General features: G+C 66.9%; 52 protein-coding genes, 1 other RNA gene, 1 pseudogene and 1 riboswitch (1 of these 55 running past the window's edge). Of the genes and pseudogenes, 25 read left to right on the plus strand and 29 right to left on the minus strand.

The window, feature by feature from the left end; genetic code table 11:
• Positions 1-154: 154 nt before the first annotated feature.
• Both ABE472_RS08980 and ABE472_RS08985 read right to left on the minus strand, forming a co-directional pair.
• On the minus strand, positions 155-1,480 hold the full coding sequence (locus ABE472_RS08980) for an aminopeptidase P N-terminal domain-containing protein (RefSeq protein WP_346464637.1): 1,326 nt from the start codon (positions 1,478-1,480) through the stop codon (positions 155-157).
• A gap of 7 nt (positions 1,481-1,487) precedes the next feature.
• A complete protein-coding gene (locus ABE472_RS08985) occupies positions 1,488-2,036 on the minus strand; it encodes a UPF0149 family protein (protein ID WP_121039475.1) in 549 nt (182 codons plus the stop codon).
• A gap of 165 nt (positions 2,037-2,201) precedes the next feature.
• Here ABE472_RS08985 and ABE472_RS08990 point away from each other — a divergent pair, with 165 nt between their 5' ends.
• The 8 genes from ABE472_RS08990 (at position 2,202) to ABE472_RS09025 (ending at position 6,285) form a co-directional block, all read left to right on the plus strand.
• Positions 2,202-2,423 (plus strand): TIGR02449 family protein, encoded by a 222-nt coding sequence (locus tag ABE472_RS08990; RefSeq protein WP_019183857.1) that lies wholly within the window; start codon positions 2,202-2,204, stop codon positions 2,421-2,423.
• Positions 2,420-2,719, plus strand: a complete 300-nt coding sequence (locus ABE472_RS08995; protein ID WP_313213077.1) for a cell division protein ZapA — start codon at positions 2,420-2,422, stop codon at positions 2,717-2,719. The genes ABE472_RS08990 and ABE472_RS08995 overlap by 4 nt, the downstream gene beginning before the upstream one ends.
• A 132-nt stretch (positions 2,720-2,851) precedes the next feature.
• Positions 2,852-3,036, plus strand: a non-coding RNA gene (ssrS, locus tag ABE472_RS09000) — 6S RNA.
• Between the two features lie 79 nt (positions 3,037-3,115).
• Positions 3,116-3,715 carry a 5-formyltetrahydrofolate cyclo-ligase gene (locus ABE472_RS09005; RefSeq protein WP_346464636.1) on the plus strand — a complete coding sequence of 200 codons (600 nt, stop codon included), beginning with the start codon at positions 3,116-3,118 and terminating at the stop codon, positions 3,713-3,715.
• Between the two features lie 13 nt (positions 3,716-3,728).
• A complete protein-coding gene (locus ABE472_RS09010; protein ID WP_313213073.1) occupies positions 3,729-4,205 on the plus strand; it encodes an EVE domain-containing protein in 477 nt (158 codons plus the stop codon).
• A gap of 26 nt (positions 4,206-4,231) precedes the next feature.
• Positions 4,232-4,879 (plus strand): ribose-5-phosphate isomerase RpiA, encoded by a 648-nt coding sequence (gene rpiA / locus ABE472_RS09015; RefSeq protein ID WP_346464634.1) that lies wholly within the window; start codon positions 4,232-4,234, stop codon positions 4,877-4,879.
• A gap of 45 nt (positions 4,880-4,924) precedes the next feature.
• The gene (locus ABE472_RS09020) at positions 4,925-5,377 is read left to right on the plus strand and encodes a DUF192 domain-containing protein (protein ID WP_123730294.1); all 453 of its coding nucleotides are present in this window, start codon (positions 4,925-4,927) and stop codon (positions 5,375-5,377) included.
• A 62-nt stretch (positions 5,378-5,439) separates the two neighbouring features.
• The gene (locus tag ABE472_RS09025; RefSeq protein ID WP_123730293.1) at positions 5,440-6,285 is read left to right on the plus strand and encodes a tetratricopeptide repeat protein; all 846 of its coding nucleotides are present in this window, start codon (positions 5,440-5,442) and stop codon (positions 6,283-6,285) included.
• Between the two features lie 31 nt (positions 6,286-6,316).
• On the opposite strand, the gene ABE472_RS09030 is transcribed toward ABE472_RS09025, so the two are convergent.
• Positions 6,317-6,508 carry a rubredoxin gene (locus tag ABE472_RS09030; RefSeq protein ID WP_313209192.1) on the minus strand — a complete coding sequence of 64 codons (192 nt, stop codon included), beginning with the start codon at positions 6,506-6,508 and terminating at the stop codon, positions 6,317-6,319.
• A gap of 72 nt (positions 6,509-6,580) precedes the next feature.
• On the opposite strand from ABE472_RS09030, the gene thiE reads away from it, so the two are divergent.
• Both thiE and hemL read left to right on the plus strand, forming a co-directional pair.
• A complete protein-coding gene (gene thiE, locus ABE472_RS09035) occupies positions 6,581-7,213 on the plus strand; it encodes a thiamine phosphate synthase (protein ID WP_346464633.1) in 633 nt (210 codons plus the stop codon).
• A 15-nt stretch (positions 7,214-7,228) separates the two neighbouring features.
• On the plus strand, positions 7,229-8,518 hold the full coding sequence (gene hemL, locus ABE472_RS09040) for a glutamate-1-semialdehyde 2,1-aminomutase (RefSeq protein WP_313209190.1): 1,290 nt from the start codon (positions 7,229-7,231) through the stop codon (positions 8,516-8,518).
• Between the two features lie 128 nt (positions 8,519-8,646).
• On the opposite strand, the gene azu is transcribed toward hemL, so the two are convergent.
• Positions 8,647-9,105: an azurin gene (gene azu, locus ABE472_RS09045; RefSeq protein ID WP_313209189.1), complete on the minus strand. Its 459-nt coding sequence runs from the start codon at positions 9,103-9,105 to the stop codon at positions 8,647-8,649.
• A gap of 113 nt (positions 9,106-9,218) precedes the next feature.
• Between azu and ABE472_RS09050 the strand changes: the two genes are divergently transcribed.
• Positions 9,219-9,830, plus strand: coding sequence for an HAD-IA family hydrolase (locus ABE472_RS09050; RefSeq protein ID WP_346466036.1), 612 nt, complete (start codon positions 9,219-9,221; stop codon positions 9,828-9,830).
• Positions 9,831-9,930: 100 nt separating this feature from the next.
• Here ABE472_RS09050 and ABE472_RS09055 read toward each other — a convergent pair whose 3' ends face one another.
• The gene (locus tag ABE472_RS09055) at positions 9,931-11,160 is read right to left on the minus strand and encodes an acetylornithine transaminase (RefSeq protein WP_313209187.1); all 1,230 of its coding nucleotides are present in this window, start codon (positions 11,158-11,160) and stop codon (positions 9,931-9,933) included.
• Between the two features lie 65 nt (positions 11,161-11,225).
• Between ABE472_RS09055 and ABE472_RS09060 the strand changes: the two genes are divergently transcribed.
• Entirely contained in the window at positions 11,226-12,098 is an 873-nt protein-coding gene (locus tag ABE472_RS09060) for an ion transporter (protein ID WP_313209186.1), read from the plus strand.
• Positions 12,099-12,140: 42 nt separating this feature from the next.
• On the opposite strand, the gene ABE472_RS09065 is transcribed toward ABE472_RS09060, so the two are convergent.
• Positions 12,141-13,106: a YiiG family protein gene (locus tag ABE472_RS09065; protein WP_313209185.1), complete on the minus strand. Its 966-nt coding sequence runs from the start codon at positions 13,104-13,106 to the stop codon at positions 12,141-12,143.
• 82 nt (positions 13,107-13,188) lie between these two features.
• The gene (locus ABE472_RS09070) at positions 13,189-14,007 is read right to left on the minus strand and encodes an NAD(P)-dependent oxidoreductase (protein ID WP_313209184.1); all 819 of its coding nucleotides are present in this window, start codon (positions 14,005-14,007) and stop codon (positions 13,189-13,191) included.
• A gap of 117 nt (positions 14,008-14,124) precedes the next feature.
• On the opposite strand from ABE472_RS09070, the gene ABE472_RS09075 reads away from it, so the two are divergent.
• Positions 14,125-14,796 carry a hypothetical protein gene (locus tag ABE472_RS09075; protein ID WP_313209183.1) on the plus strand — a complete coding sequence of 224 codons (672 nt, stop codon included), beginning with the start codon at positions 14,125-14,127 and terminating at the stop codon, positions 14,794-14,796.
• A gap of 21 nt (positions 14,797-14,817) precedes the next feature.
• Here ABE472_RS09075 and ABE472_RS09080 read toward each other — a convergent pair whose 3' ends face one another.
• Positions 14,818-15,480: a serine/threonine protein kinase gene (locus tag ABE472_RS09080; RefSeq protein ID WP_346466037.1), complete on the minus strand. Its 663-nt coding sequence runs from the start codon at positions 15,478-15,480 to the stop codon at positions 14,818-14,820.
• A gap of 102 nt (positions 15,481-15,582) precedes the next feature.
• Between ABE472_RS09080 and ABE472_RS09085 the strand changes: the two genes are divergently transcribed.
• Positions 15,583-17,586, plus strand: coding sequence for a VTT domain-containing protein (locus ABE472_RS09085; RefSeq protein WP_346466038.1), 2,004 nt, complete (start codon positions 15,583-15,585; stop codon positions 17,584-17,586).
• A 53-nt stretch (positions 17,587-17,639) separates the two neighbouring features.
• Here the strand turns inward: ABE472_RS09085 and ABE472_RS09090 are convergent, their stop codons facing one another.
• From ABE472_RS09090 to ABE472_RS09100, 3 genes are all read right to left on the minus strand, one after another.
• Entirely contained in the window at positions 17,640-18,218 is a 579-nt protein-coding gene (locus tag ABE472_RS09090) for an LON peptidase substrate-binding domain-containing protein (RefSeq protein WP_313209180.1), read from the minus strand.
• Between the two features lie 12 nt (positions 18,219-18,230).
• Entirely contained in the window at positions 18,231-19,595 is a 1,365-nt protein-coding gene (mpl, locus tag ABE472_RS09095; protein ID WP_313209179.1) for a UDP-N-acetylmuramate:L-alanyl-gamma-D-glutamyl-meso-diaminopimelate ligase, read from the minus strand.
• Positions 19,596-19,929: 334 nt separating this feature from the next.
• Positions 19,930-20,493 carry an adenylate kinase gene (locus ABE472_RS09100; protein WP_019183836.1) on the minus strand — a complete coding sequence of 188 codons (564 nt, stop codon included), beginning with the start codon at positions 20,491-20,493 and terminating at the stop codon, positions 19,930-19,932.
• A 141-nt stretch (positions 20,494-20,634) separates the two neighbouring features.
• Here ABE472_RS09100 and ABE472_RS09105 point away from each other — a divergent pair, with 141 nt between their 5' ends.
• A complete protein-coding gene (locus tag ABE472_RS09105) occupies positions 20,635-21,891 on the plus strand; it encodes a 6-phosphofructokinase (protein ID WP_346466039.1) in 1,257 nt (418 codons plus the stop codon).
• A 187-nt stretch (positions 21,892-22,078) separates the two neighbouring features.
• On the opposite strand, the gene ABE472_RS09110 is transcribed toward ABE472_RS09105, so the two are convergent.
• Positions 22,079-22,582, minus strand: a complete 504-nt coding sequence (locus ABE472_RS09110; RefSeq protein WP_313209177.1) for a hypothetical protein — start codon at positions 22,580-22,582, stop codon at positions 22,079-22,081.
• Positions 22,583-22,921: 339 nt separating this feature from the next.
• Here ABE472_RS09110 and ABE472_RS09115 point away from each other — a divergent pair, with 339 nt between their 5' ends.
• Positions 22,922-24,949 carry a sodium-translocating pyrophosphatase gene (locus tag ABE472_RS09115; RefSeq protein ID WP_346466040.1) on the plus strand — a complete coding sequence of 676 codons (2,028 nt, stop codon included), beginning with the start codon at positions 22,922-22,924 and terminating at the stop codon, positions 24,947-24,949.
• Positions 24,950-25,009: 60 nt separating this feature from the next.
• On the opposite strand, the gene ABE472_RS09120 is transcribed toward ABE472_RS09115, so the two are convergent.
• From ABE472_RS09120 to ABE472_RS09140, 5 genes are all read right to left on the minus strand, one after another.
• On the minus strand, positions 25,010-25,738 hold the full coding sequence (locus ABE472_RS09120; protein ID WP_346466041.1) for an energy transducer TonB: 729 nt from the start codon (positions 25,736-25,738) through the stop codon (positions 25,010-25,012).
• Complete coding sequence (exbD, locus tag ABE472_RS09125) at positions 25,735-26,160, minus strand: TonB system transport protein ExbD (RefSeq protein WP_313209174.1); 426 nt, start codon at positions 26,158-26,160, stop codon at positions 25,735-25,737. The genes ABE472_RS09120 and exbD overlap by 4 nt, the downstream gene beginning before the upstream one ends.
• Before the next feature lie 9 nt (positions 26,161-26,169).
• Positions 26,170-26,901, minus strand: a complete 732-nt coding sequence (gene exbB / locus ABE472_RS09130) for a tonB-system energizer ExbB (protein WP_346466042.1) — start codon at positions 26,899-26,901, stop codon at positions 26,170-26,172.
• 111 nt (positions 26,902-27,012) lie between these two features.
• Positions 27,013-27,405 carry a YbaN family protein gene (locus ABE472_RS09135; RefSeq protein WP_313209200.1) on the minus strand — a complete coding sequence of 131 codons (393 nt, stop codon included), beginning with the start codon at positions 27,403-27,405 and terminating at the stop codon, positions 27,013-27,015.
• 49 nt (positions 27,406-27,454) lie between these two features.
• Complete coding sequence (locus ABE472_RS09140; protein ID WP_346464117.1) at positions 27,455-28,042, minus strand: biliverdin-producing heme oxygenase; 588 nt, start codon at positions 28,040-28,042, stop codon at positions 27,455-27,457.
• A gap of 165 nt (positions 28,043-28,207) precedes the next feature.
• Between ABE472_RS09140 and ABE472_RS09145 the strand changes: the two genes are divergently transcribed.
• Positions 28,208-28,465 (plus strand): DUF2789 domain-containing protein, encoded by a 258-nt coding sequence (locus tag ABE472_RS09145; RefSeq protein ID WP_019183827.1) that lies wholly within the window; start codon positions 28,208-28,210, stop codon positions 28,463-28,465.
• Between the two features lie 93 nt (positions 28,466-28,558).
• Here the strand turns inward: ABE472_RS09145 and ABE472_RS09150 are convergent.
• From ABE472_RS09150 to ABE472_RS09170, 5 genes and pseudogenes are all read right to left on the minus strand, one after another.
• Positions 28,559-31,472, minus strand: a pseudogene (locus ABE472_RS09150) (TonB-dependent receptor).
• 192 nt (positions 31,473-31,664) lie between these two features.
• Complete coding sequence (locus ABE472_RS09155; RefSeq protein WP_346466043.1) at positions 31,665-32,609, minus strand: FecR domain-containing protein; 945 nt, start codon at positions 32,607-32,609, stop codon at positions 31,665-31,667.
• A gap of 134 nt (positions 32,610-32,743) precedes the next feature.
• Positions 32,744-33,244: a sigma-70 family RNA polymerase sigma factor gene (locus tag ABE472_RS09160; RefSeq protein WP_070473580.1), complete on the minus strand. Its 501-nt coding sequence runs from the start codon at positions 33,242-33,244 to the stop codon at positions 32,744-32,746.
• A 104-nt stretch (positions 33,245-33,348) separates the two neighbouring features.
• Entirely contained in the window at positions 33,349-33,825 is a 477-nt protein-coding gene (locus ABE472_RS09165; protein ID WP_346466044.1) for a hypothetical protein, read from the minus strand.
• A complete protein-coding gene (locus tag ABE472_RS09170) occupies positions 33,822-34,355 on the minus strand; it encodes a hypothetical protein (RefSeq protein ID WP_237740305.1) in 534 nt (177 codons plus the stop codon). Before ABE472_RS09170 ends, ABE472_RS09165 begins: the two co-directional genes overlap by 4 nt.
• Before the next feature lie 226 nt (positions 34,356-34,581).
• Between ABE472_RS09170 and ppa the strand changes: the two genes are divergently transcribed.
• Together ppa and ABE472_RS09180 are read left to right on the plus strand one after the other, a co-directional pair.
• Entirely contained in the window at positions 34,582-35,118 is a 537-nt protein-coding gene (gene ppa / locus ABE472_RS09175) for an inorganic diphosphatase (RefSeq protein ID WP_019183821.1), read from the plus strand.
• A 153-nt stretch (positions 35,119-35,271) separates the two neighbouring features.
• Positions 35,272-36,390, plus strand: coding sequence for an HDOD domain-containing protein (locus ABE472_RS09180; RefSeq protein ID WP_019183820.1), 1,119 nt, complete (start codon positions 35,272-35,274; stop codon positions 36,388-36,390).
• Positions 36,391-36,446: 56 nt separating this feature from the next.
• On the opposite strand, the gene ABE472_RS09185 is transcribed toward ABE472_RS09180, so the two are convergent.
• From ABE472_RS09185 to thiC, 6 genes are all read right to left on the minus strand, one after another.
• Positions 36,447-36,653 (minus strand): hypothetical protein, encoded by a 207-nt coding sequence (locus ABE472_RS09185; protein WP_019183819.1) that lies wholly within the window; start codon positions 36,651-36,653, stop codon positions 36,447-36,449.
• A gap of 172 nt (positions 36,654-36,825) precedes the next feature.
• On the minus strand, positions 36,826-39,684 hold the full coding sequence (locus tag ABE472_RS09190; protein WP_026069877.1) for a TonB-dependent receptor: 2,859 nt from the start codon (positions 39,682-39,684) through the stop codon (positions 36,826-36,828).
• Positions 39,685-39,753: 69 nt separating this feature from the next.
• Positions 39,754-40,635, minus strand: coding sequence for a helix-turn-helix transcriptional regulator (locus ABE472_RS09195; protein WP_019183817.1), 882 nt, complete (start codon positions 40,633-40,635; stop codon positions 39,754-39,756).
• A gap of 113 nt (positions 40,636-40,748) precedes the next feature.
• A complete protein-coding gene (locus ABE472_RS09200) occupies positions 40,749-43,088 on the minus strand; it encodes a winged helix-turn-helix domain-containing protein (RefSeq protein ID WP_346466079.1) in 2,340 nt (779 codons plus the stop codon).
• A gap of 251 nt (positions 43,089-43,339) precedes the next feature.
• Entirely contained in the window at positions 43,340-44,017 is a 678-nt protein-coding gene (locus ABE472_RS09205) for an ion channel (protein WP_019183815.1), read from the minus strand.
• A 97-nt stretch (positions 44,018-44,114) separates the two neighbouring features.
• On the minus strand, positions 44,115-45,992 hold the full coding sequence (gene thiC, locus ABE472_RS09210) for a phosphomethylpyrimidine synthase ThiC (RefSeq protein ID WP_346466045.1): 1,878 nt from the start codon (positions 45,990-45,992) through the stop codon (positions 44,115-44,117).
• A 113-nt stretch (positions 45,993-46,105) separates the two neighbouring features.
• Positions 46,106-46,207: riboswitch (TPP riboswitch) on the minus strand.
• A gap of 287 nt (positions 46,208-46,494) precedes the next feature.
• Here thiC and ABE472_RS09215 point away from each other — a divergent pair.
• Entirely contained in the window at positions 46,495-48,063 is a 1,569-nt protein-coding gene (locus ABE472_RS09215) for a BCCT family transporter (protein WP_346466046.1), read from the plus strand.
• Between the two features lie 529 nt (positions 48,064-48,592).
• Here ABE472_RS09215 and ggt read toward each other — a convergent pair.
• Positions 48,593-50,311: a gamma-glutamyltransferase gene (ggt, locus tag ABE472_RS09220; RefSeq protein WP_313209160.1), complete on the minus strand. Its 1,719-nt coding sequence runs from the start codon at positions 50,309-50,311 to the stop codon at positions 48,593-48,595.
• Between the two features lie 655 nt (positions 50,312-50,966).
• Here ggt and ilvC point away from each other — a divergent pair.
• The 5 genes from ilvC to ABE472_RS09245 all read left to right on the plus strand — a co-directional run.
• Positions 50,967-51,941: a ketol-acid reductoisomerase gene (gene ilvC, locus ABE472_RS09225; RefSeq protein ID WP_313219646.1), complete on the plus strand. Its 975-nt coding sequence runs from the start codon at positions 50,967-50,969 to the stop codon at positions 51,939-51,941.
• 39 nt (positions 51,942-51,980) lie between these two features.
• Positions 51,981-53,714 (plus strand): acetolactate synthase 2 catalytic subunit, encoded by a 1,734-nt coding sequence (gene ilvG, locus ABE472_RS09230; protein ID WP_346466047.1) that lies wholly within the window; start codon positions 51,981-51,983, stop codon positions 53,712-53,714.
• On the plus strand, positions 53,698-53,952 hold the full coding sequence (locus ABE472_RS09235; RefSeq protein ID WP_019183810.1) for an ACT domain-containing protein: 255 nt from the start codon (positions 53,698-53,700) through the stop codon (positions 53,950-53,952). The genes ilvG and ABE472_RS09235 overlap by 17 nt, the downstream gene beginning before the upstream one ends.
• Positions 53,953-54,066: 114 nt before the next feature.
• On the plus strand, positions 54,067-55,164 hold the full coding sequence (locus ABE472_RS09240; protein WP_346466080.1) for a threonine dehydratase: 1,098 nt from the start codon (positions 54,067-54,069) through the stop codon (positions 55,162-55,164).
• 2 nt (positions 55,165-55,166) lie between these two features.
• Positions 55,167-56,294: the 5' portion of a 2-isopropylmalate synthase gene (locus tag ABE472_RS09245; RefSeq protein WP_313219644.1), read on the plus strand. Its footprint extends 420 nt past the window's final position; only the first 1,128 of its 1,548 coding nucleotides appear in the window; the start codon lies at positions 55,167-55,169; the stop codon falls past the right edge of the window.

A 56,294-nucleotide genomic window follows, 5' to 3' on the forward strand; every position in this document is an offset into this window, starting at 1 on the left:
TTGGCCCGCGGGGGTGGGTGCGCCGCTCCGGTTGGGGCGCGTGCGGGGGCGCCCCCCCCCCCCCCCCACTACCGGTGTGATGCGCCGCACGGCCACCGGTGCCTTCGTCACGCACCCCGCCGCCACCCATGGGGTGGCTCTACCCTGAAGCGGATCAGCGCTTCGCCATTTCTTCTTCGATCTCATCGGCACTGCGTGCCAACGCAGCCGTCAGCACCTGATGGCCGTCCTCGGTGATCAGCACGTCATCTTCGGTACGGATGCCGATACCGCGCCAGCGCGCTTCCACGCTGCGGTCGTCCGGTGAGACATACAGGCCCGGCTCGATGGTGAACACCATGCCCGGCTCCAACATCCGCGAATCCCCGGCCAGCCGGTAATCGCCGACGTCGTGCACGTCCAGACCGAGCCAGTGCCCGGTCTTGTGCCGGTAGAACCGCTGGTAATGCGCTTCGGCGATGTTCTCTTCCAGCGTGCCCTTGAGCAGGCCCAGCCGCAGCAGGCCGTCGGTCAGGGTTTCCACGGCGGCCAGATGGCCGGCTTCGTACGCATTGCCCGGGCGGGCCTGGGCCAGCGCCGCCGCCTGCGCCGCACCGACCAGGTCATGCAGCGCGCGCTGCTCGGCACTGAAGCGGCCGTTGACCGGGAAGGTACGGGTGATGTCACTGGCGTAGCCGCGGTACTCGGCACCGGCATCGATCAGGACCAGATCGCCATCGTGCGAGCGCGCGTTGTTGTCGCGGTAATGCAGGATGCAGCCGTTGGCACCGGCGCCGACGATGCTGCTGTAGGCCGCACACGCATCATTGGCACGGAACACACGCTCCAGATCGGCCTGCAGTTCGTACTCGTGGATGCCCGGCCGCGCCACGTGCATCGCGGCACGGTGGGCCTGCACGCTGATGTCGGCGGCGCGCTGCATCACCGCGATTTCTGCGGTCGATTTGAACAGCCGCTGCTCGTGCAGCAGGTGGCCCAGTTCCAGGAATTCATGCGGTGGCTGCGCGCCATGCCGCACCTGCGAGCGTACCCGGTTGACCCAGCCGATCAGCTTGAGATCGAACTCGGCATCGCGACCGAAGTGGTAGTACACCCGCGAGCGCCCTTCCAGCAGGCCGGGCAGGATGTCGTCCAGATCGTCGATCGGGTAGGCGTCATCCATGCCGTACTGCGACACCGCACCTTCCTGGCCAGCGCGCGCGCCATCCCAGGCTTCGCGGTCCGCATCGCGCTCGCGGCAGAACAGGATCACCTCGCCATGGCGGCGGCCCGGGATCAGCACCAGCACGGCCTCCGGTTCCGGGAAGCCGCTCAGGTACCAGAAATCCGAGTCCTGGCGGAACGGATAATGCGTATCCAGGCTGCGCACGCGCTCGGATGCAGCCGGCAGCACCAGGATGGCGTCATCGCCGGCCATCTCCATCAACTGCTGGCGGCGGCGGGTGTATTCGGCGGCGGAGATGCCGGTCAGCTGCCGGATATCCATCTCAGTTCAGGCGCTGCCGGTGGCGCGCGGCCATGACACAGTCACCGTGCAGCAGCAGCACCGCCACGCGGATGAACTCCTCGATCTCGGCCAGCGCGTCTTCGTCGTCGTCGTTGCCGCTTTCGAAGTCTTCGCTGGAGGCCTGGGCCAGCTTGGCCAGATCGGTCAGGGCTTCATCGCCCTCTTCGGACAAGGCCGGCCGGTTCTGGCCCGAGCCCAGCCCGAAGCCGCCCAGGAACGCGCGCGCCCAGGTGAACAGCGCATCGGCCTGCGCGGCGGTATCACTGGCATCGCTCAGCAGCAGTTCGAAAGCGAAATCGCGGTCTTCCATCTGCGCCACGCTGGCATCGAGCAGGCGCGCCAGGGCGTCTCCTTCGGCCGGGGTCGGCAGGTTGTCATCGGCCAGGACGCGGGCCGGCCATTCACGCACCGGCGCACCACCGGCGGACAGCCAGCCGCACAGGCCGCCGTGCAGTTCAGCGGCGCTGGCGCCCAGGCCCAGGGCCTGGCTGGCCTGGTTTACGTCGTCGACACTCGGGAGTTCGGTCATCTTGGGGCTACGGTTTGTGAGCGCCACAGTGTAGCAATCCACCTGTGTCCACCGGGTTGCCATGGCCCGCCCGAGGCCCTGCCCCGGCACCGGTGGGCCGACGGCCGGCAGGCCCCGTCATTATTCGCTTGACCGCCCCGTCCGCCCTTGCCTATGGTGCCGGACATGGAACCCGCCGACGCCATCGCCCAATTGCAGGCCTTCGCCGCCCGCGTGGAGGCGTTGCTTGAGCGCAACCAGCGTCTGGCCGACGAGAACCGCAGCCTGCGCCATCAGCAGGAACAGCTGGTGGCCGAGCGCTCCCAGCTGCTGGCCAAGAACGAGCAGGCCCGCTCCCGGGTCGAAGCGATGATCACCCGCCTCAAGTCCCTGGAGCAGCACACATGAGCCAGACCGAACCGGTCAGTGTCCGCATCCTGGATCGTGAATACACGGTGGGGGTGGGGGCCGAGGAACGCGAGAGCCTGACCGCCGCCGCCCGGCTGCTGGATGCCAAGATGCGCGAGATCCGCGGCAGCAACCGGATGGCCGCGGTCGACCGGGTCGCGGTGCTGGCCGCGCTGAACCTGGCCCACGAGCTGCAGCAGCTGCGCGATGAGCACGCCCGGCAGGCCATTGCCCTGCAGCAGACGCTGAGCGATCTCAATCGCCGCCTGGATCGGGCGTTCGACAACGCGGGTTGATCCACGCGACCGGTTCCACGCGGTGGTCGATTGCACAAGTGCATCGCATGGTCTTCATCGATCTGAATTGAAGTGCAATTCGACCGACGAACGGACTGGCCGAATCGCACAAGAGGGCTATAATCCTCGTTGCGTTCTCTGCTGTGAACGACGGCGTGTGCAAACATTCGCCTTGTCCCTTAATTACGACCACGGGTGCGCGACGGCGCCGGGAGTGCAAGTCCGCCTTGTAGCGGGAAGCCCGATGGAACCCCAGCGTACCCACTTGAACCCCGGGTTCAAGGTCGTTTCGCATGCATCGTCACGGCGGAGAATGCAATATTCCAGCAAGAGCGGCGTTCCCTTGGGACGTCGCTCTTGTTTTATCCGCTTCCCCCGCACGCTCCGGACCCAGGCATGACCGACCCGCGCTCCGCACTGCGCCAGCAGCTGCGCCAACGCCGCCGTGATCTCCCCGCCGCCGTGCGCCTGGCCGCCGCCGAACACCTGGCCGATGGCCTGCTCGCCCTTCCTTTCGCGCCCACGCAGGGCCATGTCGCCGGCTACTGGGCGATGGATGGGGAAATCGCGCTGCACCGCTGGCAGATGCAGTTGCCCGCCGGCCTGACCTACTGCCTGCCGGTCCTGCACGAGAAGACGCTGCGCTTCGCGCCCTGGCGCCCGGGGCAGGCACTGACCACCAACCGCTTCGGCATCCCCGAACCCGATCTCGCGCTGGACGACACGCTCGCACCGGAGCAGATGGCGCTGGTCGTGGCGCCGCTGGTTGGTTTCGACGCACAGGGCCGGCGGCTGGGCATGGGAGGCGGCTGGTATGATCGCAGCTTCGCATTCCGCCACCAGCGCCCGGCGCCGCCGTGGCTGGTCGGGGTCGGCTTCTCGGTCCAGCAGGTCGATGACCTGCCGGTGTACCCCTGGGACGTCGCGGTGGATGCGATCTGCACCGACGTCTCCACCCTTGTCTGCGTACCGACCAACGGTCGGCACCGACAGTAATCAAAGACTCCGCATGACCGCACGCAAGCGCTACTGGCTGATGAAGTCCGAACCGGACGCTTTTTCCATCGATGATCTGCAGCGCGTGGGCCGGGAGCCCTGGAACGGCGTGCGCAACTACCAGGCGCGCAACTTCATGCGCGATGGCATGAAGGTGGGCGACGGGGTGATGTTCTACCACTCCAACACCAAGGTGCCGGGGATCGTCGGGCTGGCCACGGTGGCCAGCGAGGCCTATCCGGACGACACCCAGTTCGATCCCGGATCGGACTATTACGACGCCAAGGCGACCCGCGAAGAACCGCGCTGGATGCTGGTGGACGTGGCCTTCGAACGCAAACTGCGCGACACCATTTCGCTGGATGAGATCAAGCTGCACGCCGATGCGCTGGGCGAAGGATTCCCGCTGACCGCGCGCGGCAACCGTCTCTCGATCCTCCCGGTGACCGCTGCGCAGTGGAAGCTGCTGCTGTCGCTGGAAAAGCACTGACCCCTTTCCTCCAAGAGTTGCCCGCCATGTCCGAAGCCAAGCGCCTGGCCGCTGAAAAAGCCATTGAATACGTCGAAGACGGCATGATCGTGGGGGTCGGCACCGGTTCCACCGTGGCCTACTTCATCGATGCCCTGGCCAAGATCCAGCACCGCATCAAGGGCGCCGTGTCCAGCTCGGACCAGAGCACCGCGCGCCTGAAGCAGCACGGCATCGAGGTGCTCGAGCTCAACCACACCGGCAACCTGTCGCTGTATGTGGACGGGGCCGACGAGTGCGACGGCAACAAGAACCTGATCAAGGGCGGCGGCGCCGCGCTGACCCGCGAGAAGATCATCGCCGAGGCCAGCGAGCGCTTCGTGTGCATCATCGACCCGAGCAAGCAGGTCAAGGTGCTGGGCAGGTTCCCGCTGCCGGTGGAAGTGATCCCGATGGCGCGCAGCCTGGTCGCCCGCCGCATCATGGACATGACCGGCGGCCAGCCGGCCTGGCGCGAGGGCGTGGTCACCGACAACGGCAACGTGATCCTGGACATCCATCACCTGGAGATCACCGATCCGGTCAAGCTGGAGCGCGAGCTCAACCAGCTGCCGGGCGTGGTCAGCGTCGGCCTGTTCGCGCGCCGCCCGGCCGATGTGGTGATCATCGGCGGTGAGCCGCCGATCGTGATCTGACCCCGTGGCCGGCCTGTGCGCCGGCCACCCCAACGAGGTACGCCCATGTCCCTGTTGCGCCTGCTGCCCCTGCTCCTGCTGTTCACCCTGACCGGCTGCGCCAGCACCAACGCCCGCCACTGGGTGGAGCTGGACGGCAACCGTTACCACGTTGAACTGGCCACCAATGACGACACCCGCGCCCGCGGGCTGATGTTCCGCGACCAGATGCCCGAGGACCACGGCATGCTGTTCATCCACGAACGCGAAGAACTGCAGGCGTACTGGATGAAGAACACCAAGATCGCGCTGGACATCCTGTACTTCGATGCGCAGCGCCGCCTGGTCAGCCAGCAGCGCGATGTGCCGCCGTGTTCGGCCGGCGATCGTTGCCCGCCCTACCCCAGCAGCGAACCGGCCCGCTACGTGCTGGAACTCAACGCCGGGCAGGCCGAAAAGATGGCGCTCAAGGACGGCACCGAACTCACGTTCGGCCCCGGCATCGCCGACGGCAAGTAAAAGGGCACCGATAAACGCGCCGCGCCCTTGAATCGCGGCGCGTTTGTCGCCAGTCTTGTCCCATGCAGGGGCAGATCACATTGCCGACGTGGGACTCACTGGCCGAGCTGGATGACGAGGCGCTGCCGCTGTTGCCGACGGCGTTGCTGATCGCCCGGGACGAATACCCGGATCTGGACCCCGCCGTCTACGACGCGGTCCTGCAGAGTCACGCCGACCACCTGCGCACCGAGATCGCCACGATCGACATGTGGCCGCTGAAGATCGCCGCGGTCAACCGCCACCTGTTCGACGAGCTGGGCTACAGCGGCGACCACGGCGAGTACTACGACCCACGCAACAGCTATCTGAACCAGGTCTTCGAACGCCGCCTGGGCAATCCGATTTCGCTGGCGCTGGTGCAGATGGAAGTCTCGCGCCGGCTCGGCATCCCGCTGGACGGGGTGTCCTTCCCGGGGCACTTCCTGGTGCGCCTGCCGCTCAACGACGGCGTGCTGGTGATGGACCCGTTCAACGGCGGCCGACCACTGGGCGTGGAGGAACTGCGCGAACGCGCACGCTCACACCTGGGCGGTGAAGTGCCCGACGACGACGTGCTCGCGCAGATCCTGGACCCGGCCCCGGCACGCGCGATCCTGATGCGGATGCTGCGCAACCTGCACGGCGTGTACGTGGAACGCGGCGAATGGGACCGCGCCGCGCGCAGTGCCGACCGCCTGCTGAAGCTGGCGCCCGAGCAGGACGACGCCCTGCGTGACCGCGGCATGGCCTACCTGCAGCTGGATTACGAGGCCGGCGCGCGCAGCGACCTGGGGCTGTATCTCAAGCGCAATGCCAAGGCCAGCGATGCCCAGTTCGTTCGTGAGAAGCTTGTCGGCCTCGGTGGCGTGGTGCCGCGTCTGCACTGACGGCGCCGCGACATGGCGGCTGGCTGGTGTCTCAGTCGACTTCGACCATCTCGAAATCATCCTTGGTCACGCCGCAGTCCGGGCACGTCCAGGTATCGGGAATGTCGTCCCAGCGCGTGCCCGGGGCGATGCCCTCTTCCGGCAGCCCGTCCTCTTCCCGGTACAGGAAGCCGCAGACAACGCACATCCAGGTGCGGAAGGTGGTGGCGGTTGCGTCGGTCATCGGATAATCACGGCAGGACAAGAGCTGACAGCGTTCATTGTCCCACTCCCGTTGCGCTACCGGTAGCCATTGATGAATCACGCTTCAGCCCCCACGCCGCCCCGCGGCGTCTACCTCATCACCCCCGACGAGCCCGATACCGCACGACTGCTGGCGCGCACCGCGCCGCTGCTGGCGGCTGGGGCCACCTGGCTGCAGTACCGCAACAAGACCGCCGATGCCGCCCTGCGCCTGCGGCAGGCGACCGCGCTGCAGGCGCTGTGCGGGCAGCACGGCGTGCCATTGATCATCAATGACGACCCGGCGCTGGCCCATGCCGTGGGCGCCGCTGGCGTGCACCTGGGCGGCACCGACGGCGACATCGGCGCGGCGCGTGCCCTGTTGGGGCCCGACGCCATCATCGGCGCGTCCTGCTACGACCAGCTGGCCAATGCCGCGCGTGCCGTGGCCGAAGGCGCCACTTATGTGGCCTTCGGCGCGTTCTTCCCCACCACCACCAAGGTCACCGCCAGCCGTGCCACGCCGGACCTGCTGCGGCAAAGCGCCGCACTGGGCGTGCCGCGGGTGGCGATCGGCGGGCTCAGCCCGGACAATGTGGGTCCCATCATCGCGGCCGGTGCCGACCTGGTGGCCGTGGTCAGCGGCATTTTCGCCGCCCCCGACCCGGTTGCCGCCCAGCGCGCCTTCCTCGCCCAGTTTCCGTAAGACCCAGGACACTCCATGAACCACGACCAGTCCCACGCCCTGTTCACCCGCGCCCAGAAGCTTCTGCCGGGTGGCGTCAACTCGCCGGTGCGCGCGTTCAAGTCGGTTGGCGGCGAGCCGTTCTTCGTCAAGCGCGCCGATGGCCCCTATCTGTATGACGTGGACGACAACCGCTACATCGATTACGTCGGCTCCTGGGGCCCGATGATCGTCGGCCACAACCACACCGCCGTGCGCCAGGCGGTCAAGCAGGCGATCGGCAACGGCCTGTCCTTCGGCGCGCCGTGCGAAGCCGAAGTGACCATGGCCGAAACGCTGACCCGGCTGGTGCCGTCCTGCGAGATGGTGCGCATGGTGAACTCGGGCACCGAGGCCACCCTGTCGGCGATCCGGCTGGCACGCGGTGCCACCGGCCGCAGCCGCATCGTCAAGTTCGAAGGCTGCTACCACGGCCATGGCGACTCGTTCCTGGTCAAGGCCGGCAGCGGCATGCTGACCTTGGGCGTGCCGACCTCGCCAGGCGTCCCGGCCGGGCTGAGCGAACTCACCCTGACCCTACCCTACAATGACTTCGAGGCCGCCACGGCGCTGTTCGCCGAACAGGGCGAGCACATCGCCGGGCTGATCATCGAGCCGGTGGTCGGCAACGCCAACTGCATCCCGCCGCGAGAGGGCTACCTGCAGCACCTGCGCGCACTGTGCACGCAGTACGGCACGGTGCTGATCTTCGATGAAGTGATGACCGGCTTCCGCGTGGCCCTCGGTGGCGCGCAGGCGCATTACGGCGTCACCCCGGACCTGACCACCTTCGGCAAGATCATCGGCGGCGGCATGCCGGTGGGTGCGTACGGTGGCCGCCGCGAGCTGATGTCGCAGATTTCCCCGGCTGGCCCGATCTACCAGGCGGGCACGCTGAGCGGCAATCCGGTGGCCATGGCAGCCGGCCTGGCGATGCTGGAACTGGTGCAGGAACCGGGCTTCCATGATCGCCTGAGTGCTTCGGCCGCGCGCCTGTGCGCAGGGCTGGAAGCAGCGGCGGCCGATGCAGGCGTGGCAGTGACCACCACCCAGGTCGGCGCGATGTTCGGCCTGTTCTTCACTGACCAGAAGGTGGAGACCTACGCGCAGGCGACCGCGTGCGACATCACCGCCTTCAACACCTTCTTCCACGCGATGCTGGAGCGCGGCGTGTTCCTGGCCCCGTCCGCATACGAAGCCGGCTTCCTGTCCAGCGCCCATGACGACAGCATCATCGATGCGACGCTCGAAGCCGCGCGCGAAGCCTTCAAGGTCGTCAAGGGCTGATAGAACGCGGTAGGTGACGACCGTTGGTCGTCACGGCGTGCGTACCGATCACCCCGCGTAGGTGACGACCGTTGGTCGTCACGGCGTCTACCGACCAATGGTCGGTAGCTACCGGCCGTTTTCGGCGCTCAGCCGAACAGAAAACGGCCTTTCATCATCGCGAAATGGCCGGGGAACGAGCAGAAGAAGGTGTAGTCGCCGCCCTTGGTCAGCTTGGCGGTGGAGAAGGTGACGCTGGTACTTTGTCCCCCGCCGATCACCGGCGTGTGCGCCAGCACGCGTGCATCGCCCTTGGGCAGGTAGCTGTCGGCCAACGTGGTGCGCATGCCGGCCATCGCCACCGGCTGGTAATCCGCGGCGCGGGTCAGTACCCAGTTGTGGCCCATCGCGGTCGCGGCGAGCTTGCCGGTGTGGCGCAGGGTCAGCTTCACCTGGGAGCAGTCCGCGGCAACCTTGAGTTCCTTCTGGCTGAAGCTCATCTGGTCGGTACTGTCGATGGCGATCGCGCAGACACGCGCATGGGCGGCTGGGGCCAGCATCAGGCCGGCAAGCAACACGGGGGCAAGCAGTTTCAAGGCGATCTCCATCAGGCAGTCCCCGCGATTCTAGTGACCGCCCGTGCAGGCGACGTGCGACGCGATGTCGCAGCACAGGCACTGGGTGGGTTACGGTCAGCACTGGATCTGGACGAGACGGCCCCATGCCGCATGTGATCGAGTGCGTGCTGCTGGATTTCGATGGCGTGCTGGTGCGCTATGCGCGGCACCTGCGTGTGCGCCATCTGGCCGCGAGCGTCGGCTGCAGTGCGGCGCAGGTGCAGGCGGCGCTGTTCGACACTGGGCTGGAGCGCGCCTACGACAGCGGCATGGCCACGGACGCCTACCTGCAGCGACTGGGTGATGCACTGCAGACCACGATCAGCATCGCGCAGTGGCAGGCCGCGCGCATCGCCGCGTGCGCACCGCAAACAGGGGTGATCGAACGCGTGGCGCGGATCGCGCAGGCACTGCCGATCGGCATCCTGACCAACAACGGCGCGCTGATGGCGCAGACGATTCCACAGCTTGTTCCCACCCTGGCCGATGCCCTGCACGGCCGCATCCTGTGCAGCGGTGCGCTGGGCGGGCGCAAGCCGGATCCGGCGATATTCGCCAAGGCGGTGACGCTGCTGGGGGCGCGCGCCGAGCGCACGCTGTTCATCGATGACCTGTTCGTCAACGTGCGCGGGGCTCGGCTGGCCGGTCTGCCGGCCGAGACCGCGACGGACAGCCGCGCGTTCGGCAAGGTCATCAAGCAGTACGCCCTGGGGTAGAGCCGACCAACGGTCGGCTGCGCCCGCGCCACAACAACAGCAGCCGACCAACGGTCGGCTCTACCGCGCCACAGCAACAGCAGCCGACCAACGGTCGGCTCTACCGCGACGCGATGAACGACTGCACGGCCGCGCGCAGACGCTTCAGGCCTTCGGCGATTTCCTCATCGGTGATGTTCAGCGACGGCACGAAGCGCAGCACGTCCGGCCCGGCCTGCAGGGTCAGCAGGCCGTGTTCGGCGGCGTGGTCGAGGATGGGACCGGCCTGGCCGGCAAAATCCTTGTCCAGCACCGCGCCCAGCATCAGCCCGCGACCGCGGACCTGGCTGAACACCTTGAACTCGTCGTTGATCTTGCCCAGGCCATCGCGCAGCGCCTGCGACTGACGGCTCACGTTGTGCGCGATCTCCGGCGAGGACAGCTTGCGCAGCGCCACCCGGGCGACGGCGGCGGCCAGCGGATTGCCACCGAAGGTGGTGCCGTGCGCGCCAAACTGCATCACCTCGGCCACCTTCGGGCCGGCCAGCATCGCGCCGATCGGGAAGCCGCCGCCCAGCGCCTTGGCCAGGGTGACGATGTCCGGTTTGATGTTGTCCTGCCAATGCGCGAACAAGGTGCCGGTGCGGCCCATGCCGGCCTGGATCTCATCCAGCACCACCAGCGCGTTGTGCTGGTCGCACAGCTCGCGCACGCGCTGCAGGAAGCCCGGCTTGGCCGGCATCACGCCGCCCTCGCCCTGGATCGGCTCCAGCATCACCGCCGCGACATCGCCGGCGGCCATCGCGGTTTCCAGCTGGACCTCGTCATTGAAGTCGACATAGCGGAAGCCACCGGGCAGCGGCTCGTAGCCTTCCTGGTACTTCGGCTGGGCAGTGGCGGTCACCGCGGCCAGGGTGCGGCCATGGAAGCTGCCGCGGAAGGTCACGATCACGCGCTGATGCGCCGGCCGGCCCAGCGAGGAGGCCCACTTGCGGACCAGCTTGATCGCCACTTCATTGGCTTCGGCGCCGGAGTTGCACAGGAACACGCGCTCGGCGAAGCGCGAGGCGGTGACCAGTTCTTCGGCCAGGCGCAGCGGCGGCTCGCTGTAGAACACGTTGCTGGTATGCCACAACTTGCCGGCCTGCTCGATCAGCGCGGCCTTCAGGTCCGGATCGTTGTGGCCCAGGCCACACACCGCGATGCCGGCGGCCAGATCGATGAATTCACGGCCCTGGTTGTCCCAGACGCGCGCGCCCTGGCCACGTTCGAGCACCACCTGGCGCGGTTTGTAGACCGGCAGGTAGTAATGCGACAGGGACAACAGCGGATCGGTGGCAGCGGCAGTCATGGCAGTCAACGGCTCAGGAAAGATCCCATTCTCGCGCTTTGGGCCGGTGGGGCACAATGCGCCCCATGCGACCGTTCACTGCCCCCCAGCTCAACCCCGCCACCGAATCCGGCTGGCGCCGCCAGTGGTTCGACATCATCTACCGCCACGACACCCGGCCCTCGCGCAATTTCGACCTGCTGCTGGTCTACGCGATCGTCGCCAGCGTGGTGGTGGTCATGTTCGACAGCGTGCAGCGCTTCCATGCGGCCTATGCCGACGGGCTCTACGTGCTCGAATGGGGCTTCACGATCCTGTTCACCGCCGAGTACCTGTTGCGGCTGGTGGTGGTCAAACGCCCGCTGCGCTACGCATTCAGCATCTGGGGCATCATCGATCTGGCCTCGATCCTGCCGACCTACCTGTCGCTGTTCATTCCTGGCGCGCAGAGCCTGCTGGTGGTGCGCGCGCTGCGCATCCTGCGGGTGTTCCGGATCCTCAAGCTGACCCGCTACATCGAAGAAAGCGGCGTGCTGATGGAGTCACTGTGGCGCAGCCGGCGCAAGGTGCTGCTGTTCCTGTTCACGGTCATCACCATCACCATCATCGCCGGCACCATGATGTACGTGATCGAAGGCCCCAACCACGGCTTCACCAGCATCCCCAGCAGCATGTACTGGGCGGTGGTGACCATGGCCACGGTGGGCTTCGGTGACATCGTGCCGCAGACCGTGCTGGGCCGCTTCGTCACCTCGGTGCTGATCCTGATCGGCTACAGCATCATCGCCGTACCCACCGGCATCTACACCGCCGAACTGGCCAATACCATGCGCGATGCCGAGCATGCCGCGCGCCGGGATGCGCGCGGCTGCCCGCACTGCGGGCTGGAAGGCCACGAACCGGATGCCGTGCATTGCCGACACTGCGGCGAGAAACTGCCCCCGGTCTTCAACGTCTGATCAACGCGGGGCGGGCCGCCTGGCAGCCGGCCCCGCGTTCGCTCAGCGTGCGCCGCTGGTCTGGGCCAGGCGGTTGCTCATGTCGACCAGGTCGTTGTAGCTGACCAGCAACGCTTCGGCCGAGCCCTGCGGGTTGTTGATCCGGCCGCCGCTCTCGATCAGCATCTGCTCGCTGCGGGTGTAGGGCGTCCTGGATTCCACGCGCTCGATGCGACGGCCGGCATCGCGGGCCAGCGCATCGGCCGCACGCTCCACGTGCCCCCACATCGCATCGCCCTTGCCGACCTTGTCCTCCTGCGCCTGCTGCAGCAGCGCCTGGAACGCGGTGAGCTGGGTGCGGGCCACGGCCAGATCGGGCGTCTCGCTGTTGAGCAGCTGGGTCAGCTGCTTGCCGTCGCCGAGGATCTTGATCTGGTAGTACGCCATCGAGCGGCCTTCGGAGGCTTCAATCTCCTTGAGCTGTTCGGCACGGCGTTCGTCTTCGCGCTTTTCCAGTGCGGCATCCAGTGCGGTACCTGCATCGAAGAACGCCATATAGGCCTTCATCAACGGCGCATGCTGGGCGCGCATGCCGGCATGGTCATCGCGCAGGTAGTCCTCGCGGCTGTAGTAACGGTCGGCCTGCTCGATCAGGGCGTACAGGTCGACGAACGTCTTCTGGTAAGCGCTTGCCGCCGGATCCAGCTCGGGCTCCGCCGGCGTCATCGCCAGCGCCGCCACCATCGGGGCATTGCATGCCTCCACGCGATGCGACAGCACCGTACCTGGCCCACGCACCTTTTTCTCGTTGCCGGTCGGGCCGGCCTCGGGGTCCTGCATCCAGCCGATGTACTGCTGGAAACCTTCGTGGATCGGCTGTTCAACGGCGTTGAAGCAGGCGATGTAGGCGTTCACCTTCTCCACGCCCTGGGTATCGGCGACGCTGCCCGGCCCCTTGCTGCAGGCGCCGAGCAGGCTGATCAATGCGATGGCGGCGGCGAGCGGCGCGGTCCGTGTGCGAGATGACATGCGAGTGTCCATACCAATTGGGGGGACGCACCATAGCAGCCCAGTGTGTGCAGCTGTTGTCATCGCGCGCAGCGAACGCGCGTCACTCCAGGAACAGGTCCGGCATCAACGGGCGCGATGGATCGACGGCGTAGCCGCTCAGATCGGTGATGCCCGCCTGCGCCAACACCTCGTCATCGAGCAGGAACTGTCCGCTGAAACCGGCCGCCTCACGGCACAGCACCGCGTGCGCGGCGTCGGCCAGAATCGCCGGCGTGCGGCAGCCACGGATGTCCACGCCGGGAATCATGTTGATCGCATCGGTAGCGATCACCGTGCGCGGCCACAACGCGTTGACGGCCACGCCCTGCGGGCCGAACTCGGCCGCCAGGCCGAGGGTGACGAAGCTCATCCCCATCTTGGCCAGCGTGTAACCGGTATGCGGGCCCCACCACTTCGGGTCCAGCGTCGGCGGCGGCGCCAGCGTGAGGATGTGCGGGTTGGGCGCCTGCAGCAGATGCGGCAGGCAGGCCTGCGCGCACAGGAAGCTGCCGCGCGAATTGACCTGCTGCATCAGGTCAAAGCGTTTCATCGGCGTGTCCAGCGTGCCGCGCAGCCAGATCGCGCTGGCGTTGTTGATCAGGATGTCGATGCCACCGAAGGTATCCACGGTGGCAGCGACGGCCGCGCGCACCTGGTCTTCTTCGCGGATGTCGCACTTCAGTGCCAGCCCCTGCCCGCCTGCAGCGGTCACCGCTTCGGCGGCACTGTGAATGGTGCCGGGCAGCTTCGGATTGGGCACCGAGGACTTGGCCGCGATCGCGATGTTGGCGCCGTCGCGTGCCGCACGCAGCGCAATGGCCAGGCCGATGCCGCGCGAGGCGCCGGTGATGAACAGGGTCTTGCCTTGCAGACTGGCCATGCGCGGAATTCCTTGGATGCGGGTGCAGTGAATCCGCATTATGCCGCCCCGGCGCACACGCCGGATTCATGCGCCGCGCCGATACTGGGCGTTCACGTTCTGCATGGAATGAGCGACATGACGGCGATCCGCCTTCCCCTGACCGCGTTGGCCCTGGTGCTGGCCCTTGGCGCCTGCCAACCCGCTGGCGATCCTGCCGCCTCCGCGACGCAGAACGCAGCTACCGTCCCGGGCACCGCCGGGGGCACCTCCCCGTTCGGCGAAGCGGCGATCTGGGACGGCGAGGTCGATGCCTGCCGTGGCCAGGCACCGGTCGCCGATGATTGCCTGTCCAAGGCGATGCAGGCCGCCAAGGCCAGCCCGCAGGCGATCGCCGCCGCCCATCAACTGGGGGCGCAGGGCAATCCCGGCTACGTGAGCGCATGGCGGGACCAGGACGGCGTGGGCATCGCCACCATCGAATACCCGTTCCGTGCCAACACCAATGAAGGCACGCTGCTGGTCGACAGCGCCGGGCACACGGTGGATGTGGATGCGGACGTGCTGCCGGAAATGTCGCGCGCCGATGCCACCGTCAAACCGTTCCTGGATGCACACCCGGATGCCTCACCGTTTGCCCCGGCCGAAGCCAGCGGCAGCGAAGCACTGCCCAACGGTGGCGTGCGCCTGATCTACAGCACGCCGCTGCGCACCTGCCATGCGTGTGCAGAGGATGGGGTGCTGCGGGTCGCCTACGATTTCGATGCGCAACGCCGCTTCGCCGGCAAGCAGATCCTCGATCTGCGCTGATCAGCTGCGCGCTGCCTGCGCTCACGGCTTGGGACCCTGCCCTTCGTTGTCTTCCCAGTGCAGGATCTTTCGCGTGACAAAGCGATAGACCGGCTTGCCGGTGCGGAACCAGAGATCACGCACCCACGAGGTGCGCTTGAGCAGCCGCTTTTCCACCGGGGTGAGCGACTGCCGGCAGTACATGCGCTTGTGCTTGAGCAGATGGCGCAGGTCCTCGCGGGCCAGCAGGCGCATCCAGCGTGAGCGCGGGTTGCCGATCACCGCCAGCTGGAAATCGATCAGGGCCGGCGAGCCGTCTTCGCGCACCAGCCAGTTGGCCTCCTTGGCCAGGTCGTTGTGTGCGATGCCGTGGCGATGCACCTGCTGCAGCAGGCGTCGGGCCGCGCGGAAGTAGGCCAGGTCGCCATGCGGCGGACGCTGGTACATGGCATCTCCGGCCATGAAGCTGCGGTCCAGCCAGCGCCCGTTCCAGCGCAGCAGCCGCGGCGTGGCCGGCATGCCATCCAGATGCGCCAGCGCGCGTGCCTCGCGCCGGGCCAGCCACCACGCCGGTACCCGCAACCACCACGGCGTTGCCTCCAGGTCACGGCGCACGAAGCGCTGGCCATCCTCTTCCATCAGCAGGATGCGGCCAAAGCTGTCGGCTTTGAGGGCGGTCGGGGCGGGATCGGCAGGGCGTGTCATGCCGCCATTCTAGGCGGGTGATCGCGTTCATTCACTGCAGATGCCGCACATTCCCGGCCTCTGGCGGGCAGTCAGTCACTTTGCCCCCCCTATAATCCCCCGATGGACTCGTCATGGATCGATGCCACGCTTGCGTGGATCTCAGCTCACCCCGTGCTTGCCGGTGCGGTCATTTTCCTCATTGCCTTCTGCGATGCGGTCATCGTGCTGGGCGCGATCGTGCCCGCGTTGCCGCTGTTGTTCGCGGTCGGGGTGTTCATCGGCCTGGGCCAGATCTCCGGGCCATATGCCGTGGCCTGCGCGGCGTTGGGCGCATTCGCCGGTGACGGCATCAGCTACTGGGTAGGCCGGCGCTGGGGCGATCGGCTGCGGGGCTTCTGGCCCTTCAGCAAATACCCGCAGCTGCTCGATCGCGGCGAGACGATGTTCCGCCGCAATGCCTTCAAGAGCATCCTGGTGGCGCGTTATGTCGGCGCGATCCGCCCGTTCGTGCCGGCCATCGCCGGCATGATGAAGATGCCGTTGTCGCGCTATATCCAGGCCAGCGGCATCGCCAGCCTGTCCTGGGCCGTCCTGTTCCTGGCGCCCGGCTGGGTGCTGGGCGAGGCCTACGACGCGGTCGCCGCGGTCGCCGGCCGGTTGGTGATGGTGCTGGCCCTGCTCGGCGTGATCATGGGCCTGGTGTGGGCGATCGTGCTGTATGGCTATCGCTGGTCGGCCTCGCGCATGGACAGCTGGCTGGCCAGCCTGCTGGCCTGGTCGCAGCGTCACCCCACCCTGGGCCGTTACTCTGTCGCCGTATTCGATCCGCAGCGCCGTGAATCGGTCCCGCTGGCGATGCTGGCGGTGATGCTGCTGTTGCTCGGCTGGGGCTGGTTCGTGCTGTTGATGGCGGTGGTGGCCCACGGCGAACCGCTGATGGTCGATCTGGCCGTGCATCACGCGATGCTGGCGCTGCGCAATCCGCTGGCCGATTACCCGATGGCCGCACTGGCCTCGCTGGGCGCCTGGCAGGTCCTGCTGCCGGCCACGGCGGCCGGTATGGGCTACCTGATCTGGCGCCGGCGCTGGATGGCCGCCGGTCACTGGCTGGCCGCGCTCGCCTTCGGCCTGGCGCTGTGCAAACTGCTGGGCGCCACCGTGGACGTGGTCCGCCCGCCGGATGCGAGCAGCGGCTTCGGCTTCCCGTCGGTCTCGGTAACGATGGCCACCATCACCTTCGGCTTCTTCGCGGTGCTGATCGCCCGTGAACTGCCGGGGCGCACGCGGGTGTGGCCGTACCTGTTGTCGGGCATCATCGTCAGCCTGATCGGCTTCGCCCGCATTTACCTCGGCGCGCATTGGCTGAGCGATGTGATCGGCGGCATGTTGTTCGGCCTGTTCTGGCTACTGGTGCTGGGCATCGCCTATCGCCGCCGTTTCAACCGCTCGTTCTGGGTCAAGCCGGTGGCGTGGCTGTTCTACGGCACCTTCGCCATCGCCGCGCTCTGGTATGCCCCACGCAACATCCCGGTGAAACTGGCGCGCTTCGAGCCTGCCCAGCCGACCCCGGCGCCGCTGGATGCCCAGGCCTGGTGGACGACCGAATGGCAGCACCTGCCCTCGCGTCGCAATGAGTTCGACGACGATCAGCGCTGGCCGCTGGATGTGCAGGTGGCCGGTCCGTTGGCGCCGCTGCAGCGCCGGCTGGAAAGCCAGGGCTGGCGCGTGCAGCCCCAGGCGGGCTGGGAGCAGGCGTTGTTGATGCTCGACAAGTCCTCCGACAAGGACAAGGTGCCGGTACTGCCGGCCACGCTGGATACCCAGGTCGAATCGCTGCTGATGCTGCGGGCTGGCAATGCGCCCAATGAGATCTTCGCGCTGCGCCTGTGGCCGGCACCGGCACGCCTGGCGGCGCCGGACAATGAACCGCTGTGGCTGGGCAGTGCGCAGACGCTGCATTACCAGCAGCACTTCAAGCTGATCGGGATGTGGCGGCCGATGCGTGGCATCGACCCGTCGCTCAATGCGGTCCGCCAGGCACTGGACGGGCTGCCGCAGCAGGTCGATACCCATCCGGACACCGAGATGCCGGTGCTGCGCGTGCGCATGCCACCGGCCGAGTGATGCAGCGCCGGAGCTACCCGGCCGAGGGGGCGTAACGCGGGGGGAACCGCGCGTTACGGCATCCAGTCAAGCAGCGCCTGCAGGCGCTGGTGCGGGTCATCGTGTTGCAGCAGTTGCAGGCGTTGCGCATCCTGCAGCGGCAGCAGTTCGGCCAGGCGCCAGCCAACCCAGCTGGCCTGCTCCATCTGCGCCGGGCTGACCGGTGCGAAGGCCGCGCCGGCCTGCTCGATGATGTGCTCCAGCACGGTGGCCATCAGCGCGTGTTCGGGCTGCAGTTCATCGTCACTGTCGGCGGCGCACCAGGTCACTTCGGCAATGATCAGCCCGTTGTCGCGCACGCGGGTGTGATCCACATGGAAGCGGCGCTGGCCGCGCAGGCGCAGCACCAGAACACCATCGGCGCCCACGTCGAAATCCTCGATCCGCGCCTCGACCCCGTAGGCGGCCGGCAATGCCGGCGCACCGACCTCCTCACCGTCCAGGATCAGGCACACCCCGAATGCAGTCCCCGCACGACTGCATTCGCGCAGCATGTCCAGGTAGCGGCGTTCGAACACCCGCAGGCCGAGCGCCGCGCCGGGCAGCAGCACGGTGTGCAGCGGGAACAGGGGCAGTGAAGCGGTGTCGGTCATGGCCCGCGTCCCTCAGGGGTGCTGCAGCTGCGCCAGGAAGCGGCGCGGGGCCCCGTCGAAACCGCCGTTGGACATGAACACCACATGGTCACCCGGCGCTGCGATCGCGCCCAGCTGAGCCAGCAGCGCATCCGTATCGGGCACGGCATGGGCCTCACCCCGGACGGCGGCGATCACGCTCGCCGCATCCCAGGCCAGTTCCGGGCGATGCAGGAACACCACCGCGTCGGCACCGTCCAGCGAGGGCGCCAGCGCCTGTGCGTGTGCCCCCAGCCGCATCGAATTGCTGCGCGGCTCCATGGCCACCACGATGCGGGCATCGCCCACCTTGGCGCGCAGGCCTTCGAGGGTGGTACGGATCGCGGTGGGGTGATGCGCGAAATCGTCGTAGAGGGTGATGTCGCGTGCCTGGCCGATCACTTCCATCCGGCGCTTGACGCTGCGGAACGCGGCCAGCGCCGGGATCACGGTGGCCAGCTCGACGCCGACCGCATGCGCGGCAGCCAGGGCGGCCAGCCCGTTGAGGACATTGTGGCGGCCGAGCAGCGACCAGCGCACCTCACCGACCCGCTCGCCGCGATGGTGCACGACGAACACACTGCCGTCGGCCTCCACCAGCTCGGCATGCCATTCCAGCGAAGGATCGAAACCGAAGCGCTCCACCGGGGTCCAGCAGCCCATCGCCAGCACGTCGGCGAGATAGGCATCTTCGCCGTTGACGATCAGGCGCCCACGCGCGGGCACGGTGCGGATCAGGTGGTGGAACTGGCGCTGGATCGCGGCCACGTCCGGGAAGATATCGGCGTGGTCGTATTCGAGGTTGTTGAGGATCGCCACCAGCGGCCGGTAGTGCACGAACTTGCTGCGCTTGTCGAAGAACGCGGTGTCGTACTCATCGGCCTCGACCACGAACTCACGGCCGCTGCCCACACGCGCGGAGACGCCGAAATCCTCGGCCACGCCACCGATCAGGAAGCCGGGTTCACGCCCGGCGCTGTGCAGCAGCCAGGTGAGGATGGTGGTGGTGGTGGTCTTGCCGTGGGTGCCGGCGACCGCCAGGGTATCGCGGCCCGGCAGCACCTGCTCGGACAGCCACTGGGCGCCGGAGATGTAGCGTTGGCCTGCATCCAGCACCGCTTCCACGGCGGGGTTGCCACGCGACAGCGCATTGCCGATCACCACCTCGTCGCAGTCCGGCGCCACGCTGTCGGCGCGGTAGCCCGGATCCAGGGCGATGCCCAGCCGTTCGAGCTGGGTGGACATCGGGGGGTAGATCGCCTGATCGCTGCCGCGGACCGTATGGCCCTTCTCGCGCGCCAGTGCGGCCACGCCGCCCATGAAAGTGCCTGCAATGCCAAGAATGTGGATCGTGCTCATGCGTACGATTGTCGCCGATCGCCACCGTCGATGGAGATCGCCGTCAGACAACTCCTAGTCGACTATCAGAAAAATCCAGCGCGGTGTCGGGGAATTCCCGATAGCGCCATACTGTGAAGACGGACACAATTCTATTGGCCAGCCGCAGTACCCCATTGGTCCTACTCCCCAAGAGGCCATCCCCAGGGGGGCTCATGCTGCGGGGCTCTGAGCAAGCCCGCTCGCTGGCACCTTCAAACCACACGCCTGGTCCCTTCGGGGGCCGGGCGTGTGTGTTTGCGGCGCCGGCAAACGTACAGCCGGCGCGGTGCCGCCGTAGCGGCACCGACCCGCATCAGGCCTGGATCGCGGCGCGGATGCGCGCTTCCACGTCGTTCAGTTCGCCCACGCCATCAACGCGCGCGAGGGTGCCGCGGCCAGCGTAGAAATCCACCACCGGCGCGGTCTGGTCGTTGTAGACCTGCAGGCGCTGGCGCACCGATTCGGGATTGTCATCGGCGCGGCCCTGTTCGGCGGCGCGGCCGGCGATGCGCTCGACCAGCAGTTCGGTCGGCACGTCCAGCTGCACCACGGCATCCAGCGGCTGGCCGATCTTGGCCAGCAGGCTGTCCAGCGCGTTGGCCTGGGCCACGTTGCGCGGGTAACCGTCGAGGATGAAGCCCTTGGCCACATCGTCCTGGCCCAGGCGCGACTCGAGCATGCCCAGCAGGATGTCATCGGACACCAGGTTGCCGGCATCCATCACAGCCTTGGCCTGCTTGCCCAGCTCGGTGCCGGCGGCGACTTCAGCGCGCAGCAGATCACCGGTGGAAATGTGCGCAATCGAGAGATGTTCCTTCAGGCGCGTCGCCTGCGTCCCCTTGCCCGAACCGGGCGGTCCCAACAGAACCAATCGCATCAACCTGACTCCAACTTGGTAAGAAAATGGAAGGGCGCGCGCCCCGGGATTGTCCACAATCACGCTGCACCGCAATACGCGCACTTTACCCCATACCGGTAATGTCTCTGCAATGTCCTTCCCCCAGACCAAGGTCGCATCATGTCCAACGGTACCCTGCTCTACGCCCAGTCAGGCGGCGTCACCGCCGTCATCAATGCCACCGCCTCGGCGGTCATCAGCACCGCAAGGGCCAAAGGAATCAAGGTCTTGGCCGCGCGCAACGGCATTCTCGGCGCGCTCCGCGAGGACCTGATCGATACCTCGAAGGAGACCGCCGCCGCCATCGCCGCCCTCGCCCATACCCCCGGCGGCGCGTTTGGCTCGTGCCGCTACAAGCTCAAATCGCTGGAGGCCGACCGCGATAAGTACGCGCGCCTGCTCGAGGTGCTGCGCGCCCATGACGTGCGCTGGTTCCTCTACAACGGCGGCAACGATTCGGCCGATACCGCCTGGAAGGTCTCCCAGCTGGCCAAGGCCTTCGACTACGACCTGACCTGCATCGGCGTGCCCAAGACCATCGACAACGATCTGGCCGTGACCGATACCTGCCCGGGCTTCGGCTCGGCCGCCAAGTACACCGCCGTCTCCGTACGCGAAGCAGCACTGGATGTGGCCGCGATGGCCGAGACCTCGACCAAGGTATTCGTCTACGAGGCGATGGGCCGCCACGCCGGCTGGCTCGCGGCGGCTGCGGGCCTGGCCGGCCAGGGCGCCGATGACGCCCCACACATCATCCTGCTGCCCGAGCGCGCGTATGACGAAGCGGCGTTCCTGGCCAAAGTGAAACAGGTGGTCGAGCGCGTGGGCCACTGCGTAGTGGTCGCCTCCGAAGGCATCCAGACCGCCGACGGTCGCTTCGTCGCCGATGCGGGCGGCGGCACCGATTCGTTCGGGCACACCCAGCTCGGTGGCGTGGCTTCGCAGCTGGCCGCGCGGGTCAAGGATGGGCTGGGCTACAAGGTCCACTGGACCCTGCCCGACTACCTGCAGCGCTCGGCACGCCATCTGGCCTCCAAGACCGACTGGGAGCAGGCACAGGCGGTGGGCAAGGCGGCGGTGCAGTTCGCGCTGAAGGGCCAGAACGCGGTGATGCCGGTGATCGTGCGCACCAGCGACACGCCTTACCGCTGGAAGATTGAAGCGGCCCCGCTGCACAAGGTGGCCAACCACGAGAAGAAGATGCCGGCCGGCTTCATCCGCCGCGATGGCTTCGGCATCACCGACAAGGCCCGCGCCTATCTCGCCCCGCTGATCAAGGGGGAAGCCCCGTTGCCGTACGGGTCCGATGGGCTGCCGAAGTACGTGACGCTGAAGAACGTGGCGGTGAAGAAGAAGCTGCCTGCCTTCGAGGCGTAATCGACCCGGTAGTGCCGGCCGCTGGCCGGCATCGTCGGGCTGTCCGGCGCTCGGGTAGTGCCGGCCGCTGGCCGGCATCGCGGTGTCCGGGAGCGTCCTGGGCGCCGGCCAGCGGCCGGTTTCATCGCACATCTGACGGTCCGCGTGGAGCCGGCCAGCGGCCGGCACTACCCGCCGTTACGGGGCGTCAGTTGCAGGCCTTGCCCTCGACCTTCATCTGCGCGGCGAACATCGGCACCTGGGCGATCTTGCCGGCAGCCGCCTGCTTCTTGGCGTCTTCCAGGTAGATGCGCGACTGGCCCTGCCCATCGAGTTCCGGCTTGGTGGTAACCGGCATCCGCCACACGCGCACCACCGCCTGCTGCGCCGGGCAGGAGGCATTCGGCACGCGGATCACATCATTGAGCTTCCAGCCCTTGGCTTCGCTGGGCTGCGCCTTCTCGTAATCGACGAAGCGGGCACGCGGCTGGCACTGCTCGCTGGTGCGGACCACGGCGAATTTGTACGGCTGTGCCGCCTCGCCGGTGAACACGCCTTCCAGCCGTGCGCAGGCTTCGGGAATCTGGCGCAGCGTGTGGGCCGCGCCTACCGCCTGCGGTGTGCCGGCGGCGCGCTGCAGCTCGGGGGTTTCGGCGGCGAAGGCGGACACGGCGGGCAACAGGGCCAGCCACAACAGATGACGGGGGGACATGGCAGGACTCCAACGGCGGGGGATGGGCCGAGGCTGCCAGTGGATGGCTGAACGGCGTGGCAAAGGCGGCCCTTCGTCCGGATCTGCGTGGTTGCCGGCCAGCGGCCGGCACTACCTCCGTCGTTGGCGATCCGGGCACGCACGCGCAGTTTGAAATCCTTGCTGGCATGCATCGAGGATTTACCCGCATACTCCGGCCACCAGGGATTGCTGAACACCGCCACACGCTTGAAGACCGGCACGGTCTGAACGGGTTGGTTCATGGTTGCAGCCTGTTGTGCCCCCGCGTGGAGACGTTCATCCGTTCACTGGATGTCATTCCATCACCCGGGAGGGGACATGCTGGAACGTTACGGGCTTTCTCTGGCGCTGTTCTGCGCCATCCTCGCGATTCTCTACGGCATCGTGTCGGCACGCTGGATCCTCCGGCAACCGGCTGGCAATGCCCGCATGCAGGAAATCGCCGCCGCCATCCAGGAAGGCGCGCGCGCCTATCTCAACCGTCAATACCTGACCATCGCCATCGCCGGTGCCGTGCTGTTCGTGCTGGTTGGCCTCTTCCTCAGCTGGTACACCGCGATCGGCTTCGCGATCGGTGCCGTGCTGTCCGGCGCGGCCGGCTACATCGGCATGAACGTTTCGGTGCGTGCCAACGTGCGCACGGCCGAGGCTGCCCGCAACGGCCTGAGTGCGGCCATGGATGTGGCCTTCCGCGGCGGTGCGATCACCGGCATGCTGGTGGTCGGGCTGGGCCTGCTGGGCGTGGCTGGCTACTACGCGCTGCTGCTGCGACTCGGGCTGGATGTGGCGCAGACGCTGCACGCCCTGGTCGGGCTGGCGTTCGGCTCGTCGCTGATCTCGATCTTCGCGCGGCTGGGCGGTGGCATCTTCACCAAGGGCGCCGATGTCGGCGCGGACCTGGTCGGCAAGGTCGAAGCCGGCATCCCCGAGGATGACCCGCGCAACCCGGCGGTGATCGCCGACAACGTGGGCGACAACGTCGGCGACTGTGCCGGCATGGCCGCCGACCTGTTTGAAACCTACGCCGTCACCGTGATCGCCACGATGCTGCTCGGCAACCTGATGATCGCCGAGGCCGGTGCGAATGCGGTGCTGTATCCGCTGGTGCTGGGCGGCGTATCGATCATTGCCTCCATCGTCGGCGCGCTGTTCGTCAAGGTGAAGCCCGGTGGCTCGATCATGGGCGCGCTGTACAAGGGCGTGATCGTGTCCGGTGTCCTGGCCGCCATCGCGTTCTACCCGATCACCACCCAGCTGATGCCCGACAACGCGCACGGTGCGCTGAACCTGTATTTCTGCGCCTTGATCGGGCTGGTGCTGACCGGGCTGATCGTGTGGATCACCGAGTACTACACCGGCACCCAGTACAAACCGGTGCAGCACGTGGCGCAGGCCTCCACCACCGGGCACGGCACCAACATCATCGCCGGCCTTGGTGTCTCGATGAAGTCCACCGCCCTGCCGGTGATCGCGGTGTGCGTGGCAATCTGGCTGGCGCACTACTTTGGTGGCCTGTACGGCATCGCCATCGCCGCGACCGCGATGCTCTCGATGGCCGGCATGATCGTGGCGCTGGACGCTTACGGTCCGATCACCGACAACGCCGGCGGCATCGCCGAGATGGCCGAACTGCCGCCGGAAATCCGCGACATCACCGATCCCCTCGATGCCGTCGGCAACACCACCAAGGCGGTGACCAAGGGCTACGCGATCGGCTCGGCCGCCCTAGCCGCGCTGGTGCTGTTCGCCGATTACACCCACAACCTGCAGGCGGCCAATCCCGGCGAGGTCTTCGCCTTCGACCTGTCCAACCATGAGGTGATCATCGGCCTGCTGATCGGCGGCCTGATTCCCTATCTGTTCGGCGCGATGGCGATGGAAGCGGTGGGTCGTGCGGCGGGCGCGGTGGTGGAGGAAGTACGCCGCCAGTTCCGCGAGATTCCCGGAATCATGGACGGCACCGGCAAACCGCAGTACGACCGCGCGGTGGACCTGCTGACCCGCTCGGCGATCCGCGAAATGATCATCCCGTCATTGCTGCCGGTCGCGGTGCCGGTGGTGGTCGGCCTGCTGCTCGGGCCGCGCGCACTCGGCGGCCTGCTGATCGGTACCATCGTCACCGGCCTGTTCGTGGCGATCTCGATGACCACCGGCGGCGGTGCGTGGGACAACGCCAAGAAGTACATCGAGGATGGCCACTTCGGCGGCAAGGGCAGCGAGACACACAAGGCCGCGGTCACCGGCGATACCGTCGGTGATCCCTACAAGGACACCGCCGGCCCGGCGATCAACCCGCTGATCAAGATCATCAACATCGTGGCATTGCTGCTGGTGCCACTGCTCTGAGGCAGGACGGACGCGCTGGCCTCATGCCAGCGCGTCCGTGCCGCGCGTGTGACACCCGCTTCAGCGCCGCCGGAGAAAGAACGTCACCGGCACCATCACCTCCACCGGGTCGCCGGTGATCTCCGCTGGCGGTGGCGGCAACGGGCTGCCGCGCCGCACCGTGGCCAACGTTTCCTCGTCCAGCAGCGGATGGCCGCTGCTCTGGCCCAGCCGGATGTTGGAGGCGTTGCCCTGCCGGTCCACCGAGAAGCGCACATGGGCCACACCCTGCTGGCGCAGACGCTCGGCCTGGCGCGGGTAGCGGCGGTACTGTTCCAGATGGCCCAGCAGCAGGCCCTGCCAGGTCACGGCCGCGCTGCCCTGGCGGCCGGCCACCGTCTGCGTGGCGGCATAGCGCTCGGATGGCCGTGCGGACACCGCCGGCGGCGCCAGCGTCTGGTCCACATTGTGCTGGTCCGTCGGCGCTGCTTCGCGCGGTGTCTGGCGACGCAGGACGTCCTGCGCGTCCGGGGTGTCGTCCGGCGGCAGATCCACCTTCGGCACCGGCGTCGGCTCGGGCCGATGCTGTTCCTGCTGCAACGGCCCGGGTGGGATTTCTTTCGGCGGTGCGGACGGCGCCTCCGGTACCGGCGCCAACTCCACCATCACCGCTTCCACTGGCGTATCGTTGACCCGCACCGGCGCTCGCTGCTGCCACCACAGCGCGCCGCCGATCAGCACGGCATGCGCGGCAAGGACCAGCGCCAGACTGCCTACCCAGCGCAGCATTGCGGCGGTGTCGCGGCTCATTCGCTGCGCTGCTCCACGCCCACCAGCGCGATCCTGCGATACCCGGCCGCGCGCAGCGCGTTCATGGTCTGCATCAGCTCGCCATAGGGCACGCTCTGATCGGCACGCAGGTAGATGCGCTGTTCGTGGTCGCCAGCGGTCAGCCGCTCCAGCGTGGCATCCAGCCCGTCAGTGCCGACCGGCACATCGTTGACGCTCAGCGACAGATCGGCCTGCACCGAGAGGAACACCGGTTCGGCATCGCGTGGCTGCGGCTGCGCGGTGCTGGCCGGCAGATCCACCGGCGTATCCACCGTGGCCAGCGGCGCGGCGACCATGAAGATGATCAGCAGCACCAGCATCACGTCGATAAAGGGGGTGACGTTGATGTCGTGGCTTTCTTCCAGTGCGTCGTCGTCGTGGCGGGCGGTCTTGATGGCCATGGCCGGTCCTCAGCGCGCGTCGCGCACGGCCGGCGCATTGCCGAGGCGGTCCAGATCGCGCGAGACCAGTTGCTGCACGCCGGCCGAGAGGTCACCGAGCAGCCCGCGGATACCGGCCAGCACACGGGTGAAGTGGTTGTAGATCACGACGGCGGGAATCGCCGCGACCAGGCCGAGCGCGGTGGCCAGCAACGCCTCTGCGATACCCGGCGCGACCACGGCCAGATTGGTGGTGTTGGCGTGGGCGATGCCGATGAAACTGTTCATGATCCCCCACACCGTGCCGAACAGGCCGACGAACGGGGCGATCGCGCCGATGCTGGCGAGCAGGCCGACCCCGGTGCGCAGCTGGCGTGCATGCGCCAGTTCGATGCGTTCCAGGCGAGAGGCGACCCGCTCCTTGATCCCGACCGGATCCTGCGCGTCCTGCGAGAGGCGCAGCTCGGTGCGGGCCGCGTCGATCAGGTCATGCGCTGCGCCGTCGTCCAGCAACGGATGCGTCTGCGGCACCGGCAGCTGCGCGGCCTGCAACAGCAGCGCGCGTGCCTGGCGCAGCCGCGTGCGTTGCCGGCCCAGTTCCCAGGTCTTGGCCACCAGCACCGTCCAGGTGGCGATCGAGGCGAGCGCCAGCCCGATCATCACGGTCTGCACGACGCCATCGGCGGCCTGGTACATGCCCCAGGGGGTCAGGTCATGCGGCAGTGCCGCCACGGCGGCAGGAAGAGCGATGGGCAAGGTCATGGGGACGTCATCAGTCAGAGGCATCGCGGCACCGTGCAGCGCCGGAGGCAGGAAAGGGGCGAAGAGTATCGGGGCTAGGCGGTGGGAATCAGTACCGGGCAGACAGCACGTTCAGCGCTCCGGCGGACGGTCGGCCGTGGCCGACGGCCGCGGCGCAGGCCGTGACAGCACATAGGCCGCACTGGCCGCAAAGAACAGGCCGACGCCCACCAGCAGCGGCCAGGACGGATGCGCGCCCCAGCAGAACATGACGAAGCCGAACGCCATGCCGGCGCCAGCGAAGGCCTTGCCCTTGCGGCTGATCGCACCCTGCTCGCGCCACAGGCGCAGCGGTGGACCGTAACGAGGATGCTCGAGCAGCCGACGTTCGAACCTCGGCGAGCTGCGCGCGAAGCAGCCGACGGCCAGGATCAGGAAGATCGTGGTCGGCATCACCGGCAGCAGTGCGCCGATGACGCCCAGCGCCACCATGATCCAGCCCAGGCCGAACCAGAGCCAGCGCATCATGGGCGGCAGCTGTGGCCCGGCGCGACGCGCCTGGAAGGCGCAGCGGTCATGCGAATTCTTCCTCGACATGCCCGTGCACGCTGCGGAACGCCGCATCGGCCGCATCGATCACCTGCTGCTCCTGCGCCTCGGTCAGCGCGACACCATCCAGCGCGGCGGTGAACTCGCGCCAGTGGCGGGCAGCACCATCGGGATGGGCGGCCAGATGGCGCGCGCCAAAACCACTGTCCAGACCCAGCCTGGCAGCCATCTTGTAGAGCACGGTGCCACCGAGGTTGGAGCCTTCGGCGACGTACAGCCAGCCCAGGGCGACCGGCAGCGGCAGGTCGCCATCCAGGTACGTGGATGCCGGGAGCGGCAGGGTCTGTTCCAGGTCGGACAGGTCGCGGGCGATCAGCGGCAGCCGGCGGCGCTCGTCCAGATCGGGCAGCAGTGCATCCAGCGCGGGGTTGCCGTACAGCGCGTCGATATCGCGGTGGAAGCGGTACTGCACGCGCAGGAACTTTGCGAACAGGTCGCGGCTGGCGAAGATGTCGCCGGCCATGATGCGCTTGTCCAGCGCGCCGTGGCTGTCACGGGTGGCCGCCTTGAGACGTTGGCTGCGGGTGGCTTCGGGAGTATCGATGACGATCATGGCACTGCTTGGGTGGGGAAGTGGGGCACGGTTCTCTGTTGAAGACGTCTGGCACGGGGGCAACCCCAAGCCCATTGTCGCGTGATCAGCGGTGCGACCGTCACATGCCACCGTCACGGCCTTGCCCCGATAATACGGACCACGCCCTGCCACTGGAATGACACGATGATCACCACCGAACCGCGCATGACCAATCTGTTCCTGCAGCTCGGGCTGGAGGCCAGCGAGGAGGCGATCGCCGCCTTCATCCGCGACCACCAGCTCTCCAACGATATCCGCCTGATCGAAGCGCCGTACTGGAACGATGGGCAGCGCCAGTTCCTGACCGAGCAGCTGCGCTCGGATGCGGAGTGGGCGATCGTGGTCGATGAGCTCAGCGAAGCCCTGCACGCCGATGCGACCGCGCAGGCCAACGCCGGCTGAGCGATCATGGGCATCTGATGCCGGCCGGCCCAGGATGGGCAGGCTGGATGCACGACAGGGGCCGGCCATGCCGGCCCCTGTCGTGTCCGGGCATCAGTAGCGGTAGGTCAGCGCCAGCCGCACCGTCCGGCCCGGTGCAGGCATCACGCCCAGCGCCAGCGGATCGAGATAGTAGCGGTCGGTCAGGTTGTCCACGTTGAGGTCGACCGCGAACTGCTCGCTGGCCTGCCAGCTGGCGAACAGATCCACGATGGTCGCCGAGCGGTACAGCTGCTGGATCGCCGACAGGCCCACGTTCCATTCCTTGTCCAGCGTGCTGATCGGGCCGGCGTTGTGGATCACCCGGGTGCCGAAGCTCAGGCGCTGGTCGAACAGGCGCGAGCCCAGGGTCAGGTTGACGTTGTAGCGCGGCGGGTTCTGGGTGTTGCTGTAGGACCCTTCGAAGCCACCATCCACGCAGTCCGGCGTGTTCTTCAGTTCCTCGATCTTCCGCTGGATGCCGTAGGCACGACGCTCGGCGGCGATGTCCGGCGCGCAGGTCTTGGCCTGAATGTAGTAGTGCGCGGATAGATCGGCGAACACCATGCCGCTGTCATAGCTGGACTGGAACTCCACGCCGGAGACCTTGAAGCGGTCCACGTTGCGGATCAGCCCCGCCGACAGGGTGCGGTAGTCGCGGGTGATCAGGTCGTCGATGCGCGTGTTGAAGTAGGCCAGCTTGAAGCCGGCCTGGTCGCCCTCGGTGAACAGGCTGTGGCGCACCGTGCTCGCACCGACCTCCCAGGTCCCTGCCCGCTCCGGCTTGAGCTCACCGGTCGGCTTGGCCGCGGTGAACAGGCCCAGGGTCGTCTCGAACAGGCTCGGCAGCTTCACGCCCTCGGCGTACTTCACGTACACCATCGTGTCTTCGTCGAAACGGTAGGCGACGCTGGCACTGGGCATGAACGCGCTGTCGCGCCGACGGATCGGCTGCGACCAGGTCCAGCTGACCGGCACGCTCAGATCCTCCACATCATCGGCGTCGTAGAAGTTCCAGCCGGTGATGTCGGCCACCGTGCCCTTCTCATACGGTGATGCCAGCAGCGAGGCCTCGGTGAACTGGCCGTTGGCATCCGGATACCAGTTGAGCATGGCGATGCGCTTGGCGCGCCATGCCGGAAGATTGGGGTTGCCGTCCAGCAGCTGGGTGTAGCGGTACTGACCGATCACCCCGTACGTTTCCGGCGTGGCCAGGCGATTGCGGTCGTGCACGTTGACGCGGTTGTAGCGGCCACCGAGCACCACTTCCCAATGCTCGTCCGGCTGCCATTTGACCGAGGCCACCGCGCTGTATTCCTTGCGCTCGGCGTTGCGCAGGAAGCGGTTGTTGACCAGGTCGTCGTGCATGACCGGCGAGTGCGGGCCCGGGCCGACGTCCTCGTCGCTGAAGGACAGGCCGTAGTCCAGCGTGAACAACCCGGCGCGACCGTCCAGATGCGTGGTGTTGCCCACATCGAAACCGAGCCGGGTCTGGGTCAGCTCATTGCGGTAGGCATCCTTGTAGCCCGGATCGGTGTTGAACGAGGGGCCGTCGTACCACTCGGTGCGGCGATCGAAGTACCACGGGGTGATGCCGGTCAGGCCGTTGTACATCAGGCTGTCGGCATCGGTGTACCAGAGGTTGGCCTTCAGATCGATCCGCTCGTTGTCCGGGTTGAAGCGGTAGCGCAGGTTGTAGGCATCCATGTCGACATGGCCCGGGTCCCACTGCGGCACGCGGTCGCGGTCCACGCGGATGATCTGCGAGGCCATGATCTCGCCGGCGGTGCCTTCATAACGGCGGTAGCCCGCTTCCAGCGTCTGGTCATCGTCGATGCGCCAGGTGCCCTTGAGCAGGAAGGACTCCGAGCGCGAGGAGGTGTTGAACACCTCGGTATCCGGCGGATTCAACGGCGCCAGCGTGCGCCGGGTCTGTGGAAAGTCGTCGTAGCCGTGCTTGCCGGAGAAATAGTTGCCGTTCTCGCGCCATGCGTAGGCGGCGACCAGGTCGAAGCGATCCCAATGCTTGGCGGTGGCGATGTTGAAGAACTGGCTGCCCAGGGCGCTGCGGTCGGTGCGCGGTGCGGCGTCGTAGGCGGGCACGTTGTTGGCGCTGGCATTGGCCATGCCGGTGCGCACGCGCAGCCCGGCGTCGCGGCCCTCACGCAGCACGTCCGATCTTCAGGGTTTCCATCTCGACCACGCCACCGATGCCGCCGGAGGCGTTGACGCCCAGGCTCGGCCCCTTGGTGATGGTGATGTTGGAGATCAGGTCCGGATCCAGATAGGTGCGCTGCGACTGGCCTGCGTAACCCCGGTAGGTATCCATGGTCGACTGCCCGCCGTCGATGATCACCGGAATGCGGCTCTGGCCCTGGATGCCGCGGATGTTCACGTCCAGCGCGTTGGCGGTGCGCGGATCGCCGGCGGTCACACCGGCCACGCCCTTGACGATGTCCGAGGTGGAGGTGCCGCGAAAGCGCTCGATGGTGGTGCGGTCGATGTAGGCGCTGGAACCGGCGGTGCGGTACACGTCCAGCGCGCGCTCGGCGTCGCTGCCGCCCTCGATGCGATCACCTGCCACGCTGAGCGCATCGGTGACGATCAGGCCGTCGTCGTTGCCGGCCACCCGTGCGCGCTCCAGCGTTACTGCTTCCGGCCCGACCTGGCGCATGTTCAACCCACTGCCCTGCAGCAGGCGCAGCAAGGCCGACGGTGCATCCATCTGCCCGGCCACCGCCGTGGAGGTCAGCCCTTCGGCCAGTGCTGCCGGATAGGCGACCTGGACACCGGATTGCCGCATGTAGGTGCGCAGCGCGTCGGCCAGCGGCTGGGCGGGAATGTCGAAACGCAGCGTGGCCGCAGCGGAGGCCGGGCTGGACTGGGCCAGGGCCGGCAGTGCCGGCGCGGCGGCCAGGCCGGCGCTGAGCAGGGCGATGCAGAGACGTGACGGGCGCAGGCGATGCCCCGCGCGGGTGGAAGTACGCATGAAAAAACCTGTCGAAAGATCAGTGCCGCGGAGGCGGGTCATCCGCACGCAGGTGCGGATGCAGCGGACGTACGTGGCGGCGGCGGGTACGTTATGCCGGGTAAGACGAACGAACAGGTCGCTGCCCCAAGACCAATGCGCCGCCCCCCGACTGGACGCACGCCACGCCGCCTCCGCAGCAGGCCCGCCGCGCTACGGGTGGGTGGCCGGTGCCACGATCGCCACGCCCATCGGCAGGCGGGTCACGCTCAACCCGGCTCTGACCGCCAGGGCATCCAGGGCCTGCTCCGGCCGGTCGATGCGGAAGGCCGCATTGATCGCGGGCAGACTGGCCAGATCTCCGCGCACGAAGGTGGGCCCGGACCGATAGCGCGCGATGCGCCGCACCGCCTCTTCCACCCCGGTTGCGTCGAGCAGCAGTTCGCCCTCACGCCAAGCCGCGATCCTGTCCAGCGCGACGTCTTCCTGCCGTGTGATCCGCCCGCCCGGTGCAAAGCGCGCACGCTGGCCCGCGTCCAGATAGGTCCAGCCACCCCGATCGGCCGCTGCGACCCGGACCCGGCCCTGCGCCACGACGGTGTCCACGTGGTCGCCTTCGCGTGCGACCGCGAACGCCGTGGAAATGTCCTCGATCACCCCGCCCTGCGCATCCACCTGGAATGGGCGCGCCGCGTCGGGTGTCACCTGGAACCACGCTTGGCCGCGCAGCAGCGCGATGCGCCGCACCTGCCCGTCGTAGCGGATGGCGATGGCGCTGTCGGCATCAAGCACGGCGCGGCTGCCATCGGGAAGCACCACGGAGTGGATGGCCGTGCCGCTGCGGTGATCGGCCTGCAGCCGCAACCAGGCTTCCGGCGCCACCCAGGCCAACGCCACCAAGGCGGCCGTGGCCGCGCCAACGGCGGGCCAGCGCAGGCGGCGCGGCGGCCGGCGGGCCACCACCGCCGGGGCCGGTTGCGGCCCGAGACTGCGCCACAGCTGGCGTTCGTATTCGAAGGTGCGCCGGTTGTCCGGCTCGGCCAGCCACTGCTCGAAGGCCTGCATCTGCCCGGGCTCGACCGCACCGGAGGCGAGCCAGGCAATCCAGGCGCGGGCCTGGACGGCAGCAGGGTCGGACGGTGGCAAGGGTCGGGACATCGGAGGCTGTTCGTGCGGGCTCATGGCTGGCAGTGGGTGCGCAGGCGCGCGCGGACGAAGAAGAGGCCGGAAGGGTCGGCATTATGATCAAGACGGATGGGAAACGGGCTTCCCCAAGCCCGGATGCGTGCCGCTCAGCGCCCGCTGCGCGCCCAGGCCAGGCGCTGCAAGGCGCTGCGCACGTGGTTTTCGACGGTCGTCACCGACACGCCCTGGCGCTTGGCGACCTCGACCTGGGTCATGCCCTGCAGGCGGTTGAGGCGGAAGATCGTGCGGGTCGGCTCGGGAAGATGTTCGGCCGCCGCCAGCACGCGCTGCAGGTCGTCCTGCGCCATCGCCTGCTCTTCGGTGGAGAGCACCTCGTCCGGCCCCCACAGGTAATGCTCGGCCAACAGGCGCGTGCGTCGCGTGCGCTCACGGCCGTGGTCGGTGGCCAGATTCGCCGCCAGCCGATACAGGTACGCCCGGGGGTTGCTGATCGGCTGGCCGCCGTCGACACCCCGGGCCTTGAACCAGATTGACTGGATCACATCCTCCGCGCCGCCATCACTGCCCAGAATGCGCTGCACCAGGCGCAGCAACGCCGGGCGTTCGCGTATCAACAGCTCGGTGAGAGTGGTGGCGTTGGAGGACATGGGCCAGTGCACAAAGCGGGACCGCAGGGAGACGGCAACCCGTAAGGCGCGGCATGTTACTCCGCAAATGAGAATGAGTCACGTTTGGCCAAGCCTCATGCCGGTCACAGGCATCCGGTCAACCCTTCGTAGAGATTGGTCGTGGTGCCGGGCAGCCGCACGTGCAGTGGATCGTGCTGTTCCAAGGCCTGGAGCAGTATCGGCAGGGGCGTCCTGGCGGCCAGCGGGACGGGGCAGGCCCAGCTGCGCGCATCGACGATGATCCTCCCGGTCGATCCATCCACCCGCGAGGTGCTGCCGGTAAACGTCCATACGCACTCCTCCACGCCGCCATCGGCGGCGTTGACCGAACAGCGGAAACGCAGTGACTGCAGGTTGTGATACTCCCCTTCGCAGAAGGTATCGCCGCAGACCTCATCGAAGCCGCGGACCAGTCGCGTTTCCAGCGCGAGGAAGCGCTCCCGGCCGGCGGCCGGGGTCGGATAGCTGCGCGCATCGATGAAGGTCTGCGCAGTGGTGCCCCCTGCCGGGAAGCTGGCGGCTGCAAGTACAAGCGCGACGCTCGCGAGGAAGCGGTTCATGGGTGTCTCCTGTGGGACGCGGCAAGCGAACCGCCTTCGCCGAGGCAGCCGAGAAGCGCGTCATGGACCGACCGTCCGGTACCCGGCAGCGGCAGGATCAACGCGTCACGACGTCCCAGGGCGGCATGCAGGGCCTCCACAGGCGTATGCGGGGCCAGTGGCACGGCGCACGCCCAGGTACGGTTGTCTGGCATGACCTTGCCGGTGGCGGCGTCCACCTCCAGGTTGCCGGCCGCAATGACCAGCGCGCATTCCGTCACGGTGCCCGTGGCCGCGTGCACCGAACAGCGGAACTGCAGCAGGACATGGTTGGCATAGACACCCTGGCAATAGGTGACGCCGCACAGGTCATGAAACTCCCGCATCAAGTGGCCCTCGAGGGCGTAGAAACGGTCCCAGTTCGCCTCCTTGTAGGGAAAGTCGACCAGGTCCACGTACGGTCTGGACGAGGCATGGGCCGCGGCGGCCGGGGCCACCAGGCAGAGTGCCGCCGCCATCGAAAGGCCGGCCATCGGGGTCATCTTGGGCATCGCCAGGCTCGGAGTGGGTTCCACGCCATGATCGCCAGCGGCGCCGGGCCCGGCCATCAGGCCTCAACCCAGCGCCGCGTCGGGATGGAAGGCGCCGCTGTGTGGCGATTCTTCCCTGCCTGGCGGACCGATTCGGCGCCCCGGCGGCCAGGCCGCTGCACGTTGGCCGGCAAAGGCATAAAATGGCGGACTTTGCGCCCTACCCCCTCTCAGCTGGAGCACACCCATGGGTCTGGAACTCGTTTCGCCGGGCAAGAACCCGCCGGAAGAAATCAACGTCATCATCGAGATCCCGAAGGATTCCGAGCCGGTGAAGTACGAAGTGGACAAGGAAACCGGCGCGATCTTCGTCGACCGCATCCTCTCCACCCCGATGCGCTACCCCTGCAACTACGGCTACGTGCCGAGCACCCTGTGTGGCGACGGCGATCCGGCCGACGTGCTGGTGGTGCTGCCGCTGCCGCTGGTCCCGGGCTCGGTGGTGCGTTGCCGTCCGGTCGGCGTGCTCAAGATGAGCGATGAGGCCGGCAGCGACGAAAAGATCCTGGCCGTGCCGATCTCCAAGGTCTTCAGTGGCTATGCCCACGTGGAAGACATCGAGCAGGTGTCCAGCCACTGGCTGGAGCGCATCGGCCACTTCTTCGAGCATTACAAGGACCTGGAAAAGGGCAAGTGGGTCAAGCTCGATGGCTGGGGCGGCGCCGCCGAAGCCAAGAAGATCCTGGTCGAAGCGCACCAGCGCTACCTCGGCAACATCGCCTGAGATTGACCGGCATCGCTCCGGCACCGCCTGCCGGAGCGATGTGCATCACGTTTTTCCAATGCGGCACATCACTATTCGTGCCGGATTGGGTACATTGCGTCTCTTCACACCGTCCACGGTGCGTTTCACCGTGGTCAGCCAGGGGACCGTGTCGTGCGCATTCTGCTTGTTGGGGACGAAGCCAGCCTGTCGGCTGAGCTGTTGGAATTCATTGCCGATCTTGGGGAAGAGTGGCAACCGCTGACCGCTGCCGATGGCCAGAGCGCCATGGGCATCGTTGCCGGCTCGCCGGTGGATGCGGTGATCGTGTGCCCGCAGTTGCCCGATCTCAACGCCACCACGCTGCTCGGCCAGATCCGCACGCTGCGCCCTGAGACCATCCGAATCGCACTGGTGGATGCCGAGCACGGCAACCGCCCGCCGCCGGCGCGCCTGATCGGTGTCGCCCACCGCTTCCTGCCGATGCCGCTGGCCCCGGAAGTGCTGCTCGAAGCGCTGACCAGCCTGGAAGAGCTGCGCGAACTGCTCGACAGCGCACGCCTGCGCAGTGCCATCGGCCGGATCGAGAAGCTGCCCTCGCCACCGCACCTGTATCTGTCCCTCACCCAGGCGCTGGAACACGACGACGACACCAATACCGCCGACGTGGCCAAGCTGGTCGCGGCCGACCCGGCCATCGCGGCGAAGGTGCTGCAGTTGTCCAACTCGGCGTTCTTCAACAGCGGCCGGATCATTTCCGACCTGCGCACCGCCGTGACCCGACTGGGACTGTCGACCCTGCGCGACCTGGTGCTGGCCAGCGAAGTGTTCTCGGCCCAACCGCTGTCCGGTGCCGAGCGCAACTCGCTGCAGCAGCGCGCACTGCTGGCCTCGCGCCTGGCCGCCAAACTGCTGCCTGATTCCAGCGCCGAACTGGGCGCCACCGCGGCCCTGCTGGCCGACATCGGCCTGCTGCTGCCGGGCGTGCGCAACGAGCGCACGCCCGAAGACGCGGCCGACAATCGCCCCGGCCATGCCGAGGCGGGCGCCTACCTGCTGGGGCTGTGGGGCCTGCCGATGCCGATCATCGAAGCCGTGGCGTTCCACCTGCAGCCGCATCGCTCCACCACCCGCAGCTTCTGGGTGACCGGTGCGGTCCACGTGGCCCTGGCGCTGATCAACGGTGACCCGGTCGACGAGGAGTATCTGCAGCGGGCCGGCGTGCTCAACAAGCTCCCGCAGTGGCGCGATCACGCCAACGCACTGATGGGGCTGGTGGCCAGCGACGCCTGAGTGTGGGGCGGAGCATGCTTGAAGGATGGCGCGCCCCGTGGCGCGCCATCGTCGTTTCAGCGCTGCGGACAGGCGTCCAGCACGCACAAGCGCCACAGGCGCTCGCACATGGCGGCCGAGCCACCGTCGGCGAGGCATTCGATGCGGACGTCTTCGCAGTAGCGCCCTCCCCCGCAGATGATCAGGCCGGGCGACGCACTGGCCGCGGTTGCCAGGGAGGCAAGCAGAACAGCGGAAATCTTCTGAGCGAGCGTCATTTTCATATCGATCTCTCAATCGTCCACGATTGGACCGATTGACGGTATCAACTGCATTTCCGCTCGAATTGTGAGGCGGATCACCGTTCGCTGAAACTCAGACTTTCCCTACCCCACAACGCAAAGAGGGCGGACCTTGCGGCCCGCCCTCCTTTTTTTACGCCATTGCTTCGATGGATCAGAAGCGCTGGGTGTACTTCAGGTAGTAGAACCGACCGATGTCGAAGCCGCCGTAGTAGGAGAAGCTCGAGTTCGGCTGGCTGTACATCACCGGGCCTTCGTGGTTGAACACGTTGTTCGCGCCAGCCGAGATGGTGGCATCCCACGGGGTGTTGTAACGCACCTGCAGGTCATGGAACGTGTTCGAGCCGGTGTTGCGCACCGGGATCGCCAGCGTGTAGGCCGAGGAGTAGCTCGGGTTGTTGCACTCCGGACCGCCTTCGCGATCGTAGGCGCACTCTTCCTTCAGACCGGAGTAGTAACGCATGCCCCAGTTGACGCCGAAGTTGCCCAGGCTCCAATCGATGTTCAGGTTGGAACGGACGCGGAAGTTGCCGCCCCAGTCGCCCGTGCCCCAGCCGGTGTGCTGCTCGACGGCGGTTTCAGCTTCGTTGTCGCGCTTGTACTCGAGGTAGTCCACATAGGTGGTCTTCCAGTCGATGACGATGTTGCCGAAGGACAGTTCCGGCAGACGGTAACGGATACCCAGGTCGTAACCTGCGGTTTCCTGGTAGCCGCCGTTGATCAGCGTACGGGTCACGTCGACGACCTGGCCCGAATCGGTGTCACGGGTAACACGGTCACAGGCGTTGGCGTTGTTCAGCACGTAGCACTGGTTGAGGATCGAGGTGACCGACTCCGCCGCGATGACGTTGTCGATGCGGATCTTCCACCAGTCCAGGCTGACGTCCAGGCCCTGCACGAAGTTCGGGCTGTACACCAGGCCGACGGTCCAGGTCTTGGAGGTTTCCGGCAGCAGGCCGTCATTGGAACCGGACAGGTACGGATAGTTCGACTGTGCGCCCGGGCCGGTGGCATCGATGCCACCCGACGCTTCCTGACGGAAGTTGGCCGGCACGGCGCCGCCGCAACGGGCAGCGACGTCGGGGTTGCGCACGGCAGCACCGAAGAAGGTGTCGCACGGGTCGGTGTACTTGTCGAAGCTCTGCGAGGTGCCACCGTACAGGTTGGCCACGGTCGGCGCACGGAAGCCGGTGGCATAGGTGCCACGGACCAGCAGGTCGTCGATCGGCTTCCACTTCAGGCCGAACTTGGAGTTCACCGTGTCGCCGAAGGTGTTGTAGTCCGAGTAACGGCCGGCCATGTCGACCGACAGTTCCTTGGCGAACGGCAGATCGGCGAGGATCGGCACGTTCAGTTCCAGGTAGAACTCGTCCAGCTTGTAGCCACCGGCGGTCGGCGCACCGGCCAGGTCGGTGCTCAGGCCCGACTGCAGCAGTGCATCCGGGTTGTACTCGGCGTCTTCTTCGCGGTGCTCGTAGCCGGTCGCGAAGGACAGGTCACCGGCCGGCAGGGTCACGATGGCGCCGCTCAGGTTGGCGCTGTAGACCTTGCTGGTGGTCAGCGAGGTATCGTGGGTCGGCAGGAACAGGTACTTCTGCAGGTCCGGGTTGGACAGCGAACCGTCGGCGGTGGAGCCGTACGGCAGCAGCGGGTTCCACGGGGTGCAGCCGGCGATCGGAGCAGCGGCGGTACCGCACTGGGCGATACCGTTGGCATCCAGGTACGACGGGCCCACGGCATTCTTCACGTTCGGAATGAACAGGTTGCCGGTGCCGGTCTTGACGCCCTTGTTGCGGTTGTAGACGTAGCCCACATCCCAGTCGAAGTACTTGTCGGCGAACTCGAACGAGCCTTCCAGACCACCGCTGAAGCGGAAGGTGTTGAGCTCGGACTTGGTCTGGCGCGGCACTTCCCACGTACGACGCATGAAATCAACGTCGGTATCGAGCGGGTTGAAGACGCTGTCGCCGGACATCTGGGTGTCGTAGGCGGCCGAACGGTACGGGTAGCCGGCGATCTGCTGCAGCGCTTCGCGTTCGGTGTACAGGACGCTGGCGGTACCGCGGATGTTGTCGGTGAAGTCGAACTGACCGTTGGAGAAGACCGAACGACGCTTGATGCCGGTCGACAGGTACATCTGCTGCGACGGGTTGGACAGATCGGCGTTGCCCAGCTCGTGGTAGTCGCCGAAGTTGTTCGAGGCGCCGCCCGGGTTCAGGACGTAGTTGCCATCATCGGTAACCAGCACGCCCTTTTCGGTGATCGCGCTCCAGCCGTTGGTGTCGTCGTCGGTCGGAACCGGATGACGATAGCCGTTGGCAGAGGCGCTGTAGCGACGGTTCTTGGCCAGAACCGGCTCTTCTTCGCTGTACTCGGCGCCAAGGGTGATCGAACCGCGATCGCCGGTCTGGCCGTAGACGAAGTTGTAGGTGGTCTTGTCGCCGTCGCCCTGGCCGTACTGGCCCTTGTAGACGCTGGCTTCCAGGCCGTCGAAATTCTTGCGGGTGATGATGTTCACCACGCCGGCGATCGCGTCGGAACCGTAGATCGCCGAGGCGCCGTCGGTCAGCACTTCGATGCGCTCCACGACCGAGGTCGGGATCGAGGCCAGGTCGGTGTAGCCGCCGGAGCTGACGCCCATGCGCTTGCCGTCGAGCAGCACCAGGGTGCGCTCCGGACCGAGGTTGCGCAGGTCGACGTACTGGCCGCCGACTTCTTCGCCCGAGGACAGCGCATCGGCGCGGCTGATCGCCGGCGAGCCGGTGGCCGACAGGTTCTGCACGATGTCGGCGACGCTGGTGAAGCCCTGCTTCTCGATGTCGGCGCGCTGCAGCGCGATCACCGGCTGCGCGGTTTCAGTGCTGGCCTGACGGATACGCGAACCGGTGACCTGGATGCGGTCCAGGTCGGTCGTGCCGCTTGCTTCCTGAGCCGAAGCAAAGGCCGGCGTCAGGGCAAGCGCAATGCCGGCGGGCAGAAGGCCCAGCCGCACTGCGGGAGTACGAAAATTCATTTATCTCTCCGAGGTACGTTAGTAGCGTGTTAAAAACGCCTCGGAAAGTTACGATTGCGTTGCAGTGAATTATTTGCGGGAGACAACCGAAGACTTTGCCGAATCTGGCGAGAGATTCGCACCGGCCTCACGATAGCGTGACGCAGACAACCCGAAGCGGGCCCGAAACGCCCGTGCGAAGCTGCAGCAGTTGTCAAATCCGCTGGCGGCCGCCACTTCGCCCACCATCATGTCAGTATCGCGCAGCAGATCGGCGGCCCGCTCCAGGCGCAGGCGCGCGGACAGCGATTGCGGACTCTCGGCATACAGGCTCTGGAACGTCTTGGACAGGTACCAGCTGGAGAAGTTGGTCAGCTCGGCCAGCTCACCGATGCGCACCACCCGGTGGCTGTTGCCCTCCAGGTACAGGCGCGCGCGCTGCATGCGTCCAAACACCTGGCGCTTGCGGCTGCGGGAGCGGCCCGGGCAACGCTGCACGCCGGTCGCCATGCCCTGCTGCAGGGCCGCCAGGTGCAACAGCACCGGGCGCAGCGCCTGGGTCGGGTGGCCGCTGGCCAGCACATCACGCCACAGGCGCAGCGCGACACGGGCATCGCTGCGGCTCATGCTGCCGCGGCCGGCGTAGAGGCTGCAGTCGGTAAGCTCACCCAGCGCGCGCAGTGCGTCCGGGGCCAGGCTCAGGCCGATGCACAGGCCATCGCGACCGGCCTGGACCATCGGGCGGGATTCCTTCTCGAAGGCGATCCACTCACGTTGGCGCAGCCGGAAGCGCCCCTCTTTGGATTCCACCCATGCGCTGCCGCGCAGCTGGATCCACACCGTGAAGGTCGTGCCAGGGCTCTGCAGGCTGCCCAAGCGTGCCACGCCCAGGCAGGTTGGCAGGGGACCGTCGTCGACGACCTTGTCCAGAGAGAGCGCTTGACCGCGATCGGCCAGGGAGAGCTGACGCATGACGACACCGTGAGTTTGCCTTTGCTGGCCTGCAGTGTTGCCAAATCAGGCCACTGCCTCAGGAAGTCCTGGCGAGATTGATCCGAATTCGAGGCGAGAACCTTACGAAGAACTTACGAAGGGTCTTTCGTCTTGAAAATCATGGACTTGACGAAGCCGGGGAACAGCGACGGGACGCGCTCGGGAAGCGACATCACGCCAATGTCCGTGCCATCGGCCACGGCCAGGGCCAAGTACAGCGCCTCGCCGCCCGGGCCCGCGCTGAATCCATTGCTGGCACTCAGCCGCTCCGCGTCCAGGCAGTGCTCCTGGTCGGCGACCGGCTGTGCGATGCGCGTGAATACGGTCGCGCAATCGGCACGGTTGGACAGGTAGTCGATGCTGCCCTGCGCCGATACGGTCCAGGTGCGATAGCGCCAGCGCGTGGGCCGGTCTTCACTGATCTGGCGGATGCTGCCCGGCGTCAGGGCGGCATCGGCCTGCCACAGCCCCCCGGCCGAGAGGCGGGTGAACAGCACACGTTCGCCGGCGATGTCATAGCGTGCCTGCGAGACCCCCTCGATGCTGCCGAGCAGGCGCCATGGCGTCACGCTGCGATCGAACAGGGACAAGCGCATGCGTTCGTCACGGTCGCGCTCCACCACCAGCAGCTGCTGCCCATCCCTGCCGTACAGCGCCTGCAGCGGCTGCCGTACCGGCACGGGCAGGCGCACGGTCTGCTCATCGCGCGGAGACACCTCATAGATGCCGGGGTTGGCATGTTCATCGCGGCCCAGCACCAGCACGCGTTTACCGTCGTGCGACCAGTCGGAGGACTGGCGCGCCTCAGGCCGCAGCCCTTCGATCGGACGCAGCGACTCCGGCCGCTGCATGTCGGCCCACCACAGCGCGTAGCTGCCCGAACGGTCCGACGAAAACACGATCTGCTGGCCATCCGGCGACACCATCGGCTGCGCATCGCGTCCACTGGAGGGGAACAAGCGCTCCGGTGCGCCCAGCCCCCCGGCCGTCACCGGAACCCGGAACAGGCCGAACTGCGGGCGGCGGTGCACGAAGGCGAGCATGTCGCCGGTGCGCGAAACAGTCGGCGACTGCGCATCGTCCAGGCCGACATCACGCAGCACGCGGGTGTAGGTATCCAGTTCATACAGGCGCGATTCGCTGTCGACGCGGCGGCCGAACACGAGGTGGCGGCTGTCGCTGCGCCAGGCCCAGCCACGGATCTCCGCCGAATCGTCGGTCAGCTGCTCCGGGGTGCCCCCTTCGGCAGGCATCCGCCACAGATCGCCGATCTGGGGATTGCGGACGAAGACGATCCAGCGACCGTCCGGCGAATAGCGTGGCGCGTACTCGAAGTTGTCACGGCCGAGATCGTAATCGAGCGACTGCCATCGTCCGCTGGCGATATCCAGAGTGCGGATACCGCGCTGCGCATACCGGCCAGACAGCGAGCCGAACACCAGACCCCGCCCATCGGGCGTCCAATCGAAGCTGAGCAGTTCGGTCCCGTCGCACCGGGTGACATGGCGCACTGCGCCGCCGGTCGCACTGGCGATCAGCACTTCGCAACTCTCGGCAGGGCCGAACCGGGCGAACGCAATCTCACGACCGTCGGGCGACCAGCTCGGGAACCGGTCGGACATTCCCTTGGGAGGCTCGACCAACGGGCGGGCAGGCGTATTGCCGGAGGTCTGCACTTTGATGACGCTGCCCGGGCGGCTGGGCACATCGGCCTCATAGGCGATCTGCGATCCATCCGGGGACAATGTGGGATATGTCTCGAACCCTGCCGTTGCGGTAATCAGCCGGTAAGGCCGCTGCGGGCTGCCGATCACCCGCGTGCCATCTTCCACCGCCGCGTCCACCGCCGAGGCGGGCGGATCGCGCTGCATCAGCATTCCTGCCATCACCAGCAGCGCCACCAGCATCGCCATGCCGACCGCCACCACCGCATAGCGACGCAGGCGACGCCGACGGCGTTTGATCGGGTCCAGCTCGGTCAGCACCGGCGGCAATGCCGCAGGCACTTCAGCCACGGTGAGCACGCTTGCGGCCGGCTGCTGGAGGTCAGGCTCGATCAGCAGTGCAGGCGCGGCATCCTCGACCACGCTGACGGCCACCAGAAGCCGGTAACCGGTCTTGGCGATGGTTTCGATATAGGGCGAGGCCGCGTCATCATCGCTGGCGAACGCCTTGCGCAGCTGGGTCACCGCCTGGGTCAGCACGTCGTTGGTCGGCAGGGTATCCGGCCAGACCTCCGCGAACAGTTCATCCCGGGTCACGACGGCGCCCGGCGATCGCAGCAGCATCCTGAGCACGCCCAGCGCCTTGGGTGTGAGCCGACGTGGGCGACGCATGCCTTCGCTCATCACTTCCCGCGAGGAGAAAGTGACGATGAAGTCGCCGATTCGAATCACATCGGCGGAGGGGCGCTCACTGTCGTTGCTGATCATCCAGAACACGTGGAAATGCAAAAAAACCACTGGAATTCACGCGATCGTCACAATCGATACAGCCAGACGAACCGCCAGATTCCGCACACGCCATCGGCGCAAACCGCAAAAACACCAAGGCGCGCGAATACTAGCCTATGCCGGTTAACCACGCCTATGCGCGCGGGTGACGACAGGCTCTCTCTCGCCGATGAATTCACATAAATCGCATCACCATTCGCGCCTTCTGGCGCGAATTTTTTATCCTGGATTCAGTTTCGTGCACGCGCCAGCATGGTCAGCCCGACGAGCCGCGAGACCACCAGGGCAACGTACATCACGCCTGAAAACTGCTCCAGCATTACCAATGCGCGCGCCTGGGAATGGATCGGCACGACGTCGCTCAACCCCACCCCGGACAACAAGCTGAAGCTGAGATAAAGCAGCTCCATCCAGGTCCTCAATTCGCTCTCGCTGGTCGCCACGAAACTGCCCGGGTACCACTGCTGGCAGACCGCGAACGCGAAGGCGAAGGCCCAGGCCAAAAGCGTGAACGTGGCGCCCGCAGCGAACAGTTCGTCACGGGTCACCTTGTGGTCCTGCAGCATGTAGGCAATCAGGCTGCCGGCCGTATAGAAATACAGCAGGCATTCGAGCAGCTGTGCGGTGGTGACCAGTGCCGGGCGCTCCAGCAGGGCGCCTGCAATGGAGAACACCACCGAGGGAATCGCCAGCACCAGCGCCACCCACATTCCAAGCGGACTGCGCCGCACCACCCACAGCGCCAGGCCGAGCACGGCGATGCCGAACGCGCCGAACAGCGCGCGGCTGGCGCCGGCCTCGTCCATCGCGGGGTAAAGCAGCACGCCCAGCAGCTGCACGGCCAACAACCAGGCCGAGGGATGCCGGCGCGCGATGGCCAGCCATTTGGTGCTGCGTGCTATCGCCATTGTGGTCCCCCACCCCTGCCTGGTCGCGCCGAGCTTAGCCGGAATCGTGCGCGCGCCGGATGATGGCCGGGACGGCGTGCCCGCCCCGGCCGATGCGTCACTCCTGCCGATACACCTCTGCGCCCAGATCGCGGAACTGTGCGGACTTTTCGGCCATGCCGGCCTCCAGCGCCGTGCGCTCATCCAGGCCCTGCCCCGCTGCATAGTCACGCACGTCCTGGGTGATTTTCATCGAGCAGAAGTGCGGGCCGCACATCGAGCAGAAGTGGGCCAGCTTGTGCGCGTCCTTGGGCAGCGTTTCGTCGTGGAACTCCTTGGCCTTCTCCGGATCCAGCCCGAGATGGAACTGGTCTTCCCAGCGGAATTCGAAGCGTGCCTTGCTCAGCGCGTTGTCACGCACCTGCGCGCCGGGATGGCCCTTGGCCAGGTCCGAGGCGTGCGCGGCGATGCGGTAGGCCATGATGCCGTCGCGCACGTCCTGGCGGTTGGGCAGACCCAGGTGCTCTTTGGGCGTGACGTAACAGAGCATCGCCGTGCCGTACCAGCCGATCATGGCCGCGCCGATCGCACTGGTGATGTGGTCGTAGCCCGGGGCGATATCGGTGGTCAGCGGGCCGAGTGTGTAGAACGGCGCCTCACCGCACTCACGCAGCTGCTTGTCCATGTTTTCCTTGATCAGCTGCATCGGCACGTGGCCGGGGCCTTCGATCATGGTCTGCACGTCGTGCTTCCAGGCGATCTTGGTCAACTCACCCAGCGTTTCCAGCTCACCGAACTGCGCCGCGTCGTTGGCGTCGGCGATGCACCCCGGGCGCAGGCCGTCGCCAAGCGAGAAGGTCACGTCGTAGGCCTTCATGATCTCGCAGATGTCTTCGAAGTGGGTGTACAGGAAGTTTTCCTTGTGGTGTGCCAGGCACCACTTGGCCATGATCGAGCCGCCCCGCGAGACGATCCCGGTCACGCGCCCGGCGGTCAACGGCACATAGCGCAGCAGCACACCGGCATGGATGGTGAAGTAGTCCACGCCCTGCTCGGCCTGCTCGATCAGCGTGTCGCGGAAGATGTCCCAGGTGAGTTCCTCCGCGCGGCCATCGACCTTTTCCAGTGCCTGGTAGATCGGCACGGTGCCAATGGCCACCGGCGAGTTGCGCAGGATCCATTCGCGGGTCTCGTGGATGTGCTTGCCGGTGGACAGGTCCATCACGGTGTCACCGCCCCAGCGGATCGCCCAGACCAGCTTTTCCACTTCCTCGGCGATGCCCGAGGAAACCGCGCTGTTGCCGATGTTGGCGTTGATCTTGGTGAGGAAGTTGCGGCCGATGATCATCGGTTCGCTTTCCGGGTGGTTGATATTGTTGGGCAGCACCGCACGGCCGCGGGCGATTTCATCGCGGACAAATTCCGGTGTGATGCGCGCCGGGATGGACGCGCCGAAGGCTTCGCCGGGATGCTGCCTGAGCAGCGCGGCATCGACGATGGCCTCGAGACGCTGGTTTTCGCGGATGGCGACGAATTCCATCTCCGGGGTGATGATGCCGCGGCGTGCGTAGTGCATCTGCGTGACGTTGGCACCGGCCCGCGCGCGCCGTGGCTGCAGCCGCGACGGGAAGCGCACCGCATCCAGGCGCGCATCGGTTTCGCGGGAGCGGCCAAATGCCGAGCTCAGGCCATCGAGCACATCAGTATCGCCCCGCTCGGCCACCCAGCCGGCACGCAACGGCGGCAGTCCCACGGAGAGGTCGATCCGCGCATTCGGATCGGTATACGGGCCAGACGTGTCGTACACGGTGACCGGCGCGTTCTCTTCCCCACCAAACAGGGTCGGCGTGCGGGTCAGCACGATCTCGCGCATTGGCACCAGCAGGTCGCTGCGTGAGCCGGGCACATGGATCTTACGTGAGCCGGGAATCGGGCGGGTGACCGATTCGGACAATTGCTGGGCCTGCTGCTGCAGGGAGGAAAGCGCTGCGTTCATGACGTCGTCCTGGATCGGGTCCCGCCCGGGAATGGGCGGAACGGACGAAGCGGCGGCGCACGGCAGACGCAACACGGGCGGTCTTCGGGCGGGGCAGCCCTACGGCGCAGTGCATCAGCAATTGCGAAGCTTCCCTACGCCGGTATCAACCGGATCAGGTTCGAAGGGACTGTCTCAACCTTGGCCACTGGGCCGCGGTACCCCCGCTTCGGGGCGAATTAGAGCACAAAGCGATGACCCTCGGCGCGCTGGGACAGACCAACCAAGCTGCTTGGCCCTGGGTGTGAACAGCGCGCCGACATCCGATGCACTACGATGCTGCAGCGCAGTATGCGGTGCGATCAGGGGTAGCGTCCCGATCACGCGCGCATTGCGCATTGTTCGACGCCATTGACGTCCGTACTGACCGGCCTCGACCGGCTTGATCCGCCCCAGTCGTTGCCGCCGTGCCGCTGGAGATTGCAAGCCTCGGCTCGCCCCTACTGATCGGAGACACGCCTGCATGGTGTTCCGCATTTCCATCGCACTGGTCGCACTGCTGGTGCTGATCGCCGGCCTCGCGCCGGGCCCCTTCAACGAGGTCGTCCAGAGCGGCCTGTCCACCATCATCCGCAGTACCGGCTGGCTGTACCTGCTGGTGGTGTTCATCACCCTGTCGTTCCTGATGTACCTGGCCTTCGGCCGCTTCGGTTCACTGCGCATCGGCGGCGAAGATGCCGAACCCGACTTCTCCAACGCGAGCTGGATGTCGATGCTGTTCGCGGCCGGCATGGGCATCGGCCTGGTGTTCTGGGGCGCGGCCGAGCCGATCTCGCATTTCGTGAAGCCACCGGAAGGGTTGGCCCCGCAAAGCATGGAGGCGGCGCGCGCATCGATGCGCTATGCGTTCTTCCACTGGGGCCTGCATCCCTGGGCGATCTACGCCCTGATCGGCCTGGCGATGGCGTGGTTCCAGTTCAACCGCAACGGCCGCGGGCTGATCAGTGATCTGCTGCAGCCGATCATCGGTGCGCATCACCGGGGCTGGATGGGCACTGTCGTCAACGTCGCTGCAGTGGTCGCCACGGCGATCGGTGTGGCAACGACGCTGGGCTTCGGCACGATCCAGATCGCCGCCGGTCTCGAGCGCGTGTTCGGCATCCAGGCCTCGGTGCCGGTGCAGCTGACCATCATCGCGGTGGCGTTCGTGCTGTACATGGCCTCCACCACCAGCGGCGTCAACCGTGGCATCAAGTGGCTCTCCAACTTCAACCTGGGTCTGGCGGCGGTACTGCTGGCGCTGGTGATGGTGCTGGGGCCCACCGGTTTCATCTTCGATACGTTCACTACCACGATTGGGTCCTACCTCAACTCGCTGGTCACCATGAGCCTGCGCATGTCGCCGTTCTCGGGCAGCACCTGGGTGGCGGACTGGACGATCTTCTACTGGGCCTGGTGGATCGCATGGGCACCGTTCGTGGGCTCGTTCATCGCCCGCGTGTCGCGGGGGCGCAGCATCCGCGAGTTCGTGCTGGGCGTGGTGATCGCACCGAGCGTGCTGGGCTTCCTGTGGTTCTCGGTATTCGGCGGCACCGCGCTGTGGTCGCAGATCTTCGGCCACGTGGACCTGGCGCAGGCGCTGGGCAATGGCTACGAGACGGTGCTGTTCACGATGTTCGACAGCCTGCCGATGCCGACGGTGTTGTCGGTGATCGCGCTGGTATTGCTGATGATCTTCTTCGTGACCTCGGCCGATTCGGCGGTGCTGGTGCTGGCCACGATGTCGACCGAGGAAGCCGGCGATCCGCCGCTGGCGCGCCGGATGGTGTGGGGCGTGGCGATTGCGTTGATCGCGGGCGTGCTGCTGTTGGCCGGTGGCCTCAACGCGCTGCAGGGGATGATCACGATCGCGGCACTGCCGTTTGCGTTGTTGATGTTGGCGGTGATGTGGTCGTTGTACCGGGTGCTGGACATGGAGCATGCGCTGCAGCGACGCCGTGCACAGCGCGCGCGGCGGTTGATGGATGAGTGGATCGAGCGGGAAATCGCGGCGCAGGAAGAAACACGCGATGAGGCGGCTCGGGCGCCTTAGGGTGGCTGGGTTGGTCGCTTAGAGCGGCACGCTCCCGGGCTATCGGTGGGCGGGCCGGGGCGGTTGGGTTGGCGGGACACGCCGTGAATCCGTCCTTGGAGGCTCATGTCGCGCCATCCATGGCGCTCATGGTGCCGACAACCCACCCGCCCCGTCCCGCTCACAGTTTCAAGGTGGTTCTGGGGAGAGCCGCCGGGCCAAGCTCTGCGCAGCAGCGTGCACCTGACGCCTTGGCTCCTGGTTGAGGCAAAGCAGCCACGCATGGCGTGGCTCTACCGCTTCGGCCGTGTTCGCTTTTGCCATGCGCACCGACCCACTGTAGGTGGGTCGGCGTGGGTGGGTTGGCGGGACCATGAGCCGCATGGATGCGGCGACATGAGCCTCCATGGATGGATTCACGGCGGGTCCCGCCAACCCACCCAGGGCGGCCCACTACCCGCAGCCCCAAAGCGCCCTGCTTTACGCCCTGCTTGACGCTCTGCCCTGCGACTCTGCCGACCAACGGTCGGCGCTACGAAGCACGAGGGAATCAGTACCCCGCCGCCTGCCCATCCTTGCGGCTTTCCGACGCGCCGTAGTACACCCCGGTCTCCGGATCACGCAGGATCGCCTGGTACCCACCGTAGGGACCATCCGCGAACACCACCCGGTGGCCCTTGCGCATCAACGCGCGCACTGTTTCGTACGGGAAGCCGGTTTCCAGGTTGACTTCGCCACCGTCGCTCATCGCGGTGGCCTGCCCGGTCGGCTCGGTCGAGCCCTCGTGCTGGATGCGCGGCGCATCCCCGGCTTCCTGCAGATTCATTCCGAAATCGACCATGTTCATCACGATCTGGGCATGGCCCTGCGGCTGCATCGCGCCCCCCATCACGCCGAAGCTCATCCACGGCTTGCCGTCCTTGGTGACGAAGCCCGGGATGATGGTCTGGAACGGACGCTTGCCCGGCGCATAGCCGTTCGGGTGATCCTTCTGCAGCACGAACATCTCGCCACGGTCCTGCAGGATGAATCCCAGGCCCGGAGGCGCCATGCCGCTGCCCATGCCGCGGTAGTTGGACTGGATCAGCGAGACCATCATGCCGTCGGCATCAGCGACGGTCATGTAGATCGTGTCACCTTCCTGCAGCTGCTTCGGCGTACCCGGCTGCACTTCACTCAGCGCCTTGTCCATCGAGATCAGCTTGCGGCGCTCAGCGGCGTAGCCTTTGGAAATCAACCGGTCGACCGGGGCCGGGTGGAACGCCGGATCGGTGTAGAAGCGCGCGCGGTCGGCGAAGGCCAGCTTCTTGGCTTCCACGAACAGGTGCACGTGTTCGGGCGAGCCGAAGGGGATGTTGGAGAAATCGTAGCCTTCCAGCACGTTGAGGATCTGCAGCGCGGCGATGCCCTGGCTGTTCGGCGGCAGCTCCCACACGTCATAGCCGCGGTAGTTGCTGCTGACCGGCTCCACCCACTCGCCGTGATGGCTGGCCATGTCCTCATAGCTCAGGTAGCCGCCATTGGCCTTGAAGTAGGTGCCGATGGTGCGGGCGATCTCGCCTTTGTAGAAGGCATCGCGGCCGCCCTGGGCGATCTGCTCCAGCGTGTGGGCCAGGTTCGGGTTCTTCCACATCTCGCCCTTGCGCGGGGCATGGCCGTTGATCGTGAACTGCTCGGTGAAGCCGGGGTACTTGGACAGTCGCGGCACTGAGCGGTCCCAGTAGTAGGCGATCACCTCGGCGACCGGGTGGCCTTCGCGGGCGTAGCGGATGGCGGGCGCGAGGTTGTCGGCCATCGGCTTGCGGCCGAAACGGTCATGCAGGGCGAACCAGCCATCCACCGCGCCGGGTACCGAGACCGGCAGCGGACCGGTGGCCGGAATCTCCTTCAGGCCCCGGCGCTGGAACTCGGCCAGGGTCAGCGACTTCGGCGAGCGACCCGAGCCGTTGTACCCATACAGCTTCCCGCTTTTGGGGTCCCACACGATCGCGAACAGATCACCGCCGACGCCGTTGCCGGTGGGTTCCATCAAACCGAGAGCGGCATTGGCCGCGATCGCGGCATCCACCGCCGAACCACCGGACTTCATCACGTCCAGGGCGATCTGGGTGGCCAGGGGCTGGGAGGTGGCGGCCATCGCGTGCGGGGCGATCACCTCCGAGCGGGTGGCGAAGGTGTGGCCGGTGATCCGGTCGGCAGCGATGGCGGCCGCAGGCAGGGCACACAGGACGGCGGCGGCGAGCAGGCCGCGGGCAAGGCGTGAGGACACGGGGTGGTTCCTGAGGGTGGTAGCGAGCTGATGGTGGCGGCAGATGCCGCCGGAGCACATCCCACTATGGTCATGCACCTCCCACAAATCCGCTGCGAATCCGCGCAATCAGGCCCTGCAAAATGCTGAATTCCAGTTCATCGGAACGCTTTCAGCCGCAACCATCCTTGTACGACGGGGCCTTGCGGTGGATGCAGGCGAAACCGATGGAAATTGTGTTTCCAGGGTTGACACCGCCAAAAGCCGTGTGGTTTTCTCGATCTCATGTTGCAGCGCACAGCCACCCGCGAATCCATCGAGCACGCCGACCACGGCGCGGCCTCCATCCATTCGCTTCTCGTCCTCGTACTTATTACCCAACCAACAGGTGCGGGACGGACCGGCGTGTAAGCAAGACTGCCAGGTATCCATCAAAACCCGCACCCGACCAGGTGCGGGTTTTTTCGTTTCAGAACCCTTTGATTTCCCACCTCCCCTCCGAGTTGCCTTCCACCATGACCCGCCAGCCCACCTCGAGCCAGCCGACGCCTACCGCCCCCACGGCGGGTGCGTTCGCGTGTGGTCGCGGCCAGGCCGGTGCCACCCCTTCCCCTGATGGGCCGACGCGTCGCTGACCGTCGGCCCTCTTTTTTCTTGCCTCCAAAGGACCTCCCCCATGAGCACCAACGACCTGCCCCAGATCAAGATCGCTGTTGTCGGCTACGGCAGCCAGGGCCGCGCGCACGCGCTGAATCTGCGTGAATCCGGTTTCGATGTCGTCGTCGGGCTGCGCCCGGGCGGTCCGACCGAGGTCAAGGCACAGGCCGACGGCTTCACCGTCAAAGCCCCCGCCGAGGCGGTGAAGGATGCCGATCTGGTCGCCGTGCTGACCCCGGACATGGTGCAGAAGAAGCTCTACGAAGACGTGCTCGCGCCGAACATGAAACAGGGCGCGGTGCTGCTGTTCGCGCACGGCCTGAACGTGCATTTCGACATGATCAAACCGCGCGAGGATCTGGACGTGGTACTGGTCGCGCCGAAGGGCCCGGGTGCACTGGTCCGTCGCGAGTATGAGATCGGCCGCGGTGTGCCGTGCATCTGGGCGGTCTACCAGGACAAGAGCGGCAAGGCCGCCGAGTACGCCCTGGCCTACGCCGGTGGCCTGGGCGGCGCGCGCGCCAACCTGATCCAGACCACCTTCAAGGAAGAGACCGAAACCGATCTGTTCGGCGAGCAGGCCGTGCTGTGCGGTGGCGCCTCGGCCCTGGTGCAGGCCGGTTTCGAAACCCTGGTCGAAGCCGGCTACCAGCCGGAAATCGCCTACTACGAAGTCCTGCACGAACTGAAGCTGATCGTGGACCTGTTCTACGAAGGCGGCATCACCCGCATGCTGGAATTCATCTCCGAAACCGCGCAGTACGGCGACTACGTCAGCGGCCCGCGCGTGATCGACGCCGGCACCAAGGCGCGCATGAAGGACGTGCTGACCGATATCCAGAACGGCACCTTCACCAAGAACTGGGTGGCCGAGTACGAAGCGGGCCTGCCGAACTACAACAAGTTCAAGCAGGCCGACCTGGAGCACCCGATCGAGAAGGTAGGCAAGGAACTGCGCGCCAAGATGGTCTGGTTGCAAAGTCAAGCCGCGTAACCGCGCGGCTCCCCCACCCGCTTTCGTAAAGGTCACCGCATGAATACCTCCGCACACAGCACCGCGCCCCGCAACGGCGCACGCTGGTTGACGCAGGCCCTGGAAGCCGAGGGCGTGCATACGCTGTTCGGCTATCCGGGCGGCACCATCATGCCGTTCTATGACGCCCTGGTGGATTCCGGGCTGAAGCACATCCTGGTCCGCCATGAGCAGGGCGCGGCCCTGGCCGCCAACGGTTTCGCCCGTGCCAGCGGCCGGGTCGGCGTCTGCGTCGCCACCTCCGGCCCGGGCGCCTCCAACCTGGTCACCGGCATCGCCGATGCGATGCTGGATTCGGTGCCGATGGTCTGCATCACCGGCCAGGTCGCCACCCCGCTGCTGGGCACCGACGCGTTCCAGGAACTGGACGTGTTCGGGCTGACCCTGCCGATCGTCAAGCACAGCTGGCTGGTGCGCTCGGTCGATGACCTGCCGCAGGTGGTCGCCGATGCGTTCCGGATCGCCCGCGAGGGTCGTCCTGGTCCGGTGCTGATCGATCTGCCCAAAGACGTGCAGGTGGCCGATGCGTCGCACCTGCCCGACCACGTGCCGTCCACGGTGGTGGCACCGCCTGCGCCGCAGGACGAGGCCATCGCGCAGACCATCGCCGCCATCGCCGCGGCCGAAAAGCCGGTGATCTATGCCGGGGGTGGCGTGGCGCTGGGCGATGCGGTGGAGGACTTCCGTGCCTTCGTCGAGGCAACCCGTATTCCGACCGTGCTGACCCTGCGCGGCCTGGGGGCGCTGCCGCCGCAGCACCCTCACTACCTGGGCATGCTGGGCATGCACGGCACCCGCGCGGCCAACATGGCCGTGCAGGAAAGCGATCTGCTGGTCGTGGTCGGGGCGCGTTTCGATGACCGCGCGACCGGCAAGTTGAACGAGTTCGCCCCGTTTGCCCGCGTCGTGCATATCGATGCCGATGCGTACGAGATCTCCAAGCTGCGCACCGCCGACATCGCGGTGCCGGGCAATGTCGGTACGGCGCTGCGCGCACTGACCGCCGCGGCCACCGCACCGGCCACGCAGGAGGCCTGGGCCAAGCGCTGCCAGGGCCATCGTGATCGCTTCGCCCCGCGCTACGACGCACCGGGCAAGCACATCTACGCACCGGCGCTGCTGAAGCGGCTGAGCGAGCTGGCGCCGAGCGACGCGATCATCGCCTGCGATGTCGGCCAGCATCAGATGTGGGTCGCCCAGCATTGCCGTTTCACCCACCCGCGCAACCACCTGACCAGCGGTGCGCTGGGCACCATGGGCTTCGGCCTGCCCGCGGCGATGGGTGCGCAGTTCGCCTGCCCGGATCGCACCGTGGTGCTGGTCTCCGGCGATGGCAGTTTCATGATGAACGTGCAGGAGCTGGTCACCATCGCCCGCTGCCGCCTGCCGGTGAAGATCGTGCTGCTGGACAACAGCTCGCTGGGCATGGTCCGCCAGTGGCAGGAACTGTTCTTCGCCGAGCGCTACAGCGAGATCGATCTGTCCGACAACCCCGACTTCGCCGCACTGGCCCAGGTGTTTGGCATTCCGGCCACGCGCATCGAGGCGCGTGACGATGTCGAAGGTGGCCTGGCCGCGATGCTGGCCCAGCCCGGCCCGGCGCTGCTGCATGTGGCCATCGATGCGCGTGCCAACGTGTGGCCGCTGGTGCCGCCCAACAACGCCAACAGCACCATGCTGGAAAGCAACCCCGCTCATCAGTCCCAGGAGTTCCCCAATGCAATACCGGCTTGACCTGGTGCTGACCCCGGCCGAAGGCGCGCTGCTGCGCGTGATCGGCATGGCCGAACGCCGCGGCTTCGCGCCGCGCGCGATCGCCGGTGCGCCCAATGCCGCCGACGACGGCCGCTGGCACCTGCAGCTGGTGGTCGATTCCACCCGCCCGCCGGAAACCCTGCGTCGCCAGATCGAGAAGATCTACGACTGTGTTTCGGTGCGCATCAGCGCGCTGGAACCCGGAGTATCCGCATGAACGCCCGCACCGTTGCATCGGTGCCGGTACGGAGGTGCCTTCTCGGTCGTGCGCCGCACCGCGCGCCGTCGCAGCGCGTACCGCATGGCGACGATCATCGTGGCCGGGTGCACGATGCCGGCTAGCCGTACCCCGCAGGAACCGGAGGTAGGCGACGTAAGCGTCGCGGATGTGTTGGCCGCGCAGGCGCGGCTGCGCCGCTTCCTGCCGCCCACGCCGCTGCACTTCGCCGAGCGTTTCGGCGTCTGGCTGAAGCTGGAAAACCTGCAGCGCACCGGGTCCTACAAGGTGCGCGGTGCATTGAACGCCCTGCTGGCCGGGCGTGAGCGCGGCGATGACCGCCCGGTCATCTGCGCCTCGGCCGGCAACCACGCCCAGGGCGTGGCGTGGGCCGCCTACCGCTTGAACATTCCGGCGATCACGGTGATGCCGCACGGTGCACCGGCCACCAAGATCGCCGGGGTCGCCCACTGGGGCGCCACCGTGCGCCAGCACGGTGAGAGCTACGACGAGGCCTACGCCTTCGCCCGTGCCCTGGCCGACCAGCACGGCTATCGCTTCCTGTCCGCCTTCGACGACCCGGACGTGATCGCCGGCCAGGGCACCTTGGGCATTGAACTGGCCCCGCATGCGCCGGACGTGGTGATCGTGCCGATCGGCGGCGGTGGCCTGGCCTCCGGCGTCGCGCTGGCGCTGAAATCGCAGGGCGTGCGCATCGTCGGTGCGCAGGTGGAGGGCGTCGATTCGATGGCCCGCGCCATCCGCGGCGACGTGCGGGAAATCGCCCCCGTCGCCACGCTGGCCGACGGCGTCAAGGTGAAGATTCCCGGTTTCCTGACCCGCAAGCTGTGCAGTGCGCTGCTGGACGATGTGGTGATCGTGCGTGAAGCCGAGCTGCGCGAGACCCTGGTGCGGCTGGCGCTGGAAGAGCACGTCATCGCCGAAGGTGCCGGCGCGCTGGCACTGGCCGCCGGCCGCCGGGTCGCCGGCAAGCGCAAGTGCGCGGTGGTCTCCGGCGGCAACATCGATGCGCTGGTATTGGCCCAGCTGCTGGCCGACATCCGTCCCCGCCCCCCGCGCAAGCCGCGCCGCCGCGCCAGCGAGCGAACACGCCCGCCCCTACCAACCGTGCTCGCGACATCCCCGATTTCCGCTTCGATTCCTACCTCTGCCATCCCATCCGACCTTGCCGTCGAGGAGACCTCCTGGTGACCATGCCCAACTCCCCCCGAATCAGAATTTTCGACACCACCCTGCGCGACGGCGAGCAATCGCCCGGCTGCAGCATGAGCCCGCAGCAGAAGCTGGTAATGGCCCGCGCACTGGACGAGCTGGGCGTGGATGTCATGGAAACCGGCTTCCCGGCCAGCTCCCAGTCCGACCGCGAAGCGATGGCCATGATCGCCCGCGAAGTCCGCCGCCCGACCCTGGCCGTGCTGTCGCGCTGCCTGGCCGCCGATATCGAAACCTCGGCCAAGGCGCTGGAAGCCGCCGCGAACCCGCGCCTGCATGTATTCCTGTCGACCAGCCCCCTGCATCGCGAGCACAAGCTGCGCATGAGCCGCGAGCAGGTGCTGGAGTCGGTGCACAAGCACGTCAGCCTGGCCCGCAGCTACGTGGGCGATGTGGAGTTCTCCGCTGAAGATGCCACGCGCACCGAGGAAGATTTCCTGATCGAGGTTGCCCGCGTGGCCGTGGCCGCCGGCGCCACCACCATCAACCTGCCCGACACCGTGGGGTTCACCACGCCCGAAGAGATCCGCGGCATGTTCCAGCGCGTGATCGCCGGCGTGCCCGACAGCGACCGCATCATCTTCAGCGCGCACTGCCATAACGATCTGGGCCTGGCCGTGGCCAACTCGCTGGCCGCCATCGAAGGCGGCGCGCGTCAGGTCGAGTGCACCGTCAACGGTATCGGCGAGCGCGCCGGCAACTGCTCGCTGGAAGAAATCGCGATGGTGCTGAAGGTACGCAACGCCTTCTACGACGAAGACACGCACATCAACACCCAGCGCATCGTCGCCACCTCGCAGCTGCTGCAGCGCCTGGTCGGCATGCCGGTCCAGCGCAACAAGGCGATCGTCGGCGCCAACGCCTTCGCACACGAGTCGGGCATCCACCAGCACGGCATGCTGCGTCACCGCGGCACCTACGAAATCATGCGCCCGGAAGACGTGGGCTGGGAATCCTCGCAGATGGTGCTGGGCCGCCACAGTGGCCGCGCTGCGGTCGAACAACGCCTGCGTGCGCTGGGCTTCTTCCTGTACGAGGAGGAACTGAAGCACGTCTTTGAACAGTTCAAGGCACTGTGCGAACAGCAGCGCGTGGTCACCGACGCCGAC

Source organism: Stenotrophomonas sp. TWI809 (assembly GCF_039673205.1).
GTDB lineage: Bacteria > Pseudomonadota > Gammaproteobacteria > Xanthomonadales > Xanthomonadaceae > Stenotrophomonas.

Coding starts and splice junctions, on each gene's coding strand:
- ABE472_RS08985 (WP_121039475.1), bottom strand. CDS start 2,036: ATGACCGAACTCCCGAGTGTCGACGACGTAAACCAGGCCAGCCAGGCC.
- ABE472_RS08990 (WP_019183857.1), top strand. CDS start 2,202: ATGGAACCCGCCGACGCCATCGCCCAATTGCAGGCCTTCGCCGCCCGC.
- ABE472_RS08995 (WP_313213077.1), top strand. CDS start 2,420: ATGAGCCAGACCGAACCGGTCAGTGTCCGCATCCTGGATCGTGAATAC.
- ABE472_RS09005 (WP_346464636.1), top strand. CDS start 3,116: ATGACCGACCCGCGCTCCGCACTGCGCCAGCAGCTGCGCCAACGCCGC.
- ABE472_RS09010 (WP_313213073.1), top strand. CDS start 3,729: ATGACCGCACGCAAGCGCTACTGGCTGATGAAGTCCGAACCGGACGCT.
- rpiA (WP_346464634.1), top strand. CDS start 4,232: ATGTCCGAAGCCAAGCGCCTGGCCGCTGAAAAAGCCATTGAATACGTC.
- ABE472_RS09020 (WP_123730294.1), top strand. CDS start 4,925: ATGTCCCTGTTGCGCCTGCTGCCCCTGCTCCTGCTGTTCACCCTGACC.
- ABE472_RS09025 (WP_123730293.1), top strand. CDS start 5,440: ATGCAGGGGCAGATCACATTGCCGACGTGGGACTCACTGGCCGAGCTG.
- ABE472_RS09030 (WP_313209192.1), bottom strand. CDS start 6,508: ATGACCGACGCAACCGCCACCACCTTCCGCACCTGGATGTGCGTTGTC.
- thiE (WP_346464633.1), top strand. CDS start 6,581: ATGAATCACGCTTCAGCCCCCACGCCGCCCCGCGGCGTCTACCTCATC.
- hemL (WP_313209190.1), top strand. CDS start 7,229: ATGAACCACGACCAGTCCCACGCCCTGTTCACCCGCGCCCAGAAGCTT.
- azu (WP_313209189.1), bottom strand. CDS start 9,105: ATGGAGATCGCCTTGAAACTGCTTGCCCCCGTGTTGCTTGCCGGCCTG.
- ABE472_RS09050 (WP_346466036.1), top strand. CDS start 9,219: ATGCCGCATGTGATCGAGTGCGTGCTGCTGGATTTCGATGGCGTGCTG.
- ABE472_RS09055 (WP_313209187.1), bottom strand. CDS start 11,160: ATGACTGCCGCTGCCACCGATCCGCTGTTGTCCCTGTCGCATTACTAC.
- ABE472_RS09060 (WP_313209186.1), top strand. CDS start 11,226: ATGCGACCGTTCACTGCCCCCCAGCTCAACCCCGCCACCGAATCCGGC.
- ABE472_RS09065 (WP_313209185.1), bottom strand. CDS start 13,106: ATGTCATCTCGCACACGGACCGCGCCGCTCGCCGCCGCCATCGCATTG.
- ABE472_RS09070 (WP_313209184.1), bottom strand. CDS start 14,007: ATGGCCAGTCTGCAAGGCAAGACCCTGTTCATCACCGGCGCCTCGCGC.
- ABE472_RS09075 (WP_313209183.1), top strand. CDS start 14,125: ATGACGGCGATCCGCCTTCCCCTGACCGCGTTGGCCCTGGTGCTGGCC.
- ABE472_RS09080 (WP_346466037.1), bottom strand. CDS start 15,480: ATGACACGCCCTGCCGATCCCGCCCCGACCGCCCTCAAAGCCGACAGC.
- ABE472_RS09085 (WP_346466038.1), top strand. CDS start 15,583: ATGGACTCGTCATGGATCGATGCCACGCTTGCGTGGATCTCAGCTCAC.
- ABE472_RS09090 (WP_313209180.1), bottom strand. CDS start 18,218: ATGACCGACACCGCTTCACTGCCCCTGTTCCCGCTGCACACCGTGCTG.
- mpl (WP_313209179.1), bottom strand. CDS start 19,595: ATGAGCACGATCCACATTCTTGGCATTGCAGGCACTTTCATGGGCGGC.
- ABE472_RS09100 (WP_019183836.1), bottom strand. CDS start 20,493: ATGCGATTGGTTCTGTTGGGACCGCCCGGTTCGGGCAAGGGGACGCAG.
- ABE472_RS09105 (WP_346466039.1), top strand. CDS start 20,635: ATGTCCAACGGTACCCTGCTCTACGCCCAGTCAGGCGGCGTCACCGCC.
- ABE472_RS09110 (WP_313209177.1), bottom strand. CDS start 22,582: ATGTCCCCCCGTCATCTGTTGTGGCTGGCCCTGTTGCCCGCCGTGTCC.
- ABE472_RS09115 (WP_346466040.1), top strand. CDS start 22,922: ATGCTGGAACGTTACGGGCTTTCTCTGGCGCTGTTCTGCGCCATCCTC.
- ABE472_RS09120 (WP_346466041.1), bottom strand. CDS start 25,738: ATGAGCCGCGACACCGCCGCAATGCTGCGCTGGGTAGGCAGTCTGGCG.
- exbD (WP_313209174.1), bottom strand. CDS start 26,160: ATGGCCATCAAGACCGCCCGCCACGACGACGACGCACTGGAAGAAAGC.
- exbB (WP_346466042.1), bottom strand. CDS start 26,901: ATGACCTTGCCCATCGCTCTTCCTGCCGCCGTGGCGGCACTGCCGCAT.
- ABE472_RS09135 (WP_313209200.1), bottom strand. CDS start 27,405: ATGCGCTGGCTCTGGTTCGGCCTGGGCTGGATCATGGTGGCGCTGGGC.
- ABE472_RS09140 (WP_346464117.1), bottom strand. CDS start 28,042: ATGATCGTCATCGATACTCCCGAAGCCACCCGCAGCCAACGTCTCAAG.
- ABE472_RS09145 (WP_019183827.1), top strand. CDS start 28,208: ATGATCACCACCGAACCGCGCATGACCAATCTGTTCCTGCAGCTCGGG.
- ABE472_RS09155 (WP_346466043.1), bottom strand. CDS start 32,609: ATGTCCCGACCCTTGCCACCGTCCGACCCTGCTGCCGTCCAGGCCCGC.
- ABE472_RS09160 (WP_070473580.1), bottom strand. CDS start 33,244: ATGTCCTCCAACGCCACCACTCTCACCGAGCTGTTGATACGCGAACGC.
- ABE472_RS09165 (WP_346466044.1), bottom strand. CDS start 33,825: ATGAACCGCTTCCTCGCGAGCGTCGCGCTTGTACTTGCAGCCGCCAGC.
- ABE472_RS09170 (WP_237740305.1), bottom strand. CDS start 34,355: ATGCCCAAGATGACCCCGATGGCCGGCCTTTCGATGGCGGCGGCACTC.
- ppa (WP_019183821.1), top strand. CDS start 34,582: ATGGGTCTGGAACTCGTTTCGCCGGGCAAGAACCCGCCGGAAGAAATC.
- ABE472_RS09185 (WP_019183819.1), bottom strand. CDS start 36,653: ATGAAAATGACGCTCGCTCAGAAGATTTCCGCTGTTCTGCTTGCCTCC.
- ABE472_RS09190 (WP_026069877.1), bottom strand. CDS start 39,684: ATGAATTTTCGTACTCCCGCAGTGCGGCTGGGCCTTCTGCCCGCCGGC.
- ABE472_RS09195 (WP_019183817.1), bottom strand. CDS start 40,635: ATGCGTCAGCTCTCCCTGGCCGATCGCGGTCAAGCGCTCTCTCTGGAC.
- ABE472_RS09200 (WP_346466079.1), bottom strand. CDS start 43,088: ATGATCAGCAACGACAGTGAGCGCCCCTCCGCCGATGTGATTCGAATC.
- ABE472_RS09205 (WP_019183815.1), bottom strand. CDS start 44,017: ATGGCGATAGCACGCAGCACCAAATGGCTGGCCATCGCGCGCCGGCAT.
- thiC (WP_346466045.1), bottom strand. CDS start 45,992: ATGAACGCAGCGCTTTCCTCCCTGCAGCAGCAGGCCCAGCAATTGTCC.
- ABE472_RS09215 (WP_346466046.1), top strand. CDS start 46,495: ATGGTGTTCCGCATTTCCATCGCACTGGTCGCACTGCTGGTGCTGATC.
- ilvC (WP_313219646.1), top strand. CDS start 50,967: ATGAGCACCAACGACCTGCCCCAGATCAAGATCGCTGTTGTCGGCTAC.
- ilvG (WP_346466047.1), top strand. CDS start 51,981: ATGAATACCTCCGCACACAGCACCGCGCCCCGCAACGGCGCACGCTGG.
- ABE472_RS09235 (WP_019183810.1), top strand. CDS start 53,698: ATGCAATACCGGCTTGACCTGGTGCTGACCCCGGCCGAAGGCGCGCTG.
- ABE472_RS09240 (WP_346466080.1), top strand. CDS start 54,067: ATGCCGGCTAGCCGTACCCCGCAGGAACCGGAGGTAGGCGACGTAAGC.